This is a genomic window from Acinetobacter oleivorans DR1 (assembly GCF_000196795.1).
Taxonomy (GTDB): Bacteria; Pseudomonadota; Gammaproteobacteria; order Pseudomonadales; family Moraxellaceae; genus Acinetobacter; species Acinetobacter oleivorans.
This window is the reverse complement of record NC_014259.1, coordinates 3516108-3573778: the sequence shown is the minus strand read 5'-3', so window position 1 is coordinate 3573778 and position 57671 is coordinate 3516108. Positions and strand designations below refer to the sequence as shown.

51 protein-coding genes (1 of these 51 only partly in view) are annotated in these 57671 nt (G+C 39.2%); 28 read left to right on the top strand and 23 right to left on the bottom strand.

From position 1 onward, the window contains the following. The 7 genes from AOLE_RS16780 to AOLE_RS16750 form a co-directional block, all read right to left on the bottom strand. Positions 1-491, bottom strand: the 5' portion of a protein-coding gene (locus tag AOLE_RS16780) for an efflux transporter outer membrane subunit (protein WP_081399375.1). It extends 904 nt beyond the left edge of the window; the window shows 491 of its 1395 coding nt (coding positions 1-491); it begins with the start codon at positions 489-491; the stop codon falls past the left edge of the window. Between the two features lie 22 nt (positions 492-513). Continuing rightward, complete coding sequence (locus AOLE_RS16775) at positions 514-2508, bottom strand: MacB family efflux pump subunit (RefSeq protein WP_005302315.1); 1995 nt, start codon at positions 2506-2508, stop codon at positions 514-516. A 2-nt stretch (positions 2509-2510) separates the two neighbouring features. Further along, positions 2511-3851: a MacA family efflux pump subunit gene (locus tag AOLE_RS16770; protein ID WP_013198959.1), complete on the bottom strand. Its 1341-nt coding sequence runs from the start codon at positions 3849-3851 to the stop codon at positions 2511-2513. Positions 3852-3958: 107 nt separating this feature from the next. Continuing rightward, positions 3959-4948: a DNA polymerase III subunit delta gene (holA, locus tag AOLE_RS16765; protein WP_013198958.1), complete on the bottom strand. Its 990-nt coding sequence runs from the start codon at positions 4946-4948 to the stop codon at positions 3959-3961. Between the two features lie 18 nt (positions 4949-4966). After that, positions 4967-5476 carry an LPS-assembly lipoprotein LptE gene (locus AOLE_RS16760; RefSeq protein ID WP_004794663.1) on the bottom strand — a complete coding sequence of 170 codons (510 nt, stop codon included), beginning with the start codon at positions 5474-5476 and terminating at the stop codon, positions 4967-4969. Between the two features lie 27 nt (positions 5477-5503). Further along, positions 5504-8128, bottom strand: coding sequence for a leucine--tRNA ligase (leuS, locus tag AOLE_RS16755; protein WP_013198957.1), 2625 nt, complete (start codon positions 8126-8128; stop codon positions 5504-5506). Positions 8129-8315: 187 nt separating this feature from the next. After that, positions 8316-8663, bottom strand: a complete 348-nt coding sequence (locus AOLE_RS16750) for a DUF4124 domain-containing protein (protein ID WP_005302320.1) — start codon at positions 8661-8663, stop codon at positions 8316-8318. A gap of 505 nt (positions 8664-9168) precedes the next feature. Here AOLE_RS16750 and AOLE_RS16745 point away from each other — a divergent pair. The 4 genes from AOLE_RS16745 to AOLE_RS16730 all read left to right on the top strand — a co-directional run bounded on the left by AOLE_RS16745 (position 9169) and on the right by AOLE_RS16730 (position 14824). Beyond that, complete coding sequence (locus AOLE_RS16745; RefSeq protein ID WP_004794658.1) at positions 9169-10893, top strand: acetolactate synthase 3 large subunit; 1725 nt, start codon at positions 9169-9171, stop codon at positions 10891-10893. After that, a complete protein-coding gene (gene ilvN / locus AOLE_RS16740) occupies positions 10893-11384 on the top strand; it encodes an acetolactate synthase small subunit (protein ID WP_001215920.1) in 492 nt (163 codons plus the stop codon). The genes AOLE_RS16745 and ilvN overlap by 1 nt, the downstream gene beginning before the upstream one ends. A 32-nt stretch (positions 11385-11416) precedes the next feature. Further along, positions 11417-12433: a ketol-acid reductoisomerase gene (ilvC, locus tag AOLE_RS16735; RefSeq protein WP_004794656.1), complete on the top strand. Its 1017-nt coding sequence runs from the start codon at positions 11417-11419 to the stop codon at positions 12431-12433. Positions 12434-12769: 336 nt separating this feature from the next. Then, positions 12770-14824 (top strand): bifunctional diguanylate cyclase/phosphodiesterase, encoded by a 2055-nt coding sequence (locus AOLE_RS16730; protein ID WP_013198956.1) that lies wholly within the window; start codon positions 12770-12772, stop codon positions 14822-14824. 715 nt (positions 14825-15539) lie between these two features. Here the strand turns inward: AOLE_RS16730 and AOLE_RS16725 are convergent. Beyond that, the gene (locus AOLE_RS16725; protein ID WP_013198955.1) at positions 15540-16112 is read right to left on the bottom strand and encodes a TetR/AcrR family transcriptional regulator; all 573 of its coding nucleotides are present in this window, start codon (positions 16110-16112) and stop codon (positions 15540-15542) included. A gap of 329 nt (positions 16113-16441) precedes the next feature. Between AOLE_RS16725 and AOLE_RS16720 the strand changes: the two genes are divergently transcribed. From AOLE_RS16720 to AOLE_RS16690, 7 genes are all read left to right on the top strand, one after another. Continuing rightward, on the top strand, positions 16442-17305 hold the full coding sequence (locus AOLE_RS16720; RefSeq protein WP_023274322.1) for a hypothetical protein: 864 nt from the start codon (positions 16442-16444) through the stop codon (positions 17303-17305). A gap of 232 nt (positions 17306-17537) precedes the next feature. Beyond that, on the top strand, positions 17538-19130 hold the full coding sequence (locus AOLE_RS16715) for a peptide chain release factor 3 (protein ID WP_013198953.1): 1593 nt from the start codon (positions 17538-17540) through the stop codon (positions 19128-19130). 69 nt (positions 19131-19199) lie between these two features. After that, positions 19200-20042, top strand: a complete 843-nt coding sequence (locus AOLE_RS16710) for a hypothetical protein (protein WP_013198952.1) — start codon at positions 19200-19202, stop codon at positions 20040-20042. Positions 20043-20133: 91 nt separating this feature from the next. Further along, positions 20134-21075 (top strand): RsiV family protein, encoded by a 942-nt coding sequence (locus AOLE_RS16705; RefSeq protein WP_013198951.1) that lies wholly within the window; start codon positions 20134-20136, stop codon positions 21073-21075. Next, on the top strand, positions 21075-21887 hold the full coding sequence (locus AOLE_RS16700; protein WP_013198950.1) for a TatD family hydrolase: 813 nt from the start codon (positions 21075-21077) through the stop codon (positions 21885-21887). The genes AOLE_RS16705 and AOLE_RS16700 overlap by 1 nt, the downstream gene beginning before the upstream one ends. Before the next feature lie 124 nt (positions 21888-22011). After that, positions 22012-24765: an aconitate hydratase AcnA gene (acnA, locus tag AOLE_RS16695; protein WP_013198949.1), complete on the top strand. Its 2754-nt coding sequence runs from the start codon at positions 22012-22014 to the stop codon at positions 24763-24765. Between the two features lie 377 nt (positions 24766-25142). Then, on the top strand, positions 25143-25904 hold the full coding sequence (locus AOLE_RS16690) for a tRNA threonylcarbamoyladenosine dehydratase (RefSeq protein WP_005302346.1): 762 nt from the start codon (positions 25143-25145) through the stop codon (positions 25902-25904). A gap of 65 nt (positions 25905-25969) precedes the next feature. Here AOLE_RS16690 and AOLE_RS20110 read toward each other — a convergent pair whose 3' ends face one another. Continuing rightward, positions 25970-26092, bottom strand: a complete 123-nt coding sequence (locus AOLE_RS20110; RefSeq protein ID WP_081399206.1) for a hypothetical protein — start codon at positions 26090-26092, stop codon at positions 25970-25972. Positions 26093-26188: 96 nt separating this feature from the next. Here AOLE_RS20110 and AOLE_RS16685 point away from each other — a divergent pair, with 96 nt between their 5' ends. Further along, complete coding sequence (locus AOLE_RS16685; protein WP_081399205.1) at positions 26189-27088, top strand: LysR family transcriptional regulator; 900 nt, start codon at positions 26189-26191, stop codon at positions 27086-27088. 31 nt (positions 27089-27119) lie between these two features. Here the strand turns inward: AOLE_RS16685 and AOLE_RS16680 are convergent, their stop codons facing one another. The 6 genes from AOLE_RS16680 to AOLE_RS16655 all read right to left on the bottom strand — a co-directional run bounded on the left by AOLE_RS16680 (position 27120) and on the right by AOLE_RS16655 (position 32285). Then, a complete protein-coding gene (locus AOLE_RS16680) occupies positions 27120-27515 on the bottom strand; it encodes a hypothetical protein (protein ID WP_081399204.1) in 396 nt (131 codons plus the stop codon). A gap of 160 nt (positions 27516-27675) precedes the next feature. Further along, complete coding sequence (locus AOLE_RS16675; RefSeq protein WP_005302354.1) at positions 27676-28194, bottom strand: hypothetical protein; 519 nt, start codon at positions 28192-28194, stop codon at positions 27676-27678. 334 nt (positions 28195-28528) lie between these two features. Beyond that, a complete protein-coding gene (gene dusA, locus AOLE_RS16670; protein ID WP_013198946.1) occupies positions 28529-29533 on the bottom strand; it encodes a tRNA dihydrouridine(20/20a) synthase DusA in 1005 nt (334 codons plus the stop codon). Between the two features lie 141 nt (positions 29534-29674). After that, positions 29675-30865, bottom strand: a complete 1191-nt coding sequence (locus tag AOLE_RS16665) for an MFS transporter (RefSeq protein WP_013198945.1) — start codon at positions 30863-30865, stop codon at positions 29675-29677. Positions 30866-30883: 18 nt separating this feature from the next. Then, positions 30884-31291, bottom strand: a complete 408-nt coding sequence (locus tag AOLE_RS16660) for a RidA family protein (protein ID WP_013198944.1) — start codon at positions 31289-31291, stop codon at positions 30884-30886. Between the two features lie 67 nt (positions 31292-31358). After that, positions 31359-32285, bottom strand: coding sequence for a DMT family transporter (locus AOLE_RS16655; RefSeq protein WP_013198943.1), 927 nt, complete (start codon positions 32283-32285; stop codon positions 31359-31361). A 238-nt stretch (positions 32286-32523) separates the two neighbouring features. On the opposite strand from AOLE_RS16655, the gene AOLE_RS16650 reads away from it, so the two are divergent. The 3 genes from AOLE_RS16650 to AOLE_RS16640 are packed head-to-tail and all read left to right on the top strand — an operon-like array spanning position 32524 to position 35444. Then, complete coding sequence (locus AOLE_RS16650; protein WP_004794594.1) at positions 32524-33651, top strand: Re/Si-specific NAD(P)(+) transhydrogenase subunit alpha; 1128 nt, start codon at positions 32524-32526, stop codon at positions 33649-33651. An 11-nt stretch (positions 33652-33662) separates the two neighbouring features. After that, entirely contained in the window at positions 33663-33977 is a 315-nt protein-coding gene (locus AOLE_RS16645) for a proton-translocating transhydrogenase family protein (RefSeq protein WP_003654992.1), read from the top strand. Positions 33978-33989: 12 nt separating this feature from the next. Beyond that, positions 33990-35444: an NAD(P)(+) transhydrogenase (Re/Si-specific) subunit beta gene (locus AOLE_RS16640; protein ID WP_004794591.1), complete on the top strand. Its 1455-nt coding sequence runs from the start codon at positions 33990-33992 to the stop codon at positions 35442-35444. Positions 35445-35507: 63 nt separating this feature from the next. Here AOLE_RS16640 and AOLE_RS16635 read toward each other — a convergent pair whose 3' ends face one another. The 6 genes from AOLE_RS16635 to AOLE_RS16610 form a co-directional block, all read right to left on the bottom strand. After that, the gene (locus tag AOLE_RS16635; RefSeq protein WP_013198942.1) at positions 35508-36329 is read right to left on the bottom strand and encodes an SDR family NAD(P)-dependent oxidoreductase; all 822 of its coding nucleotides are present in this window, start codon (positions 36327-36329) and stop codon (positions 35508-35510) included. A 207-nt stretch (positions 36330-36536) separates the two neighbouring features. Next, positions 36537-36938 (bottom strand): ribosome silencing factor, encoded by a 402-nt coding sequence (rsfS, locus tag AOLE_RS16630; protein ID WP_004794586.1) that lies wholly within the window; start codon positions 36936-36938, stop codon positions 36537-36539. Positions 36939-37019: 81 nt separating this feature from the next. Next, on the bottom strand, positions 37020-37814 hold the full coding sequence (locus AOLE_RS16625; protein WP_013198941.1) for a hydroxypyruvate isomerase family protein: 795 nt from the start codon (positions 37812-37814) through the stop codon (positions 37020-37022). Positions 37815-37827: 13 nt separating this feature from the next. Then, entirely contained in the window at positions 37828-38697 is an 870-nt protein-coding gene (locus AOLE_RS16620; protein ID WP_013198940.1) for an NAD(P)-dependent oxidoreductase, read from the bottom strand. Positions 38698-38709: 12 nt separating this feature from the next. Then, positions 38710-39498 (bottom strand): crotonase/enoyl-CoA hydratase family protein, encoded by a 789-nt coding sequence (locus AOLE_RS16615; RefSeq protein WP_013198939.1) that lies wholly within the window; start codon positions 39496-39498, stop codon positions 38710-38712. 94 nt (positions 39499-39592) lie between these two features. Further along, complete coding sequence (locus AOLE_RS16610; protein ID WP_013198938.1) at positions 39593-42400, bottom strand: GacS-like sensor histidine kinase; 2808 nt, start codon at positions 42398-42400, stop codon at positions 39593-39595. A 172-nt stretch (positions 42401-42572) separates the two neighbouring features. Between AOLE_RS16610 and cysM the strand changes: the two genes are divergently transcribed. From cysM to AOLE_RS16590, 4 genes are read left to right on the top strand one after another with little or no spacing between them, the layout of a single operon-like run. Beyond that, positions 42573-43505 carry a cysteine synthase CysM gene (gene cysM, locus AOLE_RS16605; RefSeq protein WP_013198937.1) on the top strand — a complete coding sequence of 311 codons (933 nt, stop codon included), beginning with the start codon at positions 42573-42575 and terminating at the stop codon, positions 43503-43505. Positions 43506-43517: 12 nt separating this feature from the next. Then, positions 43518-44336, top strand: a complete 819-nt coding sequence (locus AOLE_RS16600; protein ID WP_013198936.1) for a 3'-5' exonuclease — start codon at positions 43518-43520, stop codon at positions 44334-44336. 9 nt (positions 44337-44345) lie between these two features. Further along, complete coding sequence (gene rlmD / locus AOLE_RS16595) at positions 44346-45737, top strand: 23S rRNA (uracil(1939)-C(5))-methyltransferase RlmD (RefSeq protein WP_013198935.1); 1392 nt, start codon at positions 44346-44348, stop codon at positions 45735-45737. A 30-nt stretch (positions 45738-45767) separates the two neighbouring features. Further along, positions 45768-48074 (top strand): RelA/SpoT family protein, encoded by a 2307-nt coding sequence (locus AOLE_RS16590; protein ID WP_005302395.1) that lies wholly within the window; start codon positions 45768-45770, stop codon positions 48072-48074. 47 nt (positions 48075-48121) lie between these two features. Here AOLE_RS16590 and AOLE_RS16585 read toward each other — a convergent pair whose 3' ends face one another. Further along, on the bottom strand, positions 48122-48895 hold the full coding sequence (locus AOLE_RS16585; protein ID WP_013198934.1) for an SDR family oxidoreductase: 774 nt from the start codon (positions 48893-48895) through the stop codon (positions 48122-48124). Between the two features lie 112 nt (positions 48896-49007). On the opposite strand from AOLE_RS16585, the gene mazG reads away from it, so the two are divergent. From mazG to yjgA, 9 genes are all read left to right on the top strand, one after another. Continuing rightward, positions 49008-49814: a nucleoside triphosphate pyrophosphohydrolase gene (gene mazG, locus AOLE_RS16580; RefSeq protein WP_013198933.1), complete on the top strand. Its 807-nt coding sequence runs from the start codon at positions 49008-49010 to the stop codon at positions 49812-49814. After that, a complete protein-coding gene (locus AOLE_RS16575; protein ID WP_013198932.1) occupies positions 49783-50187 on the top strand; it encodes a ComEA family DNA-binding protein in 405 nt (134 codons plus the stop codon). The genes mazG and AOLE_RS16575 overlap by 32 nt, the downstream gene beginning before the upstream one ends. A 125-nt stretch (positions 50188-50312) precedes the next feature. Further along, on the top strand, positions 50313-51776 hold the full coding sequence (gene pcnB / locus AOLE_RS16570) for a polynucleotide adenylyltransferase PcnB (protein WP_013198931.1): 1464 nt from the start codon (positions 50313-50315) through the stop codon (positions 51774-51776). Then, positions 51773-52255 (top strand): 2-amino-4-hydroxy-6-hydroxymethyldihydropteridine diphosphokinase, encoded by a 483-nt coding sequence (gene folK, locus AOLE_RS16565; RefSeq protein ID WP_013198930.1) that lies wholly within the window; start codon positions 51773-51775, stop codon positions 52253-52255. The genes pcnB and folK overlap by 4 nt, the downstream gene beginning before the upstream one ends. Positions 52256-52301: 46 nt before the next feature. Next, positions 52302-53111 (top strand): 3-methyl-2-oxobutanoate hydroxymethyltransferase, encoded by an 810-nt coding sequence (gene panB / locus AOLE_RS16560; RefSeq protein WP_004794557.1) that lies wholly within the window; start codon positions 52302-52304, stop codon positions 53109-53111. A gap of 3 nt (positions 53112-53114) precedes the next feature. After that, on the top strand, positions 53115-53963 hold the full coding sequence (panC, locus tag AOLE_RS16555; RefSeq protein ID WP_013198929.1) for a pantoate--beta-alanine ligase: 849 nt from the start codon (positions 53115-53117) through the stop codon (positions 53961-53963). Positions 53964-53987: 24 nt separating this feature from the next. Next, positions 53988-54839, top strand: a complete 852-nt coding sequence (gene rapZ / locus AOLE_RS16550; protein WP_004794551.1) for an RNase adapter RapZ — start codon at positions 53988-53990, stop codon at positions 54837-54839. Further along, positions 54836-55105: an HPr family phosphocarrier protein gene (locus AOLE_RS16545; protein WP_013198928.1), complete on the top strand. Its 270-nt coding sequence runs from the start codon at positions 54836-54838 to the stop codon at positions 55103-55105. The genes rapZ and AOLE_RS16545 overlap by 4 nt, the downstream gene beginning before the upstream one ends. Positions 55106-55107: 2 nt before the next feature. Then, on the top strand, positions 55108-55644 hold the full coding sequence (gene yjgA, locus AOLE_RS16540; RefSeq protein ID WP_005302413.1) for a ribosome biogenesis factor YjgA: 537 nt from the start codon (positions 55108-55110) through the stop codon (positions 55642-55644). A 47-nt stretch (positions 55645-55691) separates the two neighbouring features. Here the strand turns inward: yjgA and AOLE_RS16535 are convergent, their stop codons facing one another. Next, positions 55692-57329: an acyl-CoA synthetase gene (locus tag AOLE_RS16535; RefSeq protein ID WP_013198927.1), complete on the bottom strand. Its 1638-nt coding sequence runs from the start codon at positions 57327-57329 to the stop codon at positions 55692-55694. Between the last annotated feature and the right edge of the window lie 342 nt (positions 57330-57671).

Genomic DNA, 57671 nt, shown 5'->3' with positions numbered 1-57671 from the left:
TGCCCAGTGGCTTGTAAGTCTTGTTCGGTCGCTAAGGCTTCCCATTTACTTGCTTCAGTTTGGCGTGCAAGCTTGCCAAACAAGTCAAGCTCATAGCTTACACCCGCACTCAGTGATAGGCCTTTAGAGCTGTCATCTCCCGAATTTAAATCGAAAGAATGTCCTGTAGACACACTAGAACTGGTACGCAAGCCTTGTTTGTTTGCAGTTAGATCAGCTTGTAGACGGGCTTGTTTCAACGCAATACCTGCAACTGCTAAATCACTGTTACGTTCTAATACATTGCTTACAAGCTGATTGAGCTGTGCATCATTGAAAAGCGTCCACCAACGATCAGAGTATTGATCGGCAGACATGTTTTTTGCTTTTGCTGTGTCATATTGAAAGCTGCCTGGAACTTGTACCGCAGGCGTTTCATAAGGTGTTTTTACTACAGCTGCGCATCCTACAAGAGAACCTGTGAGGAGAAGTGCTGTGCTGAGTTTAGTCATAGAGAAAGACATGCAATTTTCCTTATTCTCGTGATAGTGCAGCAACAGGGTCAAGTTTCGCGGCATTCTTGGCAGGCAAGAAACCGAATACGACACCAATCAGAGTTGAACAGACAAATGCTGCAATAATAGAAGTGCTTGAATAAGCCACGCTAAAGTTACCGCCAGCAAATTTATTAATAAGTTGTCCAAGGCCAAGCGATAGTAAGACGCCAAGCACACCACCAATTAAACACACCAAAATTGCTTCAATTAGGAATTGCTGCAAAATATCACTTTGACGAGCACCTACGGCCATACGTACGCCAATTTCCTGAGTACGTTCAGTCACTGAAACCAACATAATGTTCATTACCCCGATACCACCAACCACCAGTGAAATTACGGCAATTGCTGAAACCAGAAGCGTCATTGTGCTGGTTGTTTTCTCAATGGTTTGACGGATACTGTCACTGTTCATAGTGAAAATATCTTGTGCACCATGGCGCTGAGTTAATAGGTTTACAATCGCATTTTCTGCGGCAGCAGTTGAATATTTGTCATTAATACGAACCACGATATTACGTACATTAGATTGACCTAACATACGGCTCATTACGGTTGTATAAGGCATATAGACATTTAAAGTATCATCTGAGCCCATGCCGCTTGTCTGCGGTTCTACAATCCCAATAATACGTGCTGGTACACTACCGAGCAGTACGACTTGGCCAATTGGATTGCTACCATCTCCAAAGAATTGTTTTTGCGTATTGGTATCGATTACAACATCTTGTGAACGATCACGCACACTACGTTGGTCAAAAGTTTGCCCATCTTTAAAGACCAAACCTTTAACATCAAAATAATCGTTACTCACACCATTAATGGTCGCGTTTGCTTCATTTTGCTGGTAACGCATAGTTTTGGATGTACTGACGATTGGGCTGACTGCGCTAACATAAGGTTGAGTCATTAACGCATCAGCATCGGCAGGAACCAAAGTTTTAAAGTTTGCAGTTTTGGAGTTGTCACCAAAACCACGGCCCTGAAACACCGTAATCGTATTTGTTCCCAAACTGCTAATATTGCTTAAAATTTGTTGTTGAGAACCTTTACCTAGCGCGACCACTGTAACAACAGATGCAATACCAATAATGATCCCAAGCATGGTTAAAAACGTACGCATGCGGTGGGCATTCATAGACAGTAAAGCCATTTGAAAAGCTTCTGACAAACGATCTAAAGTAGAACGCCATGCAGAAATACTTTTGCCTTTCTTTTGTTTGCCTTGCAAAGCAGGAGCGGCATCAGGATCAGAATTGCCTGGTTCGGCTGCTTGATCCGGAACATTAGGACGATCACTAATAATTTCTCCGTCACTAATTTCGATAATACGCGTCGCATTTTTGGCAACTTGCATATCGTGGGTGACTAAAATAATAGTGTGACCTGCGGCATTGAGTTCACGCAAAATACGCATCACCTCAACACCACTATGAGAGTCGAGTGCCCCTGTCGGCTCATCTGCTAGAATAACGTCACCGCCATTCATAAGAGCACGGGCAATAGAAACACGTTGCTGCTGACCGCCAGAGAGCTGGCTTGGTCTATTAAGTGTTTTAGTACCTAATCCTAATTCGGTCAATAAAGCCGTTGCGCGTTGTTTACGCTCAGAAGGGGTAACACCTGCATAAACAGCCGGAACTTCAACGTTACCCTCCGCAGATAAATCACCCAGTAAATGGTAGCGCTGGAAAATAAAACCAAAATATTCACGACGTAGTCGAGCGAGTTGATCTGGTTCGAGTTTACCAGTCTCTTGTCCACTAACCTTGTAACTACCACTCGTAGGACGGTCTAAACAGCCCAAAATATTCATGAGTGTTGATTTACCAGAACCAGACTGACCGACAATGGCAACCAGTTCGCCTTCGTAAATGGTAAGGTCAATGCCTTTTAAAATTTGTATCGTGCTTTCGCCAGCAGGGAATTCCCGGACTAGATTGCTGACTTCAAGCAAAGCTTGTTTTGTCATGCTTACATTCCCATTGGGCCACTACGGCGACGGTTATTACTACTATTAGCTGATGCAGCAGAAGTATCTGCGCTATCGGCAATGACAACTTGATCACCTTGTTTTAAGCCCGCAAGAACTTGTGCATTTACACGGTTGTTAATGCCAACCAAAATTTGAGTTGGTTTAGTTGTGCCATCAGCTTGTAATACACGTACAACACTTAAGGTTAATTTACCTTGTTCAATTAACTGTTTTTGCTCATTAGTCAGGTTAAGACGCTCCAGACGAGCTCCATTTCCTTGAGATTTTTTAGCAGCTTCAGGTGTAGAGCTAGCTTTATCAGATGATTGGCCTGATTTTCTTTGACCTGAAAATTGTTTCGAGCTAAGTGCTGATGATGGAACAAGTAGAGCATTTTTAGCTGAGTTTAATACGATATAAACTTGTGCAGTCATATCAATACGCAATTTACCGTCGGTATTTGGCACATCGAATAAGGCATTATAGTAAACAGCTGAACTAGTAGTTGAGCTTGTCGTACTTGTTGATTCGCTAGAAATAGAATCTGGAGCAGGTTCAATCTGACGTAAAGTTGCATAACGCTTAGTGTCTTCACCTAATGTAGTGAAATAAACCTGTTGTCCTTTCTCAACTTTCATAATGTCAGCTTCACTGACCTGTGCCTTGATCGTCATGTTTTGTAGTTTTGCAATTTTGACAATTGTTGGCGCACTTTGATTGGCGTTTACTGTTTGACCTTCTTCGGTCACAATCGCAACAACAGTACCATCTGTTGGAGCAACAATACGCGTATAACCAATATTGGTTTGCGCCGTAGATTTTGTGACTTTTGCTGATTCGATTTGTGCATCTAACGCTTTGATTTGTGCCTGAGCTGTTTTATAGCTTGCCTCAGCCGATTCTAAATCCGCACGTGGTGTTGCATCTTGTGCATACATTTGTTGTTGACGGCGGTATTCAAGTTGTTTTTCATTCAAAGAAGCAACTTGCTGAAGGCGCTGTGCTTCTAAATTTTTAATATTTGCATCAGAGGTTTTTAAACTATTTTCTTGGGTCGTTGAATCAATCTGTGCAATAAGTTGACCTTGCTTAACCTGATCGCCAAGTTGCACATACATCTTTTTGACCTGACCAGATACCTGAGCACCGACACTAATCAGTTTGGTTGCATCAAGTGTACCCGTTGCAAGTACATTATTTTCAATATCCCCGCGTGTTACCTCGGCAGTAATATATTGTGGCTGTTGCTGTTTTGGCTTGAAAAACTTCCAGGCTAAAAGAGCAATAATGACTATACAGACGATGATAATAACAAGTTTGATTGGCTTTATTTTTGGCATGGCGAGAGGTCGAAAAGTTTAAAATTTAATTTAGTATAAAAGCGAAATGAGGATAAAACGTGAATTTTTATGATATTTCAGGAATGAAGAAAAATGATTCAGCCGAATTACTGTATAAATAATGTTTTTCCACATAATTCAGCAATCGCTTGCTGCATTAAATGTTCTGCATTTTCGTTCGACATTCCTTTAATTGCTGCATCGATTTGCAATAGAAGGGTAGACCAGCCTAGAAACTGTTGTGGATTTAGTCTTCTTAATGCTTGTTGATATAAGCTGACTTTTGTTTTCCAGATACCAAGCTGTAAGGCATTATGGGGTTGTTCAAACAATTGCATCAACAAACGCATTTCTTTACTTAAAGTCCATAAAATCAGACTATCGGGTTCGCCTGCTGCAATTAAATATTGAAAAATCTTAATAGATTGGCCAAGGTTGCCTTCTAATAATGCATCACTTAAATCATAGGTGGTATAGCGTGATTGATCTTGTAGGCACGCATATAGTTGTTCAATTTGAATGAGTTGTTGGTCTGGAAATGTGTCTCTTACACGCATCAAGCTATTTTTAGCTGCAAGCAAATTGTGCTCATGATGTTGCATTAACCACTGCCAAGCATCATTGTCGAGTTGAATTTCAAGTTTATCTGCTTCAGCAGATAAAATTCTTTGGCGATCTTGTGGGTAATTTGCCGTGAGGGCAACTACAACCCCATTTGCTTCAACAACTTGGAAAAAAGCAGATTTTAAGCTACTACTATCTTGTTTAGGTAAAACAATTAATAGCAGGTTATGTTCATTATGTTGTATATAGCTTTTGAGTTGTTTTAAGCCATTCGCATCAGGTTTTATATTGCCGTGTACTTCAATAGCAAGCTGCTGAGAAAATAAAGATAAGCTATTAAGTGCGTTAAAGACATTTTTCCAGTCGCTTACGCTACTAATATCATAGCGCTGTCTTTCAACTTCTTGTTGTTGCCAGCTTTTTCGAAAGGCATCTAATAAATTTTGTTCTAATAAAGGCTCTTGCCCATGTAAAATCCACGCACCCCGAGCTTCCGGAGTACGTTTTAAGGCTTGTAAATAATCAATTTTCATTGCTGGTAAAAATACAGATTAAGGCTGAGCTTTTGGTAAGCGATTTGCTGAAATCTGACGAGTAATTTGCTGTGCAATATCATCAATTACAATACGTTGTAAGTAACTTTCTTGCTGATTTTCAGTGTTGACCGTTGCCAAGTCATATTGATAACTACGAGATGCAGTTAATGAGCGTGGCTCAGTAATTTTATTACCCTGACGGTCTTCAATCTGGAAGGTTACGGTCAAACGTAATAATACTTCAGTTAGTTTTCCATTTAAAAGCTGACGACGTGGTGTGTACTCTAAAACACGAAGTACGTAGGCATCATTATCATTGCTGAGTTGAACACCATTTGCAGCTAAATACACTTTTAACTGTGTTTCCAAATCATCAGTTTTAGCTGGTAACTCAAGGCTTAACTTTTTATAAACAAGCGGAGTCGCAGTCGGGTTGGTTCCTTTTAAATGAAATCCACACCCGACTAAGCCTGCACTAAGGCCTAAGGTTAAAACAACAGCGGCTAAACGTTTGGCTAAGTGCATGCTTGATCCTCTCATTAATAACTTTAATTAAACCACGAGGTTAACTAATTTATTTGGAACCACAATTTCTTTTTTTGTTGGTCCGGTTAAGAATTGTTGAACTTCTGGTAGAGCTTTAGCTTGAGCTAATAGATCTTCCTTAGAAATATCAACAGAAACTTCAAGTTTACCGCGAAGTTTACCATTAACCTGTACAACAATCGTTTGCGTATTACGCGTTAACGCAGAAGCATCAACTTCAGGGAATGTTGCTGCTGTAACATCTGTACCAAATTGAGCCAATAAAGTTTGGCTTAAATGCGGTGCAAACGGTTCAAGTAAAGTTAACAGTGTTGTGATTGCTTCACGTTCTACAGCAATGTCATTGTCATCTTTTGCTTCAAACTTGTTGCTTGCATTTAACAACTCCATTAAAGCAGCAATCGCGGTATTGAATGCATGACGACGTTCAATATCATCACTTACTTTTTGAATAGTTTCGTGTGTTTTACGACGTAAGTCTTGAGCGTCTTTAGATAAATTAGCTGTATCGATTGTAGAAGCTGAGTTGCCTTTTTCAAGGAAGCCAGCTACAAGGCGCCATACACGTTTCAAGAAACGGTTTGCACCTTCAACACCTGCATCAGACCATTCTAAAGATTGATCTGGTGGAGCAGCAAACATCATGAATACACGAGCTGTATCTGCGCCGTATTGATCAATAATCGCTTGTGGGTCAATACCGTTATTTTTCGACTTAGACATTTTTTCTTGTCCGCCGATTACAACTTCTTGGCCGTCACCTGAATATTTTGCAGAAAGAATACGACCTTTCTCATCACGTTCTAATTCAATATCAGCTGGGTTGAACCAAGTTTTCTTGCCATTTTCTGCTTCACGATAGAACGTATCTGCAAGTACCATGCCTTGAGTTAACAAGTTGGTAAATGGCTCATTACCTTGTACAACGCCTTCGTCACGCATTAATTTGTGGAAGAAACGTGCATAAAGTAAGTGAAGAATTGCGTGTTCAACACCACCAATGTATTGGTTTACAGGAAGCCAGTTTTGAGCTGCTTCAGGTTTAACCATACCACCAGTAAAGTCTGGAGACGCATAGCGTGCATAGTACCAAGATGACTCTACGAAAGTATCTAAAGTATCTGTTTCACGGCGTGCATCGCCACCACAACACGGACATTTAGTTTCATAGAATTCAGGCATTTTGTTCAGCGGATTACCTGAACCATCTGGAACAACGTCTGTTGGTAATACAACTGGAAGCTGGTCTTCTGGAACTGTGACTTGACCACAAGTATCACAGTTAATCATTGGAATTGGACAACCCCAGTAACGTTGACGAGAAACACCCCAGTCACGTAAACGGAATTGAACTTTAGAATTTGCTAAACTTTGTGGTTCTAATTTTGCAAGGAATGCGTCAAACGCAGCTTGGAATTCTAAACCGTCAAACTCACCAGAGTTAACAAGTTTACCTTCTTTAGAACCGTACCATTCTTGCCATTCAGTTGCAGAGTAATCTGCATCGTCAGCACCTTTGGCATCAATCACTTGCTTAATTGACAAGTTGAACTTGTTAGCAAATTCAAAATCACGTTCGTCATGCGCTGGTACAGCCATTACTGCGCCAGAACCATAAGACATTAATACGTAGTTTGCGATCCAGACAGGAAGCTCTTCACCAGTTACAGGGTGTTTTACAAACAAACCTGTTGCCATGCCTTTTTTCTCGGCTGTTGCCAAGTCCGCTTCTGCAACTGAACCCATGCGGCATTCTTCAATAAATGCAGCCAATTCAGGGTTGTTTTCAGCAGCTTTAAGTGCGAGAGGGTGTTCTGCTGCAACAGCAACATATGTCACACCCATTAGCGTGTCGGCACGTGTTGTATAGACAGTTAAGCCATCAGTATAGATTTCAGTATTGGCAGATGGGAAAGTAATTTCCATGCCTGTAGAGCGACCAATCCAGTTACGTTGCATGGTCAACACTTGTTGAGGCCAGCCGTCTTGTAAAGTGTCAAGATCGTCTAATAATTCTTGTGCATAGTCCGTAATACGGAAGTAGTACATTGGAATATCACGTTTCTCAACCAATGCACCTGAGCGCCAGCCACGACCATTTTCAACTTGTTCGTTTGCTAAAACTGTTTGGTCAACCGGATCCCAGTTTACTGTTGAAAGTTTACGGTAGATCAGGCCTTTTTTATAAAGCTGAACAAATAACCATTGTTCCCAGTGGTAATACTCTGGTGTACAAGTTGCGAATTCGCGATCCCAGTCTACAGATAGACCTAATTTTTTTAATTGGTCACGCATGTAAGCGATGTTTTCAAATGTCCATTTTGCCGGAGCAACTTTATGGGCAATTGCTGCGTTTTCAGCAGGTAAACCGAATGCATCCCAACCCATAGGTTGTAATACAGTTTCACCTTTTAAACGGTAAAAACGGCTAATTACATCGCCAATTGTATAGTTACGCACATGCCCCATATGCAGCTTGCCGCTTGGGTAAGGAAACATTGACAGGATGTAGCGATGTTTACCTTCGACAGTGTCGGCAACTTTAAAGACTTTACGATTTTCCCAATCTTGTTGAACTGATGGTTCAATCGTGTTTGCTTGATATTCGGGGTCAATGTGAGAAATAGTCATAGACGTAAGCTATACAACGAAAATTGAAATGAAAGATTGCTGCACAGCATAGCGCAAAATAACAGGAAATGTCAGTTTTTAGATCAGGATTTTATCTTTTAATATGAGCAATAAACATTTCTCAATCTATTCTTCTTTATTTTAAATAATAGAGGAGTGATGAAAATATTCACCACTCTCATTTTACTTATCGCGCTGTTGTAGCGGATGGGGTAGGTGCTACAGGTGGAACAGCTACTGCTGGTGCATTTTTTTCCTGTGCGACATTCGTTGCCTCTTGCACTACTTTATCTGTTTTATCTTGAGATTGTTGTTCTGGGGAAGGTGTGGAATTTTTTACGAATGATTGGCTACCGTAAGTTGAAACTTTGTTCAAATGTTTTGCACTCTTAGGTGGTGGAGTCGTGGTGTAATGGGTGGAGCCATTTTTATCCATCCATTTGTAATATTGCTGTGCCTGACTTTGGCTTGAGCAAACTAAAATCACTGTTGCAACTGCCGTATATAAGCTTGTTTTTAAATAAAATAAATTCATATTAGATATTCCCCAAAGAAAGCTGGCTATATTTAAATAAAGTTCAGAAATAAGCAATTTACAATGCATGGTTTTATATAAAAAAGACGAATTATTTTTAATAAATAGAGGGTAGAACTACCAAATTTACGATTCAACTTTAGATTAAAAAAGAAGCAGCTAAAATTTTTTATGGAAAAACCTTTTCTTTAATCTTGACTTTAGTGAATTAAACAACAAAAATGCTTCCTTTAGTTTTATATGCGATTATTTGATCACCCTTCGAATAACCGTCATGTTTTGTAATAGACATTCTCTCTAGCCGAGAGATTGATTTTACTTAAAGTATGTATATCCAGACATGCTTTATTAATGTTAAAAAAGCTTATACGGCTGAAAAACAGAAATTTTTCTATTGCAACGAAAACTAGACAATATGTGTGCTATAACAGTGCAGACAATTCAATGAATGAAACACTATTTGTGCCTTCCATAAATAGTGATAAAGATTTTAGGGTGAATCACGTTGGAACTTTTATCTGGTGGTGAAATGCTCGTTCGTGCTCTTGCGGACGAAGGCGTTGAACATGTTTTTGGTTATCCAGGCGGCGCTGTATTACATATTTATGATGCGCTATTTCAACAAGACAAAATTAATCATTACCTCGTACGTCATGAACAAGCTGCTGGTCATATGGCAGATGCTTACTCGCGTGCTACAGGTAAAACTGGCGTAGTACTGGTCACTTCTGGACCTGGCGCAACTAATACTGTGACTCCAATTGCAACAGCTTATATGGACTCAATCCCAATGGTGATTTTGTCTGGCCAGGTTGCATCACATCTTATTGGTGAAGACGCTTTCCAAGAAACTGATATGGTGGGTATTTCACGTCCGATCGTGAAACACAGCTTCCAAGTTCGTCATGCAAGTGAAATTCCTGCAATTATCAAAAAAGCATTTTATATCGCATCAAGTGGTCGCCCTGGCCCTGTTGTAGTCGATATTCCTAAAGATGCGACAAATCCTGCAGAAAAATTTGCGTACGAATATCCTGAAAAAGTGAAGATGCGTTCTTATCAGCCACCTTCACGCGGTCATTCTGGTCAAATTCGTAAAGCGATTGATGAGCTTTTAAGTGCAAAACGCCCTGTTATTTATACGGGTGGTGGTGTTGTTCAAGGTAATGCATCAGCATTATTGACTGAGTTGGCTCATTTGTTGGGCTATCCAGTAACAAATACACTTATGGGCCTTGGTGGCTTCCCAGGTAATGATCCGCAGTTCGTGGGCATGTTGGGAATGCATGGTACTTATGAAGCAAACATGGCGATGCATAATGCTGACGTCATTCTTGCAATTGGTGCGCGCTTTGATGACCGAGTAACCAATAATCCTGCAAAATTCTGTGTGAATGCAAAAGTTATTCATGTTGATATTGATCCGGCGAGCATTTCAAAAACGATCATGGCGCACATTCCGATTGTAGGGGCGGTTGAGCCTGTACTTCAGGAAATGTTGACGCAGTTGAAACAATTGAATGTGTCTAAGCCTAACCCTGAAGCAATTGCTGCATGGTGGGATCAAATTAATGAATGGCGTAAAGTTCATGGTTTGAAGTATGAAACACCTGCTGATGGCACGATGAAGCCACAGCAAGTTGTTGAAGCTTTATATAAAGCGACTAATGGCGATGCCATTATTACTTCGGATGTGGGTCAACACCAAATGTTTGGCGCGTTGTATTACAAGTACAAACGTCCACGTCAATGGATTAACTCAGGCGGATTAGGCACCATGGGCGTAGGTTTACCTTATGCAATGGCAGCTAAGTTAGCTTTCCCAGATCAACAGGTAGTTTGTATTACCGGTGAAGCTTCAATTCAGATGTGTATTCAAGAGCTTTCAACTTGTAAGCAATACGGTATGAATGTGAAGATCTTGTGCTTGAATAACCGTGCTTTAGGTATGGTTAAACAATGGCAAGATATGAACTATGAAGGTCGTCATTCAAGCTCATACGTTGAATCATTACCTGATTTTGGCAAATTGATGGAAGCTTATGGTCATGTGGGTATCCAGATTGATCATGCTGACGAATTAGAGTCGAAGCTTGCTGAAGCAATGGCGATTAATGATAAATGTGTATTCATTAATGTCATGGTTGATCGTACAGAACATGTTTATCCAATGCTGATCGCAGGTCAGTCAATGAAGGATATGTGGTTAGGGAAAGGGGAGCGTACATAATGAGACATATTATTTCTGTACTCGTTGAAAACGAAGCTGGTGCGCTTTCTCGTTTGGTAGGTTTATTCAGTCAACGTAACTATAACATTGAGACGTTGAATGTAGCCCCGACCGAAGACCCAACTTTATCGCGTTTGACGTTAACCACTTATGGTGATGACCATAAGATTGAACAGATTACAAAGCAGCTCAACAAGCTTGTTGAAGTTGTAAAAGTAGTAGATTTATCAGAAGGTTCACACATTGAGCGTGAACTGATGTTGATTAAAGTAAAAGCGTTAGGTGCTTCACGTGCTGAAATTAAGCGAACAGCGGATATTTTCCGTGCGCAAATTGTCGACGTGACACCAACTACCTATACCATTCAAATAGCAGGGACAACTGAAAAATTAGATGGTTTTATCGATGCGCTTGCAGAAAACACTATTCTAGAAGTCGTTCGTTCAGGTGTATCTGGTATCGCCCGTGGCGAAAAAGTATTAGCCATTTAATTTTTTAAAAAGTATTTTAGCGGAGAACACAAATGCAAATTTTTTACGATAAAGACTGTGACTTATCAATCATCCAAGGCAAGAAAGTAGCGATTGTTGGTTACGGTTCTCAAGGTCATGCTCATGCACTTAACCTTAAAGACTCAGGCGTAGACGTAACTGTAGGTTTACGTGCTGGTTCAGCTTCTTGGAAGAAAGCTGAAAATGCTGGTCTTAAAGTTGCAGAAGTACCTGCTGCTGTTAAGCAAGCTGACCTCGTAATGATTTTGACTCCAGATGAATTCCAATCACAACTTTACCGTGACGTGATTGAGCCGAACATCAAAGAAGGTGCAACTCTTGCATTTGCTCATGGTTTCTCAATTCTTTATAACCAAGTTGTTCCACGTAAAGACTTAGACGTAATCATGGTTGCTCCTAAAGCGCCTGGTCACACAGTTCGTTCTGAATACCAACGTGGTTCAGGTGTTCCTGACCTAATCGCAATTCATCAAGATGCTTCTGGTAATGCACGTAACGTTGCTCTTTCTTATGCTTCAGGCGTAGGTGGCGGCCGTACTGGTATTATCGAAACTTCATTCCGTGAAGAAACTGAAACTGACTTATTCGGTGAGCAAGCAGTTCTTTGTGGTGGTGCAGTTGAACTCGTGAAAATGGGCTTCGAAACTTTAGTTGAAGCTGGTTATGCTCCAGAAATGGCTTACTTCGAATGTTTACACGAACTTAAATTGATCGTTGACTTGATGTTCGAAGGCGGTATCGCTGACATGAACTACTCAGTATCTAACAATGCTGAGTACGGTGAATATGTAACTGGTACTGAAGTAATTAACGAACAGTCTCGTGAAGCAATGCGTAATGCGTTGAAACGTATTCAATCTGGCGAATACGCGAAGATGTTCATTCAAGAAGGTGCATTAAACTACCCATCTATGACTGCTCGTCGTCGTCAAAATGCTGCACATGGTATTGAAGTAACTGGTAATAAGTTACGTGCAATGATGCCTTGGATTCAAGCGAACAAAATCGTAGACAAAGAAAAGAACTAATTTTCTTTTTCTAAAGCTTCAAAAGAACCCTGCTACTAAGCAGGGTTCTTTTTTTATACTGTTTTTATTTGAATGTGAAAAAGAGCGATTAGGTCAACTTGACCAGATTAAAGAAATTCTATATTTTTCATATAATTGGCTGCTTAATTTTTAGTTACTCTATTGATTTATAAAGTAAAAAATACTTGACCAAAATATAGATAATGTTATTGTTTATAACTGACTAAAAACGTCAAATTTACTAAAATTTTTTTAACATGTTTAATTTTTAATTGTATTTTGGGCAATGAGTTGAACAAAATAAAAAAAAGTATTGAATAATCATGGAAGTCCACTATGGGTCATGTTGATTACGATAGCACATTGATCGTCGGCTCTTTTTTTGCAGCTGGCTTCATTTGCTATCTTGTGATTTCCATGGAGCAATTAATATTCAAGCAAGTCTATAAAAAATTTGAGTCCCTAATTTTATTTATCAATGGCTTATTGCTCGCATCAGCAATTAGTATTGTTCATATTATTGGTATACAAGCTTATCATCTGTCGGAAACAGTTAACTCGAATATTCCTTTGATTACTGTTTCATTTGCCATTAGTGCTTTGCTATCGTGTATTGCAATGTGGTTGACTTCGCGTTTTACGCTCCCTTTATTCCGACTCATTTTAAGCTCTATTATTATGGGAATTGGAATTTCAGCTTCATATTACATTAGTATGTTGGGCTGGAATATTAATATCTATAAAAAAGATTACACCTCCTTCTTGCTATTATTTTCTATATTAATTGCGATGAGTGGCTCAGGGCTGGCGTTTTTATTAGCCTATAAATTGAAAGACAATGAGCGTTACCGCCTAACTTTAAAAATTGCATTTTCGGTTATGATGACCTTAAGTATTATGGGAATGCACTATACGGCGCTCATTGCGACGAATATCACTGATAAATTTATTAGCCAATATCAGGCCGAACATGACTTATTATTATTTACGATTATTTTAGTCACGTGTCTGGTACTCGTAGCAAGTTTTATTGTCGCGATGTTAGAGCAGAGGCTCACTCAACAAAATTTAGAGTTACGTAAGGCGAATAAAGAATTAGCTAACTTATCTATACTGGATAATTTAACCAAACTACCCAACCGCCTTTACTTGGTTGATTATGCAGAAGTATTGCTTTCAGATCATCGATATAAAGATCAGAAAATTGCTTTTTTATATATTGATTTAGACCGTTTTAAATCGGTGAATGATGCATTTGGGCATCATGTGGGTGATCAATTACTTATTCAAATGGCAAACCGTTTACATTGGCAACTCAATGAAAAATGTAAATTGCTTAGAATCGGTGGCGATGAATTTTTACTTATTGCAGAAAATACTAATGCAGATGAAGCGGTGGTTTTGGCTGAGAAAGTTTTACAACTGATTCAGGAAAGCTATCAAATTTCTGGTAAGGAAATTAATATTTCTGCAAGTTTGGGGGTGGCACTCTTTCCCGAGCATGGACAAAATGTTCAGGACTTACTCATGAATGCTGATGCCGCCATGCTCATGTCTAAAGAACAAGGTCGGAATACATATACAATCTTTAGTTACTCAACCCATCAGCAAGAAACAAGAAGTCAGTCAAAACTGATCAATGATCTCTATAAAGCCGTAGAAGAAAAACAGTTCATCTTATATTACCAACCAAAATTTAATACCAATCTTGAAGTCTGTGGAGTTGAAGCCTTAATCCGTTGGAATCACCCAGCTTTAGGTATACTCACTCCACATATGTTCATTGAGGGTGCGGAAAAAACGGGTTTAATCATTCCAATGGGGTATTGGGCACTGGAGCAAGCCTGCCTACAAATTCAAGCATGGGAACGCAGTAATACACCGTTTTATCCAGTTGCAGTGAACCTATCGGCATTACAGTTTGAAAATAAAAAGTTATTTAGTACGCTCGAAGCATTGTTAAAAAAATATCAAATTCAACCTCATCATTTAATTGTTGAAATTACAGAATCTACGGCAATGCGTCATATCGACTTGAGTATCCGAGCCTGTGAGCGGTTACGTGATATGGGAATTCGTGTTGCCATTGATGATTTTGGAACAGGGCATTCGAGCTTCTTATATTTGAAAGATTTGCCTGTAGACGAATTGAAAATTGATCGTGGCTTTATTGTTGATTTAAAACCAGGTTCAAAAGAAGAAGTTATTCTAGAAAGTATTATTCATTTAGCTAAAAAGCTAGGTTTAACGGTAACGGCAGAAGGAGTGGAAACCCAGCAGCAGGTTGAGATTTTGACCCGTTTAGGATGTCAGCAATTTCAGGGTTATCTATTGGGAATGCCTGTTCAGGTTGATCAACTCATTGAGTCTCAAGGGGCTAATTTCGTTTAACCTTTTATATATTAATTTTCTTTAATTTATTTTGTTAATTTTCAAACTTTCCTACTAAAAAGCGGCTGATGAAGGTAGGTCTAATCTTTAAAAAAGATATGCTCAAGGATGATATGTGCCTGCTCAGTTACAAATAAAAGGTTAAGCATAAATTTATAGTTTAAGAGAGAGTGTGTCTTGTTACATGCTCATTTAGATGGGATTGCATGGTTAATAATTTTTGAAATTGAAAAGCTTTAGCCCAAAGCACAGTAAGTTATAGTGTGCTATTGAAAGTGTTTGTTAGTAAAATTTATATAATAATTTTAATAACTTATATACTTATATAAATGCTATGAAATGAAACATGTTAACCTTTTTTATTTGTAATAGAGAATAAAATAATTTAGATGTAATAATTTATTAGTATATTTAAATAAAATATATATCATCATTGAAAAATTACGTTAATGAATAAGTAACTCGAGCTAGAAAAAAAAGATTATAAAATTTTCTTATTGATTTTATTAAGTTTATAAAATAATTAGACTTAAAATAGAGTGTGTTGATTAAGGTTGACGTGAAATACTTGTTTTAAAAATAAAATCATTAAATTTATAGGACTGTAAAAATGAGTGAGTCAGGTTTAACTTGGTGGAGTAGGGTTTTATGCTCCACCAAAATTAACATTATTGTTTATTTTTATTAAATTATAAAAAATTAATTAATTTATATATTAAATAGTTGCACACTCTCGAACCTTCTCAAAATTAATGATTTTATTTATATAAGACCATGTTTTCTCTGAGTTGATTTTTGATTTATTTATAGTGCCATCAATAATGATGCCATCGACAATATTAAGAAAGAGTCCTGTAAGAATTTGTTTATTCTCAACTTCTAGTTCTGAAAAGGTTGAAAAAACTAATTTGTAAATCCAATCTCGATATTTATTAATTTGATATTTAATAGATGGATACAATTGCATGACTTCAATCGTCGCTTTCTTAAATAAGCAGCCATTAAAATCATCTGTATTGATCCAGTCTACATACCAGTTGAAAATACTTTTAAGTTTAATTAATGGATCATCAATATCATTAACTTTATCAAATAAAGAAGTTTGGACTTCTAAATTTCTTCGATGAAGACATTCTTCAATTAAGGCTTCTTTAGAAGAAAAATATTTATAAAAAGTCATTTTTGCCACGTTTGCTTCAGCAATAATACGATCAACCCCGATAGAGGTATAGCTTTTTTGGTTAAAGAGGGTAGTGGCTGTTGTTATAATTGTTTCTCTTTTTGACATCGGTTTTCTCGTCATAAAATATTTTTGATTAACTTTGCTATTGTAAAGTATGAAAGCTTAAATAAATCTTATTTAATGATATTTAAAAAATTATATTTATTCAATAGGTTGATTTGTTATTGAAAATAATAAAAATTACCTCTAATTGGCAGTAATTTACTTTTTTTAAATATTATTAATTAATTCGTTGATTTGTTGAGTTAATAAACATAATATAAAATTGTTAAGTTTTGGTTTGTGGAATTTATTTTAGCAATTGAATGCAAAATTGGAATAAAAATAAGGCCCTATAACTTAACTATAAGAAAAACTTTTTACTGAGAATGATTATGTCAAAAAAATTTGAAGACTTTAATAATCCAAGAGAAAAAGCATTGCAAGGGATGAGAAATAGCATTCCTGCAAAACAGTGGGAAGAGAATTTACAATTTCTTAAAGAGTTAAGAAGTAAAATTGCAAAATTACCAGTTTCTAGACATCCTGCAATTGAAGTATTAAATAACGGATATCTCGATAAGAAGAGTTTGACCCATATTCATTTAGAATATCGTCATGCAATTGTACAAATTTTTACAGATGCTTTATTAAAGGCTCAGTTTCTGACAAAACAACTGGAACCTAAACTCCATTCCGGAGCTAAAATGTTTCCAAGGGTATTATTAAGTTTAAATATACTTGATGAGTTTGGTTTTCGTCCTGGGTTAGGTAAAGATAATTATTATTTGGGGAATCCTGAATATGCTCATTATCCATTATATGAAGATTTACTTAATGATTATGGTTTAACAGAGCTTGATCGTCGTAACTTTAAACCATCAAAAATTTCAGATCAGGTTAGATCATTTTTAGAATCTTCTTATGATAGTTATATCAATGTAGTCGCGTTACTAGCTGTTGCAGAGGAAGAGGTTATTCTTTTTAGTCCTCCATTACGTCAAGCGACCAAATTTGTGAATATCGATGTTGAAGGTGGTGGATATTACCATGTGCATGGTGTATCTACTGATGAAACGTCTGAAGCTGCTGATGATGACCATCAAGATGATCTTTGGTTCACGTTAGCACAAGCAATTACCAAAGACGATTATGAAAGCTTAACTAAGCTATGTATTGAATATTGTGCGTTATGGAATGAGTTCTGGGATGCACAAATTGCCGATGTTCAGTTTATTGAAGAAAAGAAACTGGCATAAGATATTCTGCTAAGCCCGAAGAAAGCCCATCTACGATTGTATGGGCTTTTTTAATTATAAAATTTCTAAGATGCTAAGCCACATTCTCAAAAAATATCTAAAAAGCTTATGAGTAGCTCATGGCTTATCAACAATCATTAAACACTTCTATAAATCTGCTACAATTACGCCAATTTTTATTCTGATCGACTTTAGGTCTTTGGCACTGCAATCTCCGCAGTAGGTGTATTTCATGAGTTTTAAAGATGAGTTAGCGGCACAGGTTGCTCAACGCCGCACATTTGCCATCATTTCCCACCCCGATGCCGGTAAAACCACCATGACAGAAAAATTACTGTTATGGGGTAAAGCAATTCAGGTTGCAGGGATGGTAAAAAGCCGTAAATCTGACCGCGCAGCTACATCTGACTGGATGGAAATGGAAAAAGAGCGTGGTATTTCGATTACCACGTCTGTTATGCAGTTCCCATATAAAGGTCACACGATTAACTTACTCGATACACCGGGACATGAAGACTTCTCGGAAGATACTTATCGTACCCTAACTGCAGTTGACTCTGCGTTAATGGTAATTGATGGTGCAAAAGGTGTCGAAGAACGTACCATCAAATTGATGGAAGTTTGTCGTATGCGTGACACTCCCATCATTTCATTTGTAAACAAGATGGACCGTGAGATTCGTGAGCCGCTTGAGTTACTTGATGAAATTGAAAATGTCCTCAATATCCGCTGTGTACCAATTACATGGCCATTAGGGATGGGACGTGATTTTGCTGGTGTATACAACATTATTGAAAATAAATTGTATGTCTACAAAGCAGGTTTCGGTTCAACGATTACTGATATTGAAGTCCGTGATGGTTATGATCATGCAGATATTCGTGAAAAAGTAGGTGAGTTGGCTTGGGCATCTTTTGAAGAATCGCTTGAACTTGTGCAAATGGCGAATGAGCCATTAGACCGTGAATTATTTTTACAAGGTAAACAAACTCCGGTTCTATTTGGTACGGCATTAGGTAACTTTGGTGTTGACCACGTTCTAGACGCATTTATGGACTGGGCACCTGAACCTAAAGCACATCCTACACAAGAGCGTGTGGTTGAAGCGAAAGAAGAAGGTTTTTCTGGTTTTGTATTTAAAATTCAAGCCAACATGGATCCGAAACACCGTGACCGTATTGCCTTCATGCGTATTTGCTCAGGTAAATATGAAAAAGGTTTAAAGATGAACCACGTGCGTCTTGGTAAAGATGTCCGCATTAGTGATGCTTTGACATTCCTTGCTGGTGAGCGTGAACATTTAGAAGAAGCATGGCCAGGCGATATTATTGGTTTACATAACCATGGCACAATTCAAATTGGTGATACTTTTACCAGTGGTGAAAATTTACATTTCACAGGTATTCCTCACTTTGCGCCAGAGATGTTCCGTCGTGTGCGTTTAAAAGATCCATTGAAGTCAAAACAATTGCAAAAAGGTTTGAAAGAGTTGTCGGAAGAAGGGGCGACTCAGGTATTTATGCCACAAATCAGCAATGACCTGATTGTGGGTGCGGTAGGTGTGCTTCAGTTCGATGTGGTTGCTTATCGTTTGAAAGAAGAATATAAGGTTGACTGTGTTTATGAGCCAGTAAGTGTTAACACAGTTCGCTGGATTCACTGTGATGACGAAAAAACTCTGAATGAGTTTAAGAAGAAAGCACATGATCAACTTTCTATCGATGGCGGCGGACACTTAACCTATCTTGCGCCAAGCCGAGTGAACTTGCAGATTATGCAAGAGCGTTGGCCTGATATTCAGTTCCGTAACACACGTGAACACTGATCATTTTAATGTGACAAACAGCTTCGAATAGAAGCTGTTTTGTTTTGAAAAATAAGAAAGGATGATGAAATGAATTTGAATAGAAAGACAATTATTGCGCTTGTAGTTGCAGTAATCATATTAATTTTGGCAATTTGTCTTTTTGTCTGGAAAAGAACTCAGCCTTCATCATCTTCTCAAACAAAACTAGCGTCTACCCAAACTCAACATATAGAAAAAGCTGAAGTACTGCCATTTCTTAACTTACAACAAGTAAAAGCTGATTATGCTTTGCCATTTTGTGAGAAGAAAAATTGTATTGATGTTGATATTCAAACGATAAAGACTCAAGATACATGGCTAAATGAATGGATTGCCAAAAATCAGGCTAAAGTGATCCAAGACCAAATTGATTTGAAAAAAGATCTAAGCTTGCAGCAAGCCATTAATGCCTATGTTAAAAAGTCTGATGAATGGCAAGATAAATATTCAAAGAATCGGGCTTATGAATTACATCTTCATACGCGTATTGCATCACAGCGCAACCAATATGTTCTATTGCAATTAGGACTTGATACCAAGCAAGAAGAGCTCACGATTAAAGATCGTTATTACTTTTTCGTGGCTGACCGAAAACTGCATAAAAGCTTAGCTTTATTAGATGTTTTACAAAAAGATCAACAAACGACTGTGCATCAAATGGTGCAGGTGGCCTATCAAGACTGGTTAAAAAAGCAGACTGCTGACATAAAGAAAGAAGCACCAAAAACTTTATATTGGGGACAAGCAGATTGGTTCTTTGATGGTGAAGGTGTTGGCTTACATTATCAGGCAAACCAGATTACTAAAGAAGCTCCACAGCTCGATATTTATTTATCTAAAGAACAAACTAAAAAAATATTACAACCCGAGGTTTATGAACAAATGTTTTAAGATGGTAGCAGAATTTGCAACCTCTATTTATATGCGCTAATTTCTTAGAAAAGGCACTGTGTAATCTCCTTAGAATAAAAGGCAAAATATGATGTTATCTTCTAAAGCTTCACTGCGATTAACTTTGCTTGCTTCTGCTATATTTTTGGTGGCATGCCAACCTAAAGCTGATCCTAAGGATTCTCAAGAACAGCAGAAACCAGCAGTCGAGGAACAAAAACCAGTAGAGCTGACTTTGAAGGGTGAAACAGTTCCTACTAAGGTGGTTTTACCTGATTGTGATGGTAAAACTTGTCCCGAATTCACAGTTGAACGTTTGCAGAGTAATTTTCCATTTATTGACAAAATTCTAGATCAGCAAATTTTAAAGACTTTAGGTCAAATTTTAGAGATTGCTGAACCAGATGCTAAAGTGAAGCAAGCCGATCAAAAAACAGAAGCTTCAGCAGTTGCGAGTGCAGAGCAAAAAAATAGTTTTGATGCGCAGGTTCAACGTTACGCCAATTCATTTATTGGTTTGGACAATGAGTTAAAAGCGTTAAGTAGTAATCATCAAATTAATCTTTTGGTGAAACCTAAAATCTTGCAGGCTCAAGGTAAAGTTGTAACCGTGGTACTGAATAGTAGTAGCTATTTAGGTGGAGCACATGGTTCTGCTGCACAGCATTATTATAATTTTGATTTAAAAGAACAAAAGCAGATCAAGCTTGAAGATTTGTTACGCCCACAGCAAAAAACTGCATTAGAAAAGTTAGCCCATGAAGCCTTTAAGACTTGGGTTACAGACTCTAAACTGGCTGATAATGTAGGTGAATATGAGCAAGCTTGGCCATTTAAGTTATCTGATAACTTCTTATTGGGTGAGCAAGGTTTAATTCTTCAATATGGTGAATATGAAATTGGACCATATGTGGTGGGATTACCTCGATTAGTCATTCCGTATGATCAATTACAGGAAGTGTTGAAACAAGAGTATTTGCCACAGCCTAAAGCTAAACCAGCTTCGGCACCAGTTGCAAAAAGTGCTGGCTAATGCATTTGTTTGATACCCATACCCATTTTGATGTTGCCGATTTTGATGAAGATCGGCAACAGTTAGCGCTTAATGCCAAAAAAGTGGGCGTAGATGCATTAGTCTTAATTGGTTTTGTGCAGTCACGCTTTGATGAATTGGTGCAAACTCATCATCAGTTAAAGAGTTGGGAAAAAGTGCCAAATTCATATTTAGCACCAGGCTTACACCCGTTTTATATTGAACAGCACAGGCCAGAGCATCTTTCTCATCTTGAACAAATTTTACAACAACAGGACTGTGTGGCAGTAGGTGAAATTGGCTTAGATACTTTCTTAAAAGAACATAAGCAGCCCGATATATATGCTAAACAAAAACAATATTTTGCAGATCAGTTAGAGCTTGCAACTCAATTCCAAAAACCAGTGTTACTCCACATTCGAAAAGCCCATGGTGATGTGCTTGCTATATTAAAAGCTCAAAAATTTAAATTGGGTGGCATTGCTCATGCATTTAGTGGTGGAGTAGAAGAGGCAAAAGGCCTTATTAAGCTTGGTTTTAAAATTGGTGTGACGGGACAGATTACCAACCCGAACGCAAAAAAACTTCATACTGTTGTGCAGGCCATAGGTGCCGAGCACTTGGTGATTGAAACAGATTGCCCAGATATGACACCGCTTTGCTGCCAAACCTCAACTGAACAACGTACTCGTAATACTCCTGTTAATTTGCCTTATGTATTACAAAGTTTGGCTGAAAATTTAAATATGCCAGAGTCAGATTTGGCTGAGGTGCTGTGGAAAAACTCTCTCTCTGCATTGAAATTATCGTAATAAAAATCAAAGATTAGAAATAGTAACTAAAACAAAACACAGCGATTAAAAAAGAAGCTTAAAGTAAGAAAACAACATGTAAAAACGTGAAAAATAACATTGCCAGACATGGGAGGATAACCCAATGGCTAAGTATAGCAGTATCAATAGTTTTAATGCTTTACAGACGCTAACAGTAGGTTCCAGCAATTATCAGATTTTTAGCTTAGCCCAAGCAGAGAAAACGCTAGGGGATATTGCCAAACTGCCGAAATCTTTAAAGGTATTATTGGAAAACTTATTACGGTTTGAAGATCAGCATAGCGTTAAAACGGAACACATTCATGCTTTAGCAGAGTGGTTAAAAACCCGTAGTTCAGATCAAGAAATTCAGTACCGACCTGCACGGGTTTTAATGCAGGATTTTACTGGTGTTCCAGCTGTGGTTGACTTGGCTGCCATGCGTGCAGCAATGGCACAAGCGGGTGGTGACCCTGAAAAAATTAATCCTTTATCCCCTGTAGACTTGGTTATTGACCACTCTGTGATGGTTGACCATTTTGCTGATGATCAGGCTTTTGAAGAAAACGTTCAAATTGAAATGCAACGTAATGGTGAGCGATATCAATTTTTGCGTTGGGGACAATCTGCATTTAATAACTTTAGTGTCGTGCCTCCGGGTACAGGTATTTGCCATCAGGTCAATTTAGAATATTTAGCTCAAGCAGTATGGCTCGGTGAAGATAACGGCCAAACTTTTGCTTTCCCTGACACCTTGGTCGGTACAGACTCGCATACCACGATGATTAATGGTTTAGGTGTATTGGGTTGGGGCGTTGGTGGTATTGAAGCAGAAGCTGCCATGCTCGGCCAACCTATTTCTATGCTTATTCCTGAGGTGATTGGTTTTAAACTCACAGGTAAATTACAAGAAGGGATTACAGCAACCGACTTGGTGCTCACTATTACTCAAATGCTTCGCCAAAAAGGTGTGGTGGGTAAATTTGTAGAGTTCTATGGAGATGGTTTGGCAGATTTGCCTCTTGCTGACCGTGCAACCATTGCCAATATGGCACCAGAATATGGTGCAACCTGTGGTTTCTTTCCAATAGATGAAGTGACTATAGGATATCTGAAACTGACAGGCCGTCATGAAGACCGTATTGAGCTCGTTGAAGCCTATAGTAAAGCTCAAGGTTTATGGCGAAATGCTGGTGATGAACCTGTTTTTACAGATACTTTAAGTTTAGACATGACTACGGTTCAGGCAAGTCTAGCAGGACCAAAACGCCCGCAAGACCGAGTGCTGTTATCAGAAGTACCTAAAGCGTTTAATGCACTCATGGAGTTAACGCTAAAACCAGCAAAAGAAGCAAAAGAACGTCTAGAAAATGAAGGTGGTGGTACTGCTGTAGAGGCAAAAAAAGCAAATATTCAACATGAAAGTCCATCTTGCGTGATTGAAGGGCAGGAATACCCGTTAAATCATGGTGATGTTGTTATTTCTGCGATTACCTCTTGTACCAATACCTCTAACCCAAGCGTGATGTTAGCGGCGGGGTTACTTGCTAAAAAAGCCATTGAAAAAGGCTTGCAACGAAAACCATGGGTGAAAAGCTCTCTTGCACCTGGTTCTAAGGTCGTGACTGATTATTTGTTGGCTGCTGGGCTTACGCCGTATTTAGATGAATTGGGTTATAACTTGGTGGGATATGGTTGTACAACCTGTATTGGTAACTCAGGCCCATTACCCGAGCCAGTCGAAGATGCAATTCAATGCCATGATTTGAATGTTGCATCTGTACTTTCTGGTAACCGTAACTTTGAAGGACGAGTACATCCATTAGTTAAAACCAATTGGTTAGCTTCACCGCCTCTTGTAGTGGCTTATGGTTTGGTTGGGAATATTCGTACCGACCTGACAACAGAGCCTCTTGGTGAGGGTAAAGATGGACAACCTGTCTATTTAAAAGATATCTGGCCAAGTCAGGCAGAAATTGATGTTGTCTTGCAGAAAGTAAATACAGACATGTTTCATAAAGAATATGCTGCGGTGTTTGATGGTGATGAAAGCTGGCAATCAATTCAGATTCCAAAAAGTAAAACTTATGAATGGGCTGATGATTCGACTTATATCCGTCATCCGCCATTCTTTGAAGGCATTGGTGAACCACCAAAACCAATTAAAAATATTGAACAAGCAAATATCTTGGCAGTGCTTGGTGACTCAGTAACGACTGACCACATTTCACCAGCAGGTAATATCAAAAAAGACAGTCCGGCAGGTCGATATTTACAAGAGCAAGGTGTTGAGCCAAAAGACTTTAACTCCTATGGTTCTCGACGCGGTAATCATGAGGTCATGATGCGCGGGACCTTTGCCAATATTCGTATTAAAAACGAGATGCTTGGTGGTGAAGAGGGTGGTAATACCATTCATGTGCCAAGTGGTGAAAAGCTCGCTATTTATGATGCTGCAATGCGTTATCAACAAGAACATACACCGCTTGTGATTATTGCTGGTAAAGAATACGGAACAGGTTCTTCACGTGACTGGGCTGCCAAAGGAACAAACTTGTTAGGTGTGAAGGCAGTGATTGCTGAGAGCTTTGAGCGTATTCATCGTTCAAACTTGGTGGGTATGGGCGTGTTGCCACTACAGTTTGTTGATGGACAAACTCGACAGTCGCTCAACTTAACTGGTCATGAGGTGATATCAATTCGAGGTTTGTCTGATGGCATTCAGCCTCATCAAATTCTTGAGGTTGATGTAAAAGGGCCAAATGGAGTCGCCAGCCACTTTAATGTGTTATGTCGAATTGATACGTTAAATGAGGTCGAGTACTTTAAAGCGGGTGGTATTTTGCATTATGTACTGCGGAATTTGATTGCTGGTTAATGTTATTTTGAGATTAATACCAATCAATATTTGTATTGGTTGGTATTGGAGGAATTATCACGGCAGAGCCTTGTCGTAAAAAATTCTAATGGTAGTAGCTTATAACCCTACTTTTGTTTTGGTAAAAGTAGGCAAAACCTGAGATGCGGATAGCAAAGATTAATAATCTTTGCCGTGTCGTAAAGCGAAAGCTGTGCTTGAGTGGAACTACGCACTTTGTTTGTCTTGCGTTCGGAGCAAACAGTGTTTGCTTGACCCTCACTCAGGCTGTGAATGGCTTTGGCACCAATCAGATAGCTGACTAGTGCCAAGTAGCAATTTGGTTTTGAAAAGCAGTAAAATACCTCCCGTGTTTTATATCCCCTCAAAGAGTAGCAATGACCGATCTTCAACAAGATGAATATGACCGCCGTTTTGCAGGTGTAGCCAAAGTTTATGGTGATTCATCGTTCCAGCACTATGAAAAAAGTCATGTGATGGTGATTGGTATTGGTGGTGTCGGTAGTTGGGCGGTAGAGGCTTTGGCACGTACGGGTATTGGCGAGATTACACTGGTAGATATGGATGTGGTTGCAGCATCAAATGTGAACCGTCAGTTACCTGCAATGACATCAACTCTGGGTTGTGAAAAAGTTGAGATTATGGCGGAACGTTGTCGCCAAATTAACCCACGTATTAAAGTCAATATTATTGATGACTTCTTAACACCAGAGAATGTCACAGCGCTGTTAACCCCTGTACCCGATATTATTTTGGACTGCATTGATGACGTTAAAGCAAAGTTGGCTTTAATGCTCCATTGCCGTTTTAATAAAGTTCCGTTGATTGTGTCGGGTGGAGCAGGTGGTAAGCTCGATCCGCTTAAAATCCGTGTGGCTGATTTATCCAAAACAGAACAAGACCCAATGTTAGCGAAGCTACGTAGTCAACTTCGTGCTCGAGGCATCTGTAAAAAGCCGAAAGAGAAATTTGGAATTACTTGTGTTTACTCAATCGATAATCCATTTTCGAGTGCAGATGTTTGTCCATCGGCTGGCCTGCGCTGTGGTGGCTATGGTTCCGCAGTAGTGGTGACATCAAGCTTTGCCATGATTGCTGTGGCTGAAGTTTTGAAGAAACTCGATTTGAAGAAAGCCTAATTTAAATATAAAAATAGCATGCTCTTATGTTGGAGGGCATGCTTTTTGTTTTTGAGAAAAACGATTTAATCATATAACTCTATAGTGTCGTGTTTGGGCTGTGTTGGAAGCTGCTGATCATAAAATTTAAAGCACCATAAAATTAGAACAACAACAGTGAAGATGGTGAAACCTTTAAAATACTTCATGAATAATTCAATCAAGTGATTGGTCTTGATAAAATTCTAGCGAAGGTAATCTATCTAATCTAATATAGAAAATAGATCTAATAATCTAATTTTGAGATGGTGATGCCCACATTAAAACAATTTCAATATTTCATAAAAATTGTAGAAGAAGGGAGTTTTACTGCTGCTTCAGAAAAGCTCTTTATTGCTCAGTCTGCTTTAAGTCGACAAATTAAATTGCTAGAAGAAGAAATTGATTTTCAGTTATTTGATCGCACTGATAAGAAAATAAAACTTACAACGGCAGGAGAGGTCTTCTATAAAAAAATAAAAGATAATATGCATTATTTAAATGAAATTATTGGAGTTTCTAAGGATATTGCCGAGGGAAAAAATCGCCAGATTAAAATTGCCCACTCAAGCAGTATTATTATGGATGATAAAAAGGTTCAGATATTAAAAGAAATTAGCTTAGCCAAACATATAAATTTTGAGATAAATACTTTGTCATCTGAGCATCAAATTTTAGCTTTAATGAGTGGAGAAATTGATATTGGTTTGATTAGACCACCAGTTCGGCATACTTTAGATGAGATCAATGTTGTTAAGCTATATGAGGAACTTTTAATGGTGGCTGTACATGTTGATCATACTAAGTTTGCAAATAAACAAGAGATTCAAGTTAAAGACTTAAAAGATGAATATTTCGTTTCTACACCCCATTCTAAACGGGGAGGTTTAAGCTATTTGGTTTCAAACTTATGCGTAGGGGCCGGCTTCTGGCCTAAAGCAGCAGCAATCCAATCACGTAAGCTAAGCCAATTACAGTTAGTCGCTGCAAATTTGGGTATTAGTATTGTTCCCCAAGAGTTTAAGCAAATATTACCCAAAAATGTAAAATTGATTCCTCTAGAAAATAATAATCTTTTATCTGAAGTAGTTTTAGCTTACAGAGCAAACCAGAGTGATCTGATTCAACCTTATGTTGAGCAGATCTACAATCTGCTGCAAGTGTGAGAGGCAATATGTTTAACTTATGCTGAAATAATTATTGTGGCCCAGTGTGCTCACTAATAGTAAATGTATATTCGGTATCACCTTCTAATTGACGTTCCTGAGATAGGATGTCCATTTTGGGGCGTTTATGCTGGTAAAATTCCAAATTGATACAACCACTATTGTTAACCTCATAGCGAATATAATAACGATCGGGTTCTAGAAAAAATGTTGCTTCTTCAAATGAGTGCAAAGATAGAATTTTCTTCTTGTTGTGATAAATCACGGAAGGACAATCTAGTAGTCCATTTGAATATTGTTTTCGTATCACATGGATCCGAGCTTTAGGAGTGGTTTCTTTTAATAAATATTGGGGCTGATAAATCCGTTTTTCAGGTACTTTTTTAAAAACCTCTTCAATTTTTGTATCAGGGGCAGCATACGTCATACTAAACGACGTCAGTAAGTAAAAGCTCAGCAATATTCTTTTCATAAAGTTCCATCATTATTTTTGACGAGTACAATATGAAAATAAAGCAAAAAAGAAGCCAAGCTGGATTCAAAATGTTTGTTTGATAAAATGCTTGAAATGATTCAACATTTAGTTCTTAAGTAGCTTGCCCTAATCGGTAATAAGTATAGGTTACGCTATCATCTTTATAGACATCATAACTATTTTGTTTGAAGTCAGAAACCCATTCACTTCCTGTATATCCAGCAATATGTCCATAAACATGGTTGCGGGTTCTGTGAATGATATAGATGTCACCTTCTTGTGGTTCATCAAAGGCTGGATTAATTTCTTTATAGCCAATCTTTTTTAAGGTATCTCCCCAATCTGAAGCTGCGATTGGGTGATTTTCGACATTGGCACCAGCAGATTCTAGTGCAAGGCGGATACTGCGTGCGCAACGAGCTTTACTGCGTCTAGAGGTAACACTTTCTAATTTTTCTACAAATTTATCAATATCTATAGCGGGAGTACTGGAAGTTTCTGTTTGATGATTATTGGGTTTCATGGTGAAAGGATAAGGAAGGCTTGGGGTGCTGTGGGATACAACAATGGCTGCCTGATTTGAATCCTGATACATGTAATTATCAGCTACTTGTCCGTCATAAATAATCATCGTGAAATCTCTACCGTGCTACTCATATCCATATTAAAAAAATCACCACCTACCTGTGGCGTTCAGAGATACTAATCGGCGTACCTTAAAAGTTTTGTTTATGTTATGTAATAACGTATCTTTTTTCCAGAGGTACCTGCTTGGGAGTAAAAAGATGCTCATCAAAAGAGTGATTAAAAATAGTGAAATTTAAATTATTGATATCATTATAAATAAATAATTAACCAGAGCTTAAATTTGAATATTTTGCTTCAACATTTGCGAATATACTCAAAATCTAAGTCTCTGATTTAAAATGCCACATTTTCTTACAATTTAAGAAGCGCTCACAGACTTAAGCTTGCTGCTCTTTTAAATATTCCTCGGTACGAACTAGAGCTGCTTGCATGTTGCTAATAGCCTGTTCTACATCACCTAAAGTTTTTGCATTTCCGCCACTTAGCGCTTGGCGCCACTTTCGAGCACCTGGCAAGTTTTGGAATAGACCTAAGATATGACGCGTAATGATTGAAAGAGGAGCACCTTCAGCCATACGTTGTTCAATATAAGGCAGCATTTGTTCCATAATATCGAATCGATCTGGTGCTTCTAAATTCCAAAGCTGACCCATTTCCGCGAGTAAGTAAGGATTGTGGTAGGCTTCACGACCAATCATGACACCATCAACATGCTGTAAATGTGCTTGAGTTTCAGCAAACGTTTTAATTCCGCCATTAATTTCAATGGTGAGATGTGGACGCTCTTGTTTTAAACGATAAACATCTTCATAGCGCAAAGGTGGAACTTCACGGTTTTCTTTCGGAGATAGACCTTTCAAAATAGCGATACGAGCATGTACAACGAAGTAAGTACAACCTGTTGCCGCAACAGTATCTACGAAATGAAGCATCTCTTCGTAAGATTGCATGTCATCGATACCAATACGGTGTTTCACTGTTACAGGAATCTTTACTGCCTTTTGCATGGTATGAATGCATTCGGCAACCAAGTCTGGTTCTGCCATTAAACATGCGCCGATTTTATTATTCTGTACACGATCACTTGGGCAGCCTACATTGAGGTTAACTTCATCGTAACCCCAGTCTTCGGCCATTTTTGTGCAGGTCGCAAGCTCTTGCGGATTTGAGCCGCCAAGTTGCAATACGATAGGGTGTTCTTGTGCGCTGTAGTCCAAATGACGTTTTGCATCGCCAAAAAGAATCGCACCTGTGGTCACCATTTCTGTGTAGAGCACAACATTTGGGTTAAACAAGCGTGCAAAGAATCGATAATCCTTTGTAGTCCAGTCCATCATGGGTGCGACAGAAATACGAGGTTGTAACGATTGAAGTGATTGCATAACCAATAGCCCAAAAGTCGCTAAATTAATGAAAGGGCAGCATTATACGAGGTTTATGCTTGAATCGACAGAGGCATTTAACCGAGTAATTTATAACCACCCTTGTGTTGAATATAGGAAGATGATTTATAACAAGTTACCTTATTGGGAAACCATTTTCTTTTTTTGTAAGATCGTATCGAACGTGCTAAATAAAATACAAAGAACAACTAACCCAATACCTGCAAGGCAAGTCATGGTCCATCCACCACGGTTCCATGCAAAAATTCCTAATGCCGAACCGCCTGCACCGCCAATAAAGTAAGTCGTCATATAAATGGCATTAATACGAGACTTTGCATCTGGTCGTAAACGGAAAATAATACTTTGGTTACTGGTGTGTACGAGCGCGAGTGCTAATTGAATTAAAGCAAAACCAATAACATAACTAGAAAGTAGAGTTTGTCCGAAGTAGAAACAAACCCAACTTGCTAAGAACAGCCCGCAGCCCATCCATGTCAGTAAGCCAGTATGGCCTTGATCTGCATATTTACCAATGTAACGTGTTGATAAAGCACCGAAGATACCCACTAAAGGCACTAGTCCGATAAATAGATCAGGTAAATGATGTGCTGAGGTAAGGAGTAATGCGATAGTGGAATATAAGATACTTACTGCTGCAAAGGCGAAAGCACCTGTAAGTGCTCTTAATAATAATCGCTTTTCCTGCTGTAAAAGTTGAGCCATGGAAACAAAGATTTGCCCATAGTTCATTTTCATACGTAAGACATAAGGTAAGCGGCTTTTTAAGGTAAAAGCCAGCAGAAGCATTAATACTCCACTTACCACATAAACCACTTTCCAGTGGAAAAGATTAGAAAATAAGCCTGCCAGACTGGTAGAAAGTAAAATTCCGACCAATAAACCACTCATTAAAAAACCAATGATTTCGCCAGTTTTCTCGGGTTTTACAGTCATTGTGGCAAGAGGAATAAGTACTTGAGCTGCAACAGAAAACAAGCCCGCTAAAATTGTACCAATCCATAGCATAGGCAAATTCACAGCAAAAGCAGAAGTAAATAGGCCAATTGCACAAAGCACCATTAAAAATGGAATGGCCTTAGCTTTATTAACGATGTCACCCATTGGAACAATAAAGAGTAAACCGAGGGCATAAGACACCTGAGCAAATGTCACGGTTAATGCTGCTTGTGCTTGAGTTACAGCAAACTCTTGTTGAATCGAGTGAATTAGCGGCTGACAATAGTAATTCACACCTGCACATAAGCCACATGCTGCTGCCATCAACCAAAGCAAAGGTTTATTCTGACTGATATCTTCAGGGGTAGACATGATGTTCTCTCGATTTTATTAGGTGTATGCGGTTGCTTCGACTTCAATGAGCATATGCTCTAGTGCAAGGCGTGGTACGGGAATGAGTGTACAGGCTGGAAAAGGATGATTTTTCCATAAATTCTGCATAATTTTAATCAAAATTTGGTGTTTTTCATCTGAGTGGTCAACAACTAAAACTCTTAACACTGCAATGTTACTAAGCTCTGCATTGGCGGCTTTTAAAGCATGTTGAATGTTATTAATGGCTTGGATAACTTGTTCTTCAAAATTTGGGCTTAATTCACCTTTTGAGTTTTCGCCTCCTTGACCTGCAATATGAATAATCTTTTTAAAATTTTCTACTACAGCCACATGACTATAAGCATTTGGGGTAGGGTCATATAAAGTTGATGGATTTATGACTTTAAAAGTTTCTTTATTCATGGAACTCAACTGTTCATTAAAATTTAGATGAGTATCCAACCTCAACTTAAGTTGAGGTCAAGAGAATTTAATGTTTTAGCCTTTTCTTTCTGAGTGTAATCATCATCACACCAATAATATTGAGAAGGCAACCGACCCATTGCCACATATTTAAACGTTCATTTAAAAAAGCAACGGCAAGTAAAATCGTTAAAACTGGTCCAATTGAAGCAATCATTGCAGATTGAGAGGCGCCTAATCGTTCAATGCTTTGCATGAGCATAACGGTGGGTAACACAGTAACTAAAAAGCCTAAGCCAATGCCGTACCAAATCACACTAGAGGGTAGCTGTAATAGAAGTTGAATCGGGTGAGGTGTGCTGAGTGCATAGTGCGTTAATGTACCGATACAAGCCACAGTTAAGGCTAAGCCTGTGAAATTCCAAGAACCAAATTTCTTAATTAATGGTGGGGTTAGTAATAAATAGCCTGCAAAAGCTACGGCACTTGCAAATACTAAACTTGTACCTAGCCAGAAGTTGCCCTGAATTGGTGCGTTGTTGTGCTCTTGAAGCATGACCAGCACGGTTCCACCATAACTAAGAAAAATGGCAAATAAACTTTTTACATCTAATTTTTGTTTGTAGAGTAAGCTTGAGACGATGACTGTAAGGGTGGGATATAAAAATAGAATAATTCGTTCTAGAGAGGCACTAATAAACATGAGCCCCATAAAATCGAGCCAACTAGCAAAGTAGTAGCCTAATAGACCGGCAAAAATTAAAATTAGCCAATCCTTCTTTTTTATGCCCTGATTATGATGCCTGTTAAACCAACAAATAAGTAGAAAGAACGGTAAAGCGCTTAACATGCGTAAAGCCATCAGGACTGTGGCATCTACTAATGGAGAAAGGGCATAAGTCTGTTTAATAAAGATTGCTTTGGTACTGAATAGAAAAGCAGAGCAAAGAGCAAAAAAAGACCCGATTTGAAACGAAGAAAACGAAATTTTCATATACAAGACTGTATAAGAGAGACTATTGTCTATAAAAAAAGAAAAATTTTCCTATGTTACACCTCAAATCAAATTTCGTGAATCATCAGTTCAAAATATGGGTATTTATTAAATAAATAGTGGGTGGTATTTTAAAAAAGTTCAATTAGAATCCAAATTCTGTACAAAGAATACACATGGGGGAAACATTGCAGCTTGCAATGTTTTTGACAATGAGAAATTAGCTTGAGGAACGCTCATGCAGATCGGAATCCCAACCGAAACTGTCGTCGGTGAAAATCGTGTAGCTGCTACGCCAGAGACAGTAAAGAAGTTGATTAGCGCTGGTCATAGCGTTGTGATTGAACGTGGTGCTGGTGTAAAGGCCGCGTACATTGACAGTGCTTATGAACAGGTCGGTGCAACCATTACGGATGATGCCTATACGGGTAGTCAAATTATTTTGAAAGTTCGCGCGCCACAAGGCGGGGAAATTCAAAAACTTGCAGCAAATACTGCTGTTGTAGCAATGTTTGATCCTTATCGTAATACCGAGCTAGATCAGTTTGCGAATCAGCAAGTTTCTGCTTTTGCTCTGGAATTGCTTCCTCGTACGCTTTCTCGTGCGCAGAATATGGACGTATTGTCTTCTCAGGCAAACCTTTCTGGTTATAAATCAGTTTTGCTTGCTGCTGCTGAATATCAGCGCATGTTCCCAATGCTTATGACTGCTGCTGGTACTGTAAAACCTGCTCGTGTTGTGATTATGGGTGTGGGCGTTGCAGGTCTTCAGGCAATTGCAACCGCAAAGCGTTTAGGCGCAATTGTTGAGGCGACCGATTTACGTCCTACAGCAAAAGATCAGGTTGAATCTTTGGGTGGTAAGTGGTTAGACGTACCAATGTCTGAAGAAGAACAACAACGTGCAGCGGATGCCGCTAAAAATGGTTATGGATGGATGCCAGGTGAGCAATACATCAAAGACCAAGCTGCGATTGTTGATAAGGCTGTTTCTAACGCTGACATCGTGATTACTACTGCGCTCTTGCCGGGTCGTGATGCACCACGTCTGATTAAGGCTGAAACTGTTGCCAAGATGAAACCGGGTTCTGTCATTTTAGATATGGCTGTTGAAACTGGCGGTAACGTTGAAGGCTCTAAAGTGGGCGAGACTGTTTTTACAGAAAATGGCGTGAAAATTTTGGGTATCCCAAATATTCCGGCAACTGTAGCGACAGAAGCTTCAGCGCTATATGCACGTAACGTTTTTAATTTCGTAGAGACTTTATTCGACAAAGAGAAAAACTTTGCGATTAATCAAGAAGACGAAATCCAAAAAGCCCTATTGGTCACTCATGGCGGTCAAGTACTGCTTAAGCGTGGTTAAGGAGATTTCTCATGGTTGAAACTATTACAATTTTCGTCCTTGCCATCTTCGTAGGTTATTACGTAGTTTGGGGTGTTACACCAGCTTTACATACGCCGCTTATGGCTGTAACCAATGCATTGTCATCTATTATTGTAGTGGGTGCGATGTTGCAAACTGTGGGTCTACCTATTTTGGGTGTAGATGCTAACGTTGCATTTCAAAGTGTAAATGTGGTGAGCGTACTTGGTGCGATTGCAGTATTTTTGGCAAGCATTAATATTTTCGGTGGCTTTGCAGTAACTGCACGCATGCTGGAAATGTTCAAGCCTAAGCAAAAGAAATAAGAGGGCTTTGATATGGAATTTATTCAAGCAAATGCGAACTGGTTGTACCTTGTAGGTGCAATTCTCTTTATCTTGACGCTTCGTGGCTTGTCTGGCCCTAAAACAGCAATTCAAGGTAACCGTTACGGTATGATCGCGATGGCGATTGCAGTTGTAACGACTTTCTTTGTTGCGAATAACCCAGTGATCTGGATGATTGTTGGTGCAATGGTGCTTGGTGCAATCGTAGGTATTGCACGTGCTCGTACTGTACCAATGACGCAAATGCCGGAAACTGTTGCACTTATGCACTCTTTGGTTGGTTTGGCAGCTGTTTTAATTGCAATTGCTGCAATTTTACATAACAACCAATTAACTGAATTGTTTGCACAAAATGAAGCAGCTTTAACGGCAGCTGGTGTGCAACATGTGCACATGAGCAAAGTTCACTTATTTGAATTGTTTGTTGGTTGTTTCGTTGGTGCGATTACCTTTACTGCATCTGTGTTTGCGTACGGTAAATTGGCTGCGAAAAAATGGGCTAAAACAATTTCTGGTGCATGGGTTAAACCTGTTCAAGCGCTTATCTTTATTGCGATGTTGGCTTGTGGATTTTACTTCTTCACGACTGGCAACATGACTGCTTTCTGGGCAATGACAGCTCTTGCGCTTGCATTTGGCTGGGTATGGATTGCACCGGTCGGTGGTGGTGATATGCCTGTAGTAGTATCGCTTCTTAACTCATTCTCTGGTTGGGCTGCGGCAGGTATTGGTTTTACACTTGAAAACAACATGTTGATCGTTGCGGGTTCTCTCGTAGGTTCATCTGGTGCGATTCTGTCGTACATCATGTGTAAAGCAATGAACCGTTCGATCATCAATGTATTGTTTGGTGGTGCAATGGGCGGTGCAGCGGTTGCTACTGCTGCCAAAGGTGAGCAAGTTCAACGTAACCATCGTTCTGGTTCTGCTGATGATGCTGGCTTCTTGATGTCAAATGCTGACAGTGTTGTAATTGTACCTGGTTATGGTATGGCGCAAGGTCGTGCACAAAATGCTGTAAAAGAATTGTGTGAAATTCTAAAAGAGCAAGGTGTTCGCGTTCGTTTCGCAATCCATCCTGTTGCTGGTCGTATGCCTGGTCACATGAACGTATTGCTTGCAGAAGCAGACGTGGCGTATGAAGATATCTTGGAAATGGATGAGATTAACTCAGACTTCCCTGCAACAGACGTAGTACTTGTAATTGGTGCAAACGACGTTGTAAATCCTGCTGCGAAAGATGATCCAAGCTCGCCGATTTATGGTATGCCGATTCTTGAAGCTCATAAAGCGCGTACAATCATGGTGATTAAGCGTTCCATGGCAACAGGTTATGCTGGTCTAGACAACGATTTGTTCTATAACGAAAAAACAATGATGATCTTTGGTGATGCTAAAAAAGTTGTTGAAGATATGACAAAAGCAATCAATGGTGGTGGTCACTAATCTGACCCCAATCAGGATTGTAAAAGCCACCTTCGGGTGGCTTTTTTTATTTGGCTTATTTGTTTAAAGAAATTTTTCTACGAGGTTTAGAGATTGTTGATAGAGGTCGCGTGCCAGTTGCTGATTTTTGGCATGTGATGATTTCCAGTCTGGCATATGTGCGCTGACATATTCGCCATTACGGTTTTGCCATGCATCTCCAGTTGCCATTTCTGTAATGAGATTTGCTGGAACTGAGGTTGGCACTAATCCTAATTTCATGGCTGCATAAACCGGTTTTGGTAAGTCACGATAAATATCGGAAGCAACACCGCCGGGGTGTAATGCATTATTAGTAATTGTACTTCCAGATAGCTGTTCTGCTAATGCATTGCTGAATAATAAATTTGCAAGCTTCGATTGCCCATAATAGAACAGGGGATTGTAAAAACCTTCTGCACGAAACTTGTTGGGTTTAATTGAGCCCACCCAGTGAGCAATAGATGCAAGATGAATAATACGAGCTTTTGGAGATTGTTTTAAAACTGGAAGTAATTTTTGAGTAAGTAAAAAATGACCTAAATAGTTAACCCCAAATTGTTGTTCAAAGCCTTCATGGGTCAATTGTTTGGTTTTGGCAAATAAGCCTGCATTATTAATGAGTACGTCAAGGCTGCCATAGCGATCAGCAATTTCATCTGCTGCTTTTTGGGTTAACTCAAGGCTGTTTAAGTCGAGGGAAACTAAATCGACTTGGCCTTGATTAAGTGAAAGTAGTTTGTTCTGCGCATCTTGGGCTTTTTGTGGATTTCGGCACGCTAGAATGACATGTTGCCCTTGTTTAACGAGTTGTTCTGCTGTGGCAAAGCCAATGCCCGTATTGGCGCCTGTAATTAATATCTTCACTTTCTGTACTCCGGTTATGCTATTTATTGGTGAGAACTTTCAGAAAATATATAGTGCTTTAAATCTGACAATTTGTCATGTCAAATTTGGTTGTAAGTGATGATTGGTGTTTGTGGGGGAGGTGATGGGATATTTGAAATGGTTAAAATCTTTGTTTAGTAAATAAAAAAGCGGCTCAAAAGAGCCGCTTTTTTTAAAAGCAAAATTTTAAGCAACCGACTCTGGAGCGGTACGCCATAAGCTTTCTAAATCATAAAATTTACGAGCTGTTGGTAGCATCACATGTACTACAACAAAGCCGAGATCAATTAAGATCCATTCTGCATCTCGTTCACCTTCAACGCCAATCGGGCGGAAACCGGCTTTTCGAGCTTCTTCTGCAACATTGTCTGCAAGTGCTTTCACATGGCGAGTAGAAGTACCGCTCGCAATTACAATAGCATCAGCGACATTGCTAATTGAGCTAACATCTAACTGGAGAATATCTTTTGCTTTTACATCAACTAAAGCGTCGTGGACGACTTTGAGACAAGTTTGTACGTCTTTATTTGAGGTATTCATTGCGAAATCGTGAGAATTAGACACGCTGGGCGATGGTTCTAAATTCATATAGGGTATATTTTCCTGACAATTACTCACTATCTAATATAGTGGTTTTCGCGCTAAATTTCAAACAAAACTCGTAACAGTTTATATATTTACATCATCCGAAAAATACTTTTTCTTCCATGTAAATGACTGATTTGAAGTATTTTCAGGCTTATATTCTGCTGCAATATAGTTTTGATAAGAACTTTGTTTTAACCAAGAAAAAATTTGTTCATAAGGAATTTCAGCTGTATCTGGCTCATGACGGCCCGGACAGTCCGCAAATTGAATGTGTCCAATTGAGTTAATATTCTCTTGTAAACCCTCAAGAACGTCTTCGCCCATCATTGCCATATGATAGCAGTCATATTGCATTTTTAGAGTAGGGTCGTTGACCGCTTCTAGCATTTCTTGTGCCTGCGCAATATTTTGTACTAAAAAGCGGGGCATATCTGTACCGTTAATCATTTCAAAAATGGGTTCTATATCGTGTTCACTGAGTAAGTTGCACGCAAGTTTTAAATTAGCTGCTAAGGTTTTTAAACAAGGAAGTAAGTCCGCATCGAGCGGTTGTTTACCCGCTAAAATATTAACACGAGGAACCTTTAATGCTGTGGCATAGCTAATGGCTAATTCTAATGCTTCATGGAAAGCTATTTCTTGGCCGGGAATGCCTGCTAAACCGTTTCCGCCTTGCATAAGGTCACCCGCCGGCACATTGATTAGACAGAGACTCAGATTATAGCGTTCGAGTTGAGTTTGAATATCTGCAATAGTCAATTCATAAGGGAATTGAATTTCGACATGTTCAAAGCCCTGTGCATGGGCTAGAGCGAAGCGTTCAATTAAAGGAACTTCGGTAAAAATCATGGATAAATTGACTGCAAGACGACCCATACTCAAACTCCGTTTATTTTTGCTCTACTAATTGAATCATAGTAGCTAAATCTTTCTCAGCAAAGCCATTTTTTTGGTGAGTTTGTAGCTGTAATAGAGCTTTTTGTGCAACTGGGATGTCTAAATTAACATTGTTAGCCAATGTTACTGCATTATTAAGATCCTTAGATAATGTTTGAACTTTCCACTGAACTGGCTCAAAGGTATGAGTTGCCATACGTGGAGTTAGAATTTGAAAAGGTTTAGAGTCCGCAAATCCGCCTGCTAAAGCTGGAGCGAGTAAAGTCGTATCTACACCAGCTCGGTCTGCAAGCGCGACAGCTTCAGCAATAAGGGCGCTGTTGGCTGCAACAATCAGTTGATTACAAATTTTGGTAGCTTGGCCAGTTCCTGTATCGCCCATTCGAGTTACACGTTGAGATAGAACATTATAAACAGGCGTTAGTTCTGTAATCGTTTGAGCATTACCGCCTGCAAAAATCACAAGTGTGCCTTGTTCTGCTCCTGCTGTTCCACCTGATACAGGTGAATCAATCCAAATAACGTCATGTGTGGCAGCTGCTTGAGCAAGTGTTTTTGTTGCAGCAACAGATAAGCTTGAGAAATCCACAATAACTTGCTCAGCTTTTAAGTTAGGCTGAATTTTTTCAAATACTGCCTCTACGGCTTTATCATCTGCTAGACAGATTAAAATAATAGGATAGTCACCAATATTTGAAAGTTCTAAAGGTAGGGCGCCGATATCAATCAGTTCTTCACAGGCAGAAAAGGTTCGATTCCAAACCGAAACTTGAAAGCCGGCTTGAATAAGGCGGGTTGCCATCCGACTTCCCATAAGCCCCATACCTAAAAAAGCAATAGGGGTATTACGATCAAAATTCATAATCTAAGCTCTTTATTTATATTGGCGTGGTAAAAAATTAACTTCCGGATGTTTGTCTTTTTTACGAGCAAGTTTGCTATTTTTACCAAGTAATAATTTAAGTTGCCAGATTTTTTCTAGACGCAATGATTTTTCTGGTTGATGCTCCATTGCATCAAGTACACGTTTTGCCGCTGTGAGGGCATCAGGTGAGCGCTGCAACATTTCAGCTGCAATCTCATGTGCTTTCTCTAGAGGTGAGTCACTTAAATGAGTCACAAGACCGATTTCTTTTGCATAATTCCCGTCAAAAACACGAGCAGTTAAGGTGAGTTCTTTTGCAAGGTCAACGCTAATTAAGCCTTTTAACGAGCGAGTAAGCCCCATATCAGGGACTAAACCCCAACGGCTTTCCATAATCGACATTTTTGTTTCTGGGTGAGAAATTCGAATGTCGGAAGCCAAGGCAAGTTGCATCCCCGCACCGAAGCAATATCCTTCTAATGCAGCAATAACTGGTACAGGTAAATTCTGCCAAGTCAGAAATGCTTTTTGAAAAAGGCTTTGTCCGGGTTTTACAAGTTCCCAAATGGCAAAAGCAGAGTTTTTCGGATTGTTTAGGTCGGATAAATCAATTCCAGCACTAAACACATTCCCTTCACCTGTCAAAATAACACAGCGAATATCTCTATCCTTTTTAATTGCTTTTGCAGTTGAAACTAACTCTTTTAATAAGGCAAAACTCATCGCATTGCGTTTGTCTGGACGGTTTAAATATACCGTTGCAATGCCATTATTTTTTTCAATACGTAAGAGTGCCATGAGATTCCCGCTTCTTTTTTTATAGATGAACGGAGCATAACATGGCTGTAATTTGGAAACATGACAGTCCAGTCATGCCTCTTTGATAGAGATGTTAGTCAGGAATCACCAAGATTTGATGGGCTGCACTTTCTACCTCTTTAACGACAAGACCGAGTTCATCAAAGCGCTGCATCACTTCTTCAATGAAGCCTTCATCTGCTATACGGCGTTCTTTACGTAGCGTTGAAATAAACTGCTCAAAGTCACCAGTCACTTGTTGTAGTTTCGGGGCGCCTACATAGCGAGTAGCACCATAGAGGCGATGTAAAACATGCTCAAGTTGAGGGAAGTCTTCAAGCTCAATGAGCTGTTGCATTTCATCAAGCTCAGTTGGAAAACTATCAACTAACATTTTAAGTAGATCTTGCGCTAAGTCTTCTTTATTTGCTGCAAGCTGCAAACTTTGTTGCCAGTTTAAAATTTGTGGATCTAAAGCTTCTGCGACTACATGATGGTCTTTATCTAAGGCTTTTGCTGTAAAGTTGTTTTTAGTCCATTGCGTTAAGATCTGAATGATTTGCTCCATTTGAATTGGCTTGGTGACATAGTCATTCATGCCTACTTTAAGGAGTTTTTGCTTTTCATCGGCAAGTGCGTGGGCGGTGAGCGCAATAATTGGAAGTTGCATTTCTCCGTCTAGTGTCGACTCTAAAGAACGAATAGCACGAGTGGTATCAATGCCTGACATGACAGGCATTTGAATGTCCATAAACACTAAATCAAATGGTTTAAGTTTTTGGTCAATTCGCTCTTGGATCAGGTTGAGAGCTTCTTGGCCACTGAGAGCTTTAGTTGTTTTAACGTTGAGTTCACCGAGTAAGGCCTCTAAAACAATTAAGTTGGGGAGGTGGTCATCCACTGCCAGAATGTGTAGACCCTGACCATTAAAGTCTTGTTGTTCCTCTTCAAAAATAGGTTGGTCATTTAATAATTGAATGAGTCCGCTTCGACTTAATGGTTGATAGAGAGGACGAGCGCGGTATTCATTGAGCATGTTTGGCTCAAGCGTCATTTGATAGCCATAGACGGCTAAATTGCCTTGATAACGGCTACGGATTTCTTTTAATAACGCTTCAGTATCGCCGCTATGGTCAACAATGAGCCATGTATTATCTTTCTGATCAAGATGTTTTAAGCGGCTAAACAAGTCCAGAATCGATTGGGTTTCGATATGAGGAACATGGTAGTTTTCAAGGTAGTAACGTAAAACACTTGCTGTAGCAGGGTGCGCAAGATAAGACACCACTTGTAAATGCTCAAAGTGCGGGTGTTCGATTTCGTAATCTTCATCTATCACAAATTGTGCGGTAAACCAGAAGGTTGAACCTTTTTCTGTTGGAGCACGTTCTTGGTTATCTTCAAAACCAATTTGACCATGCATGAGATGAACAAGCTGTTTAGAAATAGCTAAACCTAAACCTGTACCACCAAATTGACGTGTAACTGAGGCATCGCCTTGCGAGAATGATTCAAATAATTTTTTACGGTCTGTGCCACTTAAACCAATACCACTATCTTGAACACTGAAATGAAGCAGACATTGCCCAATATCATCATGTTCCATACGAACACGAACAATAATTTCCCCATCAGGAGTGAACTTGATCGCATTAGAAATCAAGTTGGTCAAGATTTGCTTGAAGCGTAAAGCATCGCCAATCACTTCTTGTGGAATGTTATCCGCATAGTAAAAAGCCATGGCGATATGTTTTTGAGCAGCCAATGGAGATAGCATATCCATGACATCAAAAATTGCTTCTTCTAAATCAAAAGGTGCTGTTTCAAGTTCTAACTTACCCGCATCAATTTTCGAGAAATCTAATACATCGTTAATTAATGCCAATAAATGGGCAGATGACTTGCGAATGGTTTGTAAATAAAGATTTTGCTCATTATTTAAATTTTGTTGACGAAGCAATAAATGAATAAAGCCATCAATACTGTTTAGAGGTGTTCGAAGCTCATGACTAATATTTGCCAAGAAAACTGACTTCGCTTGGTTTGATGAAATCGCTTGGTCACGTGCTTGACGATAGGTAATGTTCTGGACTTCTAAGGTATCTAGTGTTCTGCGTAAGTCTTCTTCTGTTTGTTCAGTGTGTTCTTTTAATTCTAAAAAGCTAAAGTGTAATCGCTTAACAACATTTGCAATATCACGCTGTAATAAGCGTAGCTCCCCAGTACTGTTAATAACTAGGTGCTGATCTAAAGTATCGGCATTTAGGCGTTGTAACTGCATGCGAATTTCATACATCGGCGCAATCCAACGACGAGAGTAAAAATTCAAGCACAGTAAAAGTAATAATAGGGTCATTAATCCAGTAATGACGAGGGCAATCATAATGCGATAACGTGCCAACTCTAGAGGCTGGTTATCCATTTCAATCATTAACCAAACTGGGGCTTTTCCTGCTTTATTGCTAATTTGCAGTCCATAAATATTGTTGTGGTTATAAGAGATTGGACCGAAAAAACTATTATTACTAGGAAAGCTCGGCCAATAACGATTATCACGATAACCAATACTTAAATAAGTCTGTCCATTGTTATCAATTAATACCGCGCGTTTAAGATTTTTTTCGCTAAACATGCTTTGCATGATGTGCTGGGCATGATCGTATTCATCGGGCTCTAGTTCGACTAGCGTATATAGATCTTTCGCAATTTGATTGTAGCGAGCTAAAATTGCTGAGGCGTGATGTAGCTGTTGTTGTTTTACCGAATGTGACGTTTCAGTTAAAACCAGAAAAGCACCGACCCCTGTTAAAATCATAATCGGCACAAAAATTAGAGCAATCAATTGCCCATATGCATGATTCAGACGTAAGCGTTTCGATAAGGTTTTATTGAAATTAGACATGGCTACATCAGATTTATCTCTCTGTACGGCATCTTATCACGCTTTATTTTAAAACAGACGGCATTTTATAAATGACCGAGCTTTAATCGCTTTCATGAAAAAGCATATTGAAATGGGTGCAGTAGCGAGCATTTTTTCATACAATAGGCGCACCTCGATATAGGTATTGATCATGAGTAATACACAACCTGACTTTTTAGCCGACGAATTTTTGTTAGATCACTATGTAGGTAAGACACCTCTAGTTCGTTTGCAGCGATTAGCTTCTCATACGCAAGCGACGGTTTTAGCAAAATTAGAAGGTAATAATCCGGCAGGTTCTGTAAAAGACCGTCCTGCATATAACATGATTATGCAGGCAGAAAAACGTGGTCAAATTAAGCCAGGCGACACCTTGATTGAGGCAACCAGTGGGAACACAGGTATTGCTTTGGCAATGGTTGCTGCAATGCGTGGCTATAAAATGAAACTTATTATGCCGAACAACATGAGTCAGGAGCGTAAAGATGCGATGCTGGCTTATGGCGCAGAGCTGATTGAAGTAACGCCGCAGCAAGGTATGGAAGGTGCACGTGATTTAGCCTTGCAAATGGAAAAAGAAGGTAAGGGGCACGTTTTTAATCAGTTTGGTAATCCTGACAATGTTGAAGCTCATTACTTAACAACTGGTCCTGAAATTTGGAAACAAACAGGTGGGAAAATCACCCATTTTGTAAGCTCAATGGGTACGACTGGTACCATCATGGGTGTTTCTAAATATTTAAAAGAACAAAACCCAGATATTCAAATTATTGGTTTACAACCAGCAGATGGTTCAAGCATTGCTGGTATTCGCCGTTGGCCGAAAGAATATTTACCTACTATTTTTGATAGTAGCCGTGTGGATCGTACCATTGATATTCCACAAATTGATGCTGAAAAAACCATGCGTAAATTAGCGCGGATGGAAGGCATTAGTGCGGGTACATCTTCAGGCGGTGCGGTATGGGCATCTATCAAAATTGCAGAAGAAAATCCAGATGCTGTTATTGTTTGCATTATCTGTGACCGTGGCGACCGCTACTTGTCTACAGGATTGTTTTCAGTACAGGACGATAACTCATAATTGAGAGAAATAATGCGTTTCCCTACCTTAGTTTTTGATATTGAAACTTTAACTGATTTAAAAGCGGGAGCGCATTTATATCATCTTGATTTACCAGAGGCTGATGTAGAGCAAGCATTGACTAAACTCCGTCGTCAAGAATCAGGCATGGATTTTCAGCGCTTACCTTTGCATGAAATTGTTTGTATTTCTGGTCTATGGATTGATGAGTCTGGTTTCAGATTGTTTTCTTTTAGTCGTGAACAATATTCTGAAGCTGAGATTTTGCAAAAGTTCTTGTCAATTTTTGATAAGCGTCATCCGACTTTAGTGAGTTGGAACGGCTCACAATTTGATTTACCCGTCATTCTATTTCGCGCGATGTATCATGGGCTTTCTGCTCCGGGCTTGTTTGATCAAGGTGAGATTGATAGCCAGAAGCGTTTTAATAATTACCAAAACCGTTATCACCATCGCCACATTGATTTAATGGACGTGATGGCAATGTTTAATGGGCGTAATTTTCAAAAGCTTGATGATATTGCCTGTATTTTAGGTTTGCCGGGTAAACGCGGTGAATCGGGTTATCATGTGCCTGAATATGTTCGTAATCAACAGTGGTTAGAATTGACTAGCTATTGTGAAGGGGATGTACTCAATACATGGTTTATTTATTTGCGTTGGCTCGTACTAAAAGGCCAGTTGAGCGTAGATGAACATAACCACTGGATTAGTTCGAGTATTGAATATTTACAGACCATGCCGCAGCAGTCTGATTTTCTTGAAGTATGGAAACGTACTTCCAAGCATACTGAGTTTACCTCTCACTATTTTAATCCTTCAGATTTTTAGGTTCATCCTTTGAAACAACAAGCCAAATCTCGCAAGCCTCAACAACCTGAATATATTTTTCAAGTTGAAACACTTTCTCATGAGGGGCGGGGAATTGCGCATTATGGTTCTCATCCTGATCATCCAGCAGATAAGCATGGCAAGAAAGTTTTTATTCGTTATGCATTGCCTGGAGAAACTGTAAAGGCTCAGATTACCCATCAAGCAAAGCGTCTTGAAGAAGCTGAGATGGTGCAGTTGTTAGGAGGACCTTCAACTCATCGCATAGATGCAATTTGTCCTCATTATGGTATTTGCGGTGGCTGTAGCATGCAGCATATCCATCCTGATGAACAAATCCGTTTAAAGCAAAGTGTGCTCCAATCGCATTTACAACATTTTGCAGGCATTCAACCTGAACAGTGGCTTGAGCCAATTCGATCTTTACAAACAGATTATCGTCGTCGTGCTCGAATAGGGGTGCGCTATCTGCCAAAGCCAGATCGCTTAATTATGGGGTTTCGTGAACATCATAGTAATCGGCTAACTTCTATCCACACTTGTAGTGTTTTGGATAAAAAACTATCAGATAGTTTGCCTGAGCTGCGTATTTTACTCCAAAGTCTAAAAGGCAAAGCGCATATAGGTCATGTAGAATTAGCAAAAGGTGATCATGAAATTTCTTTATTGGTTCGTCATGTAGAAAAATTAAACAATTCTGATGTCAACCAATTAAAGCAATTTGCGTTAGACAAATGGTGGCAGTTGTATTTACAGCCTAAGGGGCCTGAAAGTATTCATCGTATTGATGATGAAAAAGGTGCTTTACGTTTACACTATGCCTTAGAGCGGTTTAATGTAAATTTTGCTTTTTCGCCATTGGATTTTACTCAGGTCAATGCCACAGTAAATGAACAAATGGTTCAATTGGCATGTGAATTGCTTCAATTGCAACCAGGTGAAAAGGTACTTGATCTATTTTGCGGTTTAGGCAATTTCTCACTCCCGTTAGCACGATGTGTTGGTGAGAGTGGTCAGGTTGTCGGTGTGGAAGGGAGTGAAGAAATGGTGCAGCGGGCAACAGCTAATGCAAAATGCAATAGTTTGGTGCAAGCAACCTTCTTTTCACAAGATTTAACAAAAGATTTTTCGCATCATTCTTGGGCAAATCAAGGATTTGATGCATTATTGATTGATCCTCCTCGTGCTGGTGCATATGAAATTATGCAGTATGTATCAAATTTTGGAGCAAAAAGAATCGTTTATGTATCATGTAATCCAGCTACACTGGCAAGGGATGCGGGTGTTTTGGTCCAATATGGTTACCAGTTAAAAAAAGCAGCTGTGATGGACATGTTTACGCACACAGAACATGTTGAATCCATTGCACTATTTGAAAAAATTCAAGAGATAAACGATTAAAAACATGAGTTACATATTGAGGAGAATGGTATGGTCACAGTACGTGAACAGTTACCTGAACAACTAACTGAGTTGTCCGAGGAAACGACTGTAGAGCATGCCGCCGAAACGCAAATCGGTTTAGCCTCATGGTTGGATCGGGTGCGTGAAATATTAGATGGGGCGAAGCTTGAACAGCTTGAGCAGGTTGCTCATTTAACCCTGCAAAAAGAGTTGGACTCAACGGTTAATCATCGTTCAAATACTTTCGCTACAGGCGTTGGAATGGCTGACATTCTGGCGCATCTCCATGTAGATGAAGATACTCTATCGGCAGCAATGCTTTATCGTAGTGTGCGTGAAGACATTACTGATATAGAAGAAGTAAAACAGAAATTTGGGGAGCAGGTCTATAACCTTGTCAAAGGTACTTTGGCAATGGGTAAGCTCTCGGAACTCATTGAGAAAAATAAACGGTTAGAAGATCATTTTAATAATAATCAACGAGAACATTTAAGTGGCATTTATAAAATGCTGATTTCGGTTACCGAAGATGTTCGAGTTGTTTTAATTAAACTTGCTGAACGTACCTATTCTTTACGAGAACTAGCAAATTCATCTCGTGAACGTCAAGAACGTGTAGCACGTGAAATTCTTACTATTTATTCGCCATTGGCGCATCGACTCGGTATTGCTCAGCTTAAGTGGGAACTTGAAGATCTCGCTTTTCGCTATTTAGCTCCAGATCGTTATAAAGAAATTGCGTCATTACTCAATGAAAAACGTTTAGAGCGTGAGCATTATATTCAGTTCGTGATTGATCGTCTAAAAAATGAGTTAGCGTCTTACGGAATCGAGTCAGAAATCACAGGTCGAGCAAAGCACATTTATTCGATTTATCGAAAAATGAAAAGCAAAAACCTGAGTTTTGATCAGCTTTATGATATTCGTGCCTTGCGTGTATTGGTCAATAGCGTTCCTGAGTGTTACCACTCTTTGGGTATTGTTCATCAAATCTGGCGTCACATTCCGCATCAGTTTGATGACTATATTACCAACCCGAAAGCAAATGGTTATCGCTCTTTGCATACTGCTGTAATTGCCGAGAATAAATCGCTTGAAGTACAAATTCGTACTCATGAGATGCATGACGAAGCAGAATTAGGCGTATGTTCGCACTTTAACTATAAAGAAGGTTCAAAGAATACCGACCATTCCTTTAATCATCGTTTGCATTCATTACGTGCTGTTTTAGAGCACTATCAAGAGCGTAATGAAACGACGGTGCATCAAAACGAAGATGAAACAGAAGGCTTTGAACAGTTACAAGACTTTGAAGGCTTTGAGAAGATTTACGTTTTTAGTCGTGATGGTGATATTAAGGAATTGCCACGTGGCTCAACAGTTTTAGATTTTGCTTACCATGTCCATACGGAAGTAGGCAACAAGTGTTATGCAGCGCGAGTTAACCAGCGCTATGTGCCACTGACCTATACTTTAAAAACTGGTGAGCAGGTTGAGATTTTAACTAAAAAAGATCGTGATCCAAACCGAGATTGGTTGGTCAATTCTTTAGGTTATATTAAAACCTCTCGTGCCCGTGACAAGTTGCGTCATTGGTTTAGACAGCAAGATCGTAGTAAAAATCTTGAAGTTGGCCGTGAACTTCTTAATAAAGAGTTAGCTCGTCTAGCGATTCACCCAAAAAGTATCGACCTAAATGATTACTCATCACATTTTAACGTGAAAACGGGTGATGACATTTTAGTGAGTCTAGTAAGCGGTGATATTAGCTTACATGCCTTGATTAATCAGGTGAACCGTCAAATGCATCTAGATCAGGATGAACCTGAACTAGTGCTTAAACCAGCATTAAATCCACGTGCTAGCCATACGTTATCGGCTCATGGAATCTTAATTGATGGTTTAGACAATGTAGAGCTGCACATCGCGCAGTGCTGTCAGCCCGTACATGGTGAGTCAATCGCTGGATATATTACTTTGAACCGTGGTGTTAGCATCCACAAAGTCATTTGTTCAGACTACCAACGTATGATTAAGCAAGAACCAGAGCGTGCTGTTGAAGCCGATTGGGAAATGCAACCAACACGTGGTCAAAGCGTTCAAATTGTGGTGGAAGCGTATGATCGTCGTGGTTTGCTTAAAGACTTAACTCAAGTGATTTTCTCTGACCAAATCAATATTCGTCAGGTCAATACAATTTCTGAAGCAGATGGTATTGCCAATATGAAGTTGTTAATTGAGGTTAAGGGTTTAGCACAGCTTTCTCGCTTATTGGCTCGCTTAGAGCAACAGCCTGGAATCATTAGTGCGCGACGCATGATTCAAGGTGTTTAAATAAATTGAGTAAAAAGGCTGTCAAATGACAGCCTTTTTACTATGCGTTACTTTCTGGATAAATAAATGTTAGTAAGTCGATTTAGAAACTGAGGGCTTAAAGTCGAGAGTTGGTAAAGCAGTTTGGTTTTTATGCCAACTGGAGTGTGAGTAGGTGTCCAGAAATGAGCTTTTTTCTCTACAAGCGCAAGCACCTGCTGAGCAATATCATTTGGAGTTAAATCTATCCCCATATTTTGAATAGTGCCTACATCCATATTGTTAACCATTGCAGTTTGCACAAACAGCGGCATCACATCTAAAACGCGAATACCATATTTTTTCCATTCCACATCTAAACCTTCAGTAATTCCGCGAACAGCAAATTTACTGGCTGAGTAAGAAATAAGGTCAGCTTGCCCGTAAATTGCAGAAGCTGAAGATAGATTGATAACACGTGCAAAAGAAGCTTGCTTCAAATAAGGTAGGGCAGCATGACAGCCATTGATGACACCGTTTACATTAATATTTATTGTTCTTTGGTGTGCTTTAATATCAGTTGTTTCAAATGCGCCAGAATATAAAATACCGGCATTATTTACTAAGATGTTGAGTTCGCCAGCCCATTCAGTAAATTCTTTTAATATGTGTTGCCATTGGTCGTAATCACTTACATCTAGATAGCCGGCACAGGCATTTGGCCCTAAGTCGTTTGCCAATTTTTGAGCAAGCGATTCATTAATATCATAAATGCCTACTTTATATCCTTGTTTGTAGAATACACGTGCAATTTCAGCCCCAATACCTTGAGCGGCACCACTAATCAGAATACTGTATCTCATCTTTTTTCTCTTTGTCAGTACAATAGTGCGACTGATTTAATCGCTTTGATTTTGATCATAACAAATTAAAATCTTAGTTTTACTGACCGACTTTTTAAACTTGAGGGTTACCATGGATAAATTGCTTAAAATCATGCAAGAGTTACGAGAAAAATGTCCGTGGGATCAAGAACAAACCCCAATGTCACTGACTAAATATGCGATTGAAGAAGCATATGAAGTCGAGGCTGCTGTTCGTCAGGGGAATATCGATGAAATCAGAAATGAGCTAGGCGATTTGTTATTACAAGTCGTGTTTCAATCACAAATGTTTAGTGAGCAAGGTGCTTTTAACTTTCAAGATGTGGTTGAGGCAATAAGTGAAAAGTTAATTCGCCGCCATCCACATGTTTTTCAGGCAGATCAATTTAATAACTTAACGCCCGAGCAAGTAAGTGAGCTTTGGAAACAAATTAAACAGCAAGAAAAACAAGGCAAGCCGCAATCAAGGTTGGACGAAATTAAACATGGACCAGCCCTATTGCAGGCACAAGAAATTCAAGAAAATGTAGCAAAAGTTGGGTTCGACTTTGAAACTGTAGAAGATGCTTATGAAAAACTAGAAGAAGAGCTAGACGAGTTCAAACAGGCACTAAAAAATCAAAATATTGATGAAATTCAAGATGAATTTGGAGATTGCCTGTTTTCATTAGTCAATGTAGGACGTAAACTTGCGATTTCAAGTGAAACCTCACTTTTATCAACAATACATAAATTTAGAAGTCGTTTTGCTTTTATTGAAGATCAAGCACGAAAACAGCAAAGAACATTAGAAGACATGACTTTGTCTGAAATGGATGAATTGTGGAATCAGGCAAAGCGGCAGTTAAGATTAGGGGAAAAAACACATGCATCTCAGCATGAATCTTTGGAAGAGTAAGTCTTATATTTTTATTATTTTATTTTGGAGCCTGATTTCTTCAAGCTTTGTTCAGGCTCAATCTTTTGATCAAAATTTTAAGGAGTGGAAGGCTAAACAGCAGATGTATGATCAGAAGTTGAGCATGCAACGCGCCTCGCATTCTAGCGTTCCAAAAAGCTCAGCCATGACTGACTCTTCGGGACAAGTTCACTTGAATCAAGCCAATATTGATGAGCTTCAAAAGCTAAAAGGTATTGGTGAGAAAAAGGCTCAAGCGATTGTAGAATACCGTCAAAAGAATGGTGGCTTTAAAAATATTGATGAATTTAAAAACGTAAAGGGCATTGGTCCAGCCATTTTTGAAAAGAATAAAGCGCGTTTGACTTTATAAATCATCTGTTTGTCAATTGTCATTTCATGCGCAAACTACAGAGAATCAAATTGCCCTTTGTGTGCGTTAGAGCTATGATTAGCGACAACTTGTTATTTACGTCCTGACGTAGGAGACAGCGTCTTTTGCAAACCTTGCGAGCGTCAAAATGTGGTTTGTCCACAGCCCAACTTCCTTCTTCGATTTTAGATGTGATCGATAGCCTGACTAAAGCTGGCTATGAAGCTTATATTGTTGGGGGTGGTGTCCGTGATTTAATGCTAGGGTTTAATCCTAAAGATTTCGATGCAGTGACCAATGCGACACCTTCTCAAATTAAAGAAGTTTTTGGCAGACGTTGCCGAATCATTGGTCGTCGATTTGAATTAGCACATGTCTATTCAGGGCGTGAGCTTATTGAAGTTGCTACATTCCGTGCCCCTCCTAAAAAAGCAGTCACTAGTGCCTCAGGCATGATTTTACGTGACAATAATTGGGGTACTATCGAACAAGACTTTGCTCGACGTGATTTTTCAATCAATACGCTATATTACCAACCGCGTAAGAGTATTGTGCTCGATTTCTGCAAAGCAATTGATGATGTAAAAAATAAAACTCTACGTTTATTGGGCGACCCGGCACAGCGCTTCGAAGAAGACCCCGTGCGTATGCTGCGAACTCTACGTTTTGCAGCCAAGTTAAATTTCAAAATTGATTCAAATATTCTCGATATCTTTGATGCTGAAATGACGCAATTACTGCGTGATGTCTCTCCGCATCGTTTATATGATGAATCTCAGAAGCTGTTCACAATGGGGCATTTGGCGCGTGTTTTGCCAATGTTGATTGAGTTTGGTGTCTGGAAGCAACTCTTTGCAGATATTCAGCCTAACCTCACTCCATTTATTTTAAGAGCGGCAAAAAATACAGATCAACGTATTCAGGTTGGGAAAACAATTAACCCAGCATTTTTCTATGCAGTGTTATTGTGGCAACCATTTTTAGAGCGTTGTGAGTTTTATTTATCTAAAGGTATTGTGCCGGCTGAAGCCCGTGCGCAGGCTGGTTTAGATGTCTTAAAACGCCAAGCAACACGAACAGTTATTCCTCGCTTTGCAGAAACTTTTATTCGTGAAGTTTGGGAAATGCAGACCCGTTTGCTTAATCCAAAACCACAGCAAATAGAAGCATTGGCTGGACATGCTCGTTTCCGTGCAGGTTTTGACTTCTTGTTACTTCGTGAAAAGTCTGGTGATGACACAACACAAGGAATGGGAAGCTGGTGGGAAGCCTACCAAGAAATGTCAAATGACGAAAAAGAAGCTGCGATTAGTCAATATAATCGTCAGAAAGCTAGAAACCGTCGTAAAGCTGTTGCTGAACCTATTGAAAATAATAAAGTTGACACGGAAATTGAACCTTTGGTTGATATTCCGGAACCACGCACTCGCCGTGGGAAAAAAGAACGTACTAGACAAGATCAGGCAGTTGGCCGATTTGTTGAAAAAGCGACTACTTCTGAAGCAGGCGTGATAGGCGATCATCCAATTTTAAAACGTAAGCGGGTACAACGTGATTTAAGCCAAGTCGTCTTTGGGCCAACGCAATGACAATAACCACTTATATTGGTTTAGGAAGTAATTTAGGCGATTCACGTCAAATTTTATCTGAAGCCATTGCTAAGCTTAAGACGTTAGGAATGGTTAAAGTCTCTAGACTTTATCAAAGTCCGCCTATGGGACCTCAAGATCAGCCAAATTATTTAAATGCAGTTGCAGAATTAAATACCGATCTTGCGCCTTTAGATTTGCTGGATCATTTACAACGTTTTGAGCAAGAAGCTGGTCGTGTACGGCTTCGTCGTTGGGGTGAGCGAACCTTAGATCTGGATTTGCTTATTTATGGCAATGAAAAAATTCACAATGAGCGCTTAACTGTGCCGCACATAGGAATTTTACAACGAGATTTCGTTGTGATTCCTTTATTAGATTTAGATGCTGATTTACAGATTAATGATCAGCCACTTAAAAATTTAGAACTGATACAGCAGCCAACGCTGACTGTACTTGCGGATGAGTCTTGGGCTTAAGCTCTCGATTCATTATGTTCTGCAAACTCCTGTAGAGGATATCATCATGATTAGTCTAAGTGACTTAAGAAAATTTAAAGCCGAAGGACGTAAGTTCTCTTGTCTAACTTGTTACGATGCAAGCATGGCAAAAGCAATGGAACTTGCTGAAATTGATACAATCTTAATTGGTGATTCTCTTGGAATGGCAATTCAAGGGCGAGATTCAACTTTGCCAGTAACCGTTGAAGATATGGCTTATCATACGGCAGCAGTACGCCGTGGTAATCAACATGCCTTGATTATGACTGACTTGCCATTTATGAGTTATGCAACCTTGAATGATGCTTTGCAAAATGCAAGAACAGTCATGCAAGCTGGCGCTCAAATGGTGAAAATCGAAGGCGGTGCATGGTTAAGTGAAATCGTGCAGGTTTTAACCCGTAATGGTGTACCTGTTTGTGTACATTTAGGCTTAACACCTCAATCTGTACATGTATTCGGTGGCTATAAATTACAAGCTAGAACACGTGAAGCAGCAGATCAGCTTATTGCTGATTGTACAGCAGTGGTTGAGGCGGGTGCGGCGGTATTATTGCTTGAATGTGTTCCTGCTCAATTGGGTCAAGAAATTGCTGAATTATTCCCAAATACGCCTGTAATTGGTATTGGCGCAGGTAATGCAACTGATGGTCAAGTATTGGTTGTACAAGATATGTTGGGCTTAACTTTTGGTCGAGTTGCGCGTTTTGTACGTAACTTTATGAAAGAGCAATCAGGTGAAACTGCAATTTTAGATGCTTTTAAAGCTTTTCATGCTGCTGTGCAGGATCAGTCTTTCCCTGCCAAAGAACATACTTTTCACGTTGAGCTGTAATTCATGAAAACAGAAACCACCATACAAGGTCTTGCAGCTTCTTTAAATCCTGCTAGAGCTGCACGTAAAATTATTGGTTTTGTCCCAACAATGGGAAATCTACATGAAGGGCATCTCACACTTGTTCGTGAAGCGAAAAAGCTATGTGATGTTGTGGTTGTAAGCATCTTCGTAAATCCGACTCAATTTGGTCCAGGCGAAGATTTTGACAGCTATCCTCGTACTTTAGAGCAAGATAGTCGCCTACTTGCTGATGTTGGCTGTGACATTATTTTTGCGCCATCAGTTGAGCAAATGTACGGTACACAACCGCGTTTAACCAACATCAGTGTCAGCCAGATTACAGATGCTTTATGTGGTAGTTCGCGTCCAGGGCACTTTGATGGTGTCGCTTTGGTTGTAACTAAGCTCTTTAATATTGTGCAACCGAATTATGCTTTCTTTGGACAAAAAGATTACCAACAGTTAGCCGTTATTCGTCAGTTTGTACAAGATTTAAATATTCCTTTAGAAGTGATTGGCGTGCCAATTGTTCGTGCAGCAGATGGTTTGGCGCTTAGCTCAAGAAATGGTTATTTAAGCGCTGAGCACCGTGAGATCGCTCCGGTTATTTATCAAAGTTTGAAGCAGGCTGAGCAACAGTTACATCAAGGCAAAGATTTGCAACAAGTTGTAGAAGATATCAAAACTCAGTTGACAGATAATGGCTTTGTTGTTGATTATGTCGAAGCTCGTCAGACAAATCTGTTACCTGCTGCTCAATTTGATCGTGATATTGTGTTGTTTGTCGCGGCAAAACTAGGTGCAACTCGTTTGATTGACAATTTAGAAGTTGCCTTTACACCCCAATAAAAGAGATCAAAGGACAGCCATGCCATGAAGCGTATACTTATCGTGACAGGACAGTCTGGTTCAGGAAAATCTTCGGCCCTTCAAGTATTAGAAGATTTGGGCTATTACTGTATTGATAATTTGCCTTTGGCATTGCTGCCTGAAATTGTGGCAAAGCTAGATCATGAAAACAATCTGGAGCAATTAGCTTTAGGTGTGGATGTAAGAAGTACTCGGGCAGATATGCAAGAGTTCGATCATGTGTTTGAGCAATTACAAAGACATGGAACTGTTGATGTTATTTACTTGACGACACAAGATCAGGATCTGATTGCGCGTTTTAGTGCATCGCGTCGCCCGCATCCATTAGCTAATCGTTTTAAAAGTTTGTTGCAATGTATTCATGAAGAAAAGCAGTTACTGCTTCCAATTCAGTTTCGTGCTACGGTTCATATTGATACAACGGATAAAAGCGTTCATGATTTAAAGCATATTTTACTGTCTAAATTGGGGCAGTCAGATAAGCTTATTGTCATATTGCAGTCATTTGGATATAAACATGGCATTCCTTTAGATGCCGATTATGTTTTTGATGTACGGCATTTACCAAATCCGCATTGGGATTTAGAATTAAGACGTTTTTCTGGTTTGGATGAGCCAGTAAGACTATTTTTAGAAGCAAGTCCGCAAGCAAACGAAATGTTTGATGATATTCTTCACTTCTTAAAAAAATGGCTTCCCGCATTTGCTGAAGGACATCGTCACTATATGACGATTTCTATTGGTTGCACTGGGGGGCAGCATCGTTCGGTTTATATCGTAGATAGACTAAAACAAGCACTTGAGGCAGAATGGTCTGTTCAGGTCTTACACAGAGAAATGAAGCACTGGTCATGATAGACACAACTGTTGATGTAATTAATAAACTCGGTTTACATGCTCGTGCATCAGGAAAACTGATAGAGGTCACTACAAAGTTTCGTTCGTCGATCCAGATTGGAAAAGGCGATCATTTGGTAGATGCAAAAAATATTATGTCTTTGCTGATGTTAGGTGCAGGTAAAGGGACCACTTTGCGATTGGTCATTGATGGTACCGACGAAGAGCAGGCATTAAATGAAGTACTGGCGTTATTCGCAGCAAAATTTTATGAGGCAGATTAATCGTGGCACGTGGTTCCCAACGTTATACTGAAGAAGATTTCGGTTCTTTAGAAGGACGTGCAAGTAAAACCGAACAGAAAAAAGCAGTGCAACGCATGGCTGCTTTAGGTGAGCAACTCGCACAACTTTCTATTAAACAAATTCAGAAACTTCCAGTTGATGAGCGTTTAATTGATGCTTTAATGGAAGTGCAGAACATTAGTTCTTTTGAAGCACGTCGTCGCCAATTTCAACGTATTGGTAAGTTATTGCGCAATGAAGATGAGACTGTTATTTTGTCTTATTTAACCCCGCAGCAAGGCGCAAAAAGACAGGCTCAATTAATGCGTTGGGTTGACCGCATGATTGAACAGGGTGATCCTGCAATTAATGAATTTAGTAAAATTTATAATGCATCGGAACGTCACACTTTGCGTCAGCATGTATTGAGAATCAACCGCGATAAAACTCAACAGGCGAGTGAAGCAGATATTGAGGCATCAAAAGTTAAATTTGTTAACTATGTGCAGCAAATCGCATTATTGTCTGATCAAGGCTAAATGCGCTTAAATAAAAAAAAGCGACGCTCAAGGCGTCGCTTTTTTATTTATATATTCTCAGCACGTTCTTTTGCCCATTCTCGCAAAATAAACTTCTGTAATTTGCCGGTCGATGTTTTTGGAATTTCTGTAATAACCACATCTTTAGGAACTTTAAAGCGTGCTAATTCTTTTTGGCAATGTTCAATAATTTCTTCCGGTGTTGCGGTAGCACCCATTTTTAATTCAATAAATGCGCAGGGTACTTCTTGCCAACGAGCATCGGGTTTAGCGACGACGGCAGCAGTTAAAACAGCTGGGTGCCTATACAACACATCTTCTACTTCTAGAGATGAAATATTCTCTCCACCTGAAATAATAATGTCTTTTGATCGGTCAGTAATTTTTGCATAACCATCGGGATGGCAAACGGCTAAGTCTCCCGTGTGGAACCATCCGCCAGCAAAAGCTTCTTGAGTTGCTTGAGGGTTCTTTAAATAGCCTTTCATGACAATATTGCCACGAAACATAATTTCCCCCATGGTTTGTCCATCATTCGGGACAGGCTGCATTGTTTCGGGATTTAGCACACGCATACTGTCTTGTAATGGATAGGGTACACCTTGACGGGAATGAAGCTGAGCTTGTTCAGCAATTGAAAGCTCATTCCATCCAGATTGTGAAGCACACAAGGCAGAAGGACCATATGTTTCTGTTAAGCCATAAACATGGTTGACGTTAATTCCCATGTTTCGCATACCTTCAATAATAGCAACAGGAGGTGCTGCTCCAGCAACCATCACTTCAACATGGTGATCAAAGTTTGTTTGTTTTTCTTTAGGTAAGTTAATAATCATTGAAAGAACAATCGGTGCCCCACAGAAATAATCAACCTTATGTTCTGCAATGAGTTGCATGACTAATTCTGGGTCGACTTTGCGCAAACAAATATTCGTTCCACCGCTTGCTGCGATACTCCATGCAAAACACCAGCCATTACAATGGAAAAGCGGTAATGTCCATAAATACACAGCACGAGGTTTCATTCCACAGGCTAAGATATTACTAGCAGCATTGAGATAAGCCCCACGATGATGATAAACAACGCCTTTAGGATTACCTGTAGTTCCAGATGTATAATTTAAGCTAATCGCATCCCATTCATCTTCTGGTAAATGCCATACAAAGTTAATATCGCCTTGGGCTATCCATTCTTCATATTCAAAAGAGCCGATAAACTGATTTTCACCTTCATATTCATCATCAGCTACATCAATCACAATAATGTGTTGGTCAGGAATAAGAGAGAGGGCTTCTCTTGCCAAATTAACAAATTCAGGGTCAACCAACAGCACTTTACTTTCAGCATGTTCAAGCATGAAAGCTATGGTTTTTGCATCTAAGCGAGTATTGAGTGTATTAAGTACGGCACCAGCCATTGGAACTGCGAAATGTGCTTCAACCATGGCAGGAATATTTGGTAATAAGACCGACACCGTATCATTTTTTTCAATTCCCAGTTGTTTGAGCTGAGAAGCAAACTGGCAACAACGTTGGTAAGTTTCTTTCCATGAAATTTGGCGCTTACCATGAATAATCGAAGCTTGATTTGGATAAATATAAGCTGCACGCTCTAAGTAGCGTAGAGGTGACAATGCAACAAAGTTTGCGGGTGTGCGTGGTAACTCATCATAAGCACTAACCATGGTAAACAACTCCGTGTTCTATTTTTAATTCATTCTTTGAAAATATGACTTAATACGCATCAAAGCATCTATGCTTTAGTCTTAAACAGAAATACCCTTCAGTCAGAAAATGAGCAAAAATGCTATTTTCTTCATCTTAAACCACTTGCGCTGAGTGTGTTTAAAAAATCTTCCCAATATATTTTTAAGTCATTTATTGCTGTTTACCTGATAAGCAAAATGTATTTATGATTTTGTGGGCTCAAAGGTTTTCACTTTGCTTGAACAAGTGTAAAATCTTTCAGGTTTTTTAATTTTGATTTACACCGTTTTTATATTTTGAGGTTCGCCTCGATCATAATC

Bases quoted from the DNA above. Each gene is read 5' to 3' on its own strand.
- AOLE_RS16775 (WP_005302315.1), bottom strand. From the start codon at position 2,508: ATGACAAAACAAGCTTTGCTTGAAGTCAGCAATCTAGTCCGGGAATTC.
- AOLE_RS16770 (WP_013198959.1), bottom strand. From the start codon at position 3,851: ATGCCAAAAATAAAGCCAATCAAACTTGTTATTATCATCGTCTGTATA.
- holA (WP_013198958.1), bottom strand. From the start codon at position 4,948: ATGAAAATTGATTATTTACAAGCCTTAAAACGTACTCCGGAAGCTCGG.
- AOLE_RS16760 (WP_004794663.1), bottom strand. From the start codon at position 5,476: ATGCACTTAGCCAAACGTTTAGCCGCTGTTGTTTTAACCTTAGGCCTT.
- leuS (WP_013198957.1), bottom strand. From the start codon at position 8,128: ATGACTATTTCTCACATTGACCCCGAATATCAAGCAAACACGATTGAA.
- AOLE_RS16750 (WP_005302320.1), bottom strand. From the start codon at position 8,663: ATGAATTTATTTTATTTAAAAACAAGCTTATATACGGCAGTTGCAACA.
- ilvN (WP_001215920.1), top strand. From the start codon at position 10,893: ATGAGACATATTATTTCTGTACTCGTTGAAAACGAAGCTGGTGCGCTT.
- ilvC (WP_004794656.1), top strand. From the start codon at position 11,417: ATGCAAATTTTTTACGATAAAGACTGTGACTTATCAATCATCCAAGGC.
- AOLE_RS16730 (WP_013198956.1), top strand. From the start codon at position 12,770: ATGGGTCATGTTGATTACGATAGCACATTGATCGTCGGCTCTTTTTTT.
- AOLE_RS16725 (WP_013198955.1), bottom strand. From the start codon at position 16,112: ATGTCAAAAAGAGAAACAATTATAACAACAGCCACTACCCTCTTTAAC.
- AOLE_RS16720 (WP_023274322.1), top strand. From the start codon at position 16,442: ATGTCAAAAAAATTTGAAGACTTTAATAATCCAAGAGAAAAAGCATTG.
- AOLE_RS16715 (WP_013198953.1), top strand. From the start codon at position 17,538: ATGAGTTTTAAAGATGAGTTAGCGGCACAGGTTGCTCAACGCCGCACA.
- AOLE_RS16710 (WP_013198952.1), top strand. From the start codon at position 19,200: ATGAATTTGAATAGAAAGACAATTATTGCGCTTGTAGTTGCAGTAATC.
- AOLE_RS16705 (WP_013198951.1), top strand. From the start codon at position 20,134: ATGTTATCTTCTAAAGCTTCACTGCGATTAACTTTGCTTGCTTCTGCT.
- AOLE_RS16700 (WP_013198950.1), top strand. From the start codon at position 21,075: ATGCATTTGTTTGATACCCATACCCATTTTGATGTTGCCGATTTTGAT.
- acnA (WP_013198949.1), top strand. From the start codon at position 22,012: ATGGCTAAGTATAGCAGTATCAATAGTTTTAATGCTTTACAGACGCTA.
- AOLE_RS16690 (WP_005302346.1), top strand. From the start codon at position 25,143: ATGACCGATCTTCAACAAGATGAATATGACCGCCGTTTTGCAGGTGTA.
- AOLE_RS20110 (WP_081399206.1), bottom strand. From the start codon at position 26,092: ATGAAGTATTTTAAAGGTTTCACCATCTTCACTGTTGTTGTTCTAATT.
- AOLE_RS16685 (WP_081399205.1), top strand. From the start codon at position 26,189: ATGGTGATGCCCACATTAAAACAATTTCAATATTTCATAAAAATTGTA.
- AOLE_RS16680 (WP_081399204.1), bottom strand. From the start codon at position 27,515: ATGACGTATGCTGCCCCTGATACAAAAATTGAAGAGGTTTTTAAAAAA.
- AOLE_RS16675 (WP_005302354.1), bottom strand. From the start codon at position 28,194: ATGATTATTTATGACGGACAAGTAGCTGATAATTACATGTATCAGGAT.
- dusA (WP_013198946.1), bottom strand. From the start codon at position 29,533: ATGCAATCACTTCAATCGTTACAACCTCGTATTTCTGTCGCACCCATG.
- AOLE_RS16665 (WP_013198945.1), bottom strand. From the start codon at position 30,865: ATGTCTACCCCTGAAGATATCAGTCAGAATAAACCTTTGCTTTGGTTG.
- AOLE_RS16660 (WP_013198944.1), bottom strand. From the start codon at position 31,291: ATGAATAAAGAAACTTTTAAAGTCATAAATCCATCAACTTTATATGAC.
- AOLE_RS16655 (WP_013198943.1), bottom strand. From the start codon at position 32,285: ATGAAAATTTCGTTTTCTTCGTTTCAAATCGGGTCTTTTTTTGCTCTT.
- AOLE_RS16650 (WP_004794594.1), top strand. From the start codon at position 32,524: ATGCAGATCGGAATCCCAACCGAAACTGTCGTCGGTGAAAATCGTGTA.
- AOLE_RS16645 (WP_003654992.1), top strand. From the start codon at position 33,663: ATGGTTGAAACTATTACAATTTTCGTCCTTGCCATCTTCGTAGGTTAT.
- AOLE_RS16640 (WP_004794591.1), top strand. From the start codon at position 33,990: ATGGAATTTATTCAAGCAAATGCGAACTGGTTGTACCTTGTAGGTGCA.
- rsfS (WP_004794586.1), bottom strand. From the start codon at position 36,938: ATGAATTTAGAACCATCGCCCAGCGTGTCTAATTCTCACGATTTCGCA.
- AOLE_RS16625 (WP_013198941.1), bottom strand. From the start codon at position 37,814: ATGGGTCGTCTTGCAGTCAATTTATCCATGATTTTTACCGAAGTTCCT.
- AOLE_RS16620 (WP_013198940.1), bottom strand. From the start codon at position 38,697: ATGAATTTTGATCGTAATACCCCTATTGCTTTTTTAGGTATGGGGCTT.
- AOLE_RS16615 (WP_013198939.1), bottom strand. From the start codon at position 39,498: ATGGCACTCTTACGTATTGAAAAAAATAATGGCATTGCAACGGTATAT.
- AOLE_RS16610 (WP_013198938.1), bottom strand. From the start codon at position 42,400: ATGTCTAATTTCAATAAAACCTTATCGAAACGCTTACGTCTGAATCAT.
- cysM (WP_013198937.1), top strand. From the start codon at position 42,573: ATGAGTAATACACAACCTGACTTTTTAGCCGACGAATTTTTGTTAGAT.
- AOLE_RS16600 (WP_013198936.1), top strand. From the start codon at position 43,518: ATGCGTTTCCCTACCTTAGTTTTTGATATTGAAACTTTAACTGATTTA.
- AOLE_RS16590 (WP_005302395.1), top strand. From the start codon at position 45,768: ATGGTCACAGTACGTGAACAGTTACCTGAACAACTAACTGAGTTGTCC.
- AOLE_RS16585 (WP_013198934.1), bottom strand. From the start codon at position 48,895: ATGAGATACAGTATTCTGATTAGTGGTGCCGCTCAAGGTATTGGGGCT.
- mazG (WP_013198933.1), top strand. From the start codon at position 49,008: ATGGATAAATTGCTTAAAATCATGCAAGAGTTACGAGAAAAATGTCCG.
- AOLE_RS16575 (WP_013198932.1), top strand. From the start codon at position 49,783: ATGCATCTCAGCATGAATCTTTGGAAGAGTAAGTCTTATATTTTTATT.
- folK (WP_013198930.1), top strand. From the start codon at position 51,773: ATGACAATAACCACTTATATTGGTTTAGGAAGTAATTTAGGCGATTCA.
- panB (WP_004794557.1), top strand. From the start codon at position 52,302: ATGATTAGTCTAAGTGACTTAAGAAAATTTAAAGCCGAAGGACGTAAG.
- panC (WP_013198929.1), top strand. From the start codon at position 53,115: ATGAAAACAGAAACCACCATACAAGGTCTTGCAGCTTCTTTAAATCCT.
- rapZ (WP_004794551.1), top strand. From the start codon at position 53,988: ATGAAGCGTATACTTATCGTGACAGGACAGTCTGGTTCAGGAAAATCT.
- AOLE_RS16545 (WP_013198928.1), top strand. From the start codon at position 54,836: ATGATAGACACAACTGTTGATGTAATTAATAAACTCGGTTTACATGCT.
- AOLE_RS16535 (WP_013198927.1), bottom strand. From the start codon at position 57,329: ATGGTTAGTGCTTATGATGAGTTACCACGCACACCCGCAAACTTTGTT.